Origin of the sequence: Micromonospora sp. NPDC050495, assembly GCF_040655175.1 — a bacterium.
Lineage (GTDB): Bacteria > Actinomycetota > Actinomycetes > Mycobacteriales > Micromonosporaceae > Micromonospora.
In genome coordinates this window covers 1-57,671 of record NZ_JBFAJK010000010.1, presented here as the reverse complement: position 1 = coordinate 57,671, position 57,671 = coordinate 1, and the positions used below count along the sequence as shown (strand labels likewise).

Genomic DNA, 57,671 nt, shown 5'->3' with positions numbered 1-57,671 from the left:
CCCGCGGGCTGGTGCTGGCCGCCGACGGCCCGGCCGGGCTCGGGCTGGAGATCAACGTCGACTACCTGGCCGCCTGCGTGGTCGACCTGACCGGCACGGTCCGCCACCATCTGGTACGCCGGGCCGACCTGCGCCCGGTCTCCCCCGCCGACGCGCTGGCCCGGCTGGCCGCGCTCGCCGCCGAGGCCCGGGCGGCGGCGGTACGCGACGGGCTGACCCTGGCCGGCGCGGCGCTCGCGGTGCCCGGCCTGGTGGGCGAGGGCGGGCGGGTACGGCTCGCGCCCAACCTGGGCTGGCGGGACGTGGACGTTCCCGGGCTGCTCGCCGGCCGGCCGCTGGTCGAGCCGGTGGCGGGGATCCCGCCGCTGCTGGTGGAGAACGAGGCGAACCTGGCCGCCCTCGGCGAACTGCACGCCGGGCCGCCCGGACCGGCCAGCTTCCTGCACGTCTCCGGTGAGATCGGCATCGGTGCCGGGATCGTCCTCGACGGGGCGCTCTACCGGGGCGCCCGCGGCTGGAGCGGCGAGATCGGGCACATCCCGGTGGACCCGCGCGGGCGTCCCTGCCGCTGCGGTGGCCAGGGCTGCCTGGAGCGGTACGCCGGTCAGGAGGCGATCCTGGCCGGCGCCGGGCTGGCCGGCGCCGACCTGCCCGCCGACACCGCCGCGGCCCGGCTGGCGGACCTGGCCAGGGCCGGCGACCCGGCCACCCTGGCCGCCCTGGCGGACGCCGGCACCGCGCTCGGGGTGGCCGTGGCGGGCGTGGTCAACCTGCTGGACCTGGACACCGTGGTGCTCGGCGGCGGGTACGCCCCGCTCGCCCCCTGGCTGCGCCCACCGGTGGTCGCGGAGGTCTCCCGGCGGGTCCTCACCGCCGCGTGGTCACCGGTCACCATCCGCCCGGCGGCGCTCGGCGCCCAGTCCGCCGCGGTCGGCGGGGCCGCCTCGGTGGTCCGCCGCATCGTCGATCAGCCGGTCGGCTGGCTGGCCCGGTCCGGCTGACCCGGGCGCTGCCCGGTGCGGCTCCCCGGCCCCCCTCGGTACGCTTGCCGGCAGGCAACCGAACCGGCAACCGAGGGGTGTACCGACAGCATGCGTACAGGTCCACCGGCCGGGGCGCGCCGCGAGCGGCGGTGACGACGGCACCCCGGGGTGGCCCCGCCGGGCCGGTCAGCGGCGGCGGTCAGGCCGCCCCGTCCCAGGTCCGCCCGGTGGCCGGGAGCACGCTGCCGGCCGACCCGCACCTCGCCCGGGAGCTGCTGGACGGCCTCGCCGAGGCGGTCGTCACCACCGACCACGGCGGCCGGGTGACCCTGGTCAACGCGCTGGCCGGCGCGCTCTTCCCGGAGCTGCGCCCCGGCACCGACCTGGCCGGTGGCGCGCTGCCCGGCCTGGCGGACGCGGTCCGCGCGGGCGCCGACACCTTCGACGCCGAGCACCACGGCCGGCACCTGCACGGGCTGCGGCGTGAGCTGCCCGGCGGGCGCAGCGCCTGGTACGTGCGGGACGTCACCGAGGAACGGGCCCGCGCCGCGGCGCTGCTCGCCGAACGCTCCCGCACCCGGTTCCTGGCCCAGGCCGGCAGCCGGCTCGGCCTCTGCCTGGATCGGGAGCAGGCGCTGCGGGCCGCCACCACCCTGCCGGTGCCCTACCTGGCCGACGCGGCGCTGGTCGTGCACCGCCCGCCACCCCCGGCCGGGCCGGTCCCGCACTGGATCCGGTACGCCGCCGGGGACCCCGGTCCGGCCGCCGGCGTCGGCGACCCGGCCCTGCTCGGCGCCGTACCGGGGCTGGTCGGGGCCCTCGACGGCGACGCACCGGAGCCGGGCCCCTGGCGGGGGGCCGAGCTGACCGGGGTGCTGCCCGCCGGCTTCGGCCGGCCCGGCGCCGTGCTGGTCAGCCCGATGGGCGGCGCCGGCGGCCCGGCCGGCGCGCTGATCCTGGTCCGCCGCCCCGACCGGCCCGGGTTCGACCGGCGGGAGCTGGCCCTCGCCCGGGAGTTCGCCGCCCGGGCGGGCGCCGCGCTGGCCGCCGCCCAGCTCTTCGGCGAGCAGGCCCACCTGGCCCGCGTCCTGCAGCACAGCCTCCTCCCGCCGGACCTGCCCCCGGTGGCGGGCATGGCGCTGGCCGGCGGCTACCGGGCGGCCGGCGACGGCCTGCGCATCGGCGGCGACTTCTACGACCTCTTCCCCACCGGGGCGGGCGCGCTCTTCGCGCTCGGCGACGTGTGCGGAAAGGGGGTCGGGGCGGCCGTGCTGACCGGCCGGGTACGCCAGTCCCTGCGCACGCTGCGCCTGGTCGAGCCGCGGCCGCGGGAGCTGCTGGGCCTGCTCAACCGGGCACTGCTCGACGCGCCGGACGCGGCCCGGCGGGCCCAGTTCACCACCCTGCTGCTGGGCGCCCTGACCTGCGAGCCGGACGGCGGGCTGCGGGTCCGGCTGGCCGGCGGCGGGCACCCCGACCCGCTGGTGGTCCGGGCCGGCGGTGGGATCGAGCCGGTGCGGGTGGGCGGCATGCCGGTCGGTGCGCTGGCCGCCGCCCGGTTCGGCGTGGCCGAGGTACGGCTCGCGCCGGGCGACCTGCTGGTGGCGTACACCGACGGGGTGACCGAGGCCCGCGGCGGCCCGGGCGGGCTGGAGATGTTCGGCGAGCCGCGGCTGCGCGCGGCGCTGGCCTCCGTCGCCGGCCGGCCGCCGGCCGACCTGGTGGACCGGCTGCTCCGGCTGGTGGACGGGTGGCTCGGTGGGCAGGTCCACGACGACATCGCCATGCTCGTCGTGGCCCCGGCCCCGGCCTGACCGCCCAGCCTGACCCGCCCAGCCCTGACCCGCCCGGCCGACCGGGCCCCGGCGGGGGCGCCGGGCCGACGGTCGGTGGAGCCGGGGCAGGGACGCCCGGGCCCGGAAGGGGCCGCGGTCAGGCGGTGCGGGCCACAGGTGGCTCGCCGGTCTGCGACGGGCCCAGCTCGCCCGGAGCGGCGCCGGCCGGTGCGGTCCCCACCGGCTCGCCGGCCGGCTGGAGCAGCACCACCCCTTCCGTGGCGGCGGCCTCGCCCCGCCGGGCGGCCTCGTCGAACTCCCGCATGCCGCGCAGCAGGGCGGCCCGGCCCTCCGCGCTCATCCCGGCCAGGATCCGCTCCAGCCGCTGCCGCCGGTCGGCCCGCAGCTCGTTTAGGAGCCGGGTCGCCGCCGGCGTGAGGTGCAGGGAGATCTCCCGCCGGTCGTACCGGCCGGGCTCCCGCTCGAGCATCCCGGCGGCCACCAGGCGGTCGCAGAGCCGGCTGGCCGAGGAGAGCAGCATGTCCGTCAGCGTGGCGAGACGGCGCAGGTTGATCCCGTCGTACTGCTCCACCACCATGACCGCGCGTAACTGGGCGCCGGAGAGCCGGCTCGTGGTCCGCTCCCGGGCGGCCTCCCAGACAGCCAGCAGGGTGGCCGCCGCCTCGTCCAGCGCGGCGGCCATACTCGCATCAGGTCCGTGCGGACCGCGTTCTTCGGCCATGGTGGGCCCGAGACTACCCGCCCCACCAGGCCGACGACCTGTGCAAAGGAGCAAAGATGAGCGGACCAGAGGATCTGGCGCGGCGGACTCTCACCGGCGCCCCGACGGATCTGCTCGTCGACCGGCTCGCCACCGAGCTGGAACGGTCGTACGGCATCACCCGGACGGTGCTCTACCAGGTCGACTACCGGCTGGCCGTACTGCTGCCGCTCGGCGAGGGCGAGCCCGTCTCCGGGCCGGGCCACCCGGCCTGGCGCTGCTTCGACCACCAGGAGCCGGTCGTCGCGGCGGGCACCGGCTGGTTCCCGGTGGGGATGCGCGGCGAGCGACGCGGGGTGCTGCACGTCTCGCCGGTGCCGAGCGATCCGGACGCCCTGCGCGAACTGGACGCGATCGCCACCGCGCTCGGCCACGAGCTGACCGCGGTGGCCGCCACCACCGACATCTACCTCACCGCCCGGCGCGACCGGCGGCTGACGCTCGCCGCGGAGATGCAGTGGGAGCTGCTGCCCGGCCGCAGCCGGGTCCGGCCCTCGTTCAGCCTCGCCGGCCAGCTCGAACCCGCGTACGCGGTGCGCGGCGACGGCTTCGACTGGTCCGACGACGGCTCCCGGCTCTGGCTCTCGGTGATCAACGGCAGCGGCGAGGGGGTGGCCGCGTCGATGCTCACCTCGCTGGCCACCCACGCGCTGCGCAACGCCCGCCGCGCCCAGCTGGCCCTGGCCGACCAGGCCGCCCTGGCCGACCAGGCGATCTACGCGCTGCACCGGGGCGGGCAGCACCTCTCCGCGCTGCTGCTGGAGCTGGACCTCGCCACCGGGACGATGACCGTGGTCGACGCCGGCTCGCCCCGCCTGCTGCGGCTGCGCGACGCCGAGGTGAGCGAGCAGGTGCTGACGAAGCAGTTCCCGCTCGGCATGTTCGACGGCACGGACTACCAGGAGCAGCGGTTCCAGCTCCGCCCCGACGACCGGCTCTTCGTGGTCAGCGACGGGGTGATCGACGCGACCGCCGAGCGGGTCCGGTACGGCGAGACCGCGCTGGACCGGTTCCTGCGCCGGACCGGGCCGATGGAGCCGCTGGAGGCGGTCCGCTCGCTCATCGGCGACCTGCGCGCCTTCGTCGCCGGCGACCTGGTCGACGACGCCGTGGTGGTCTGCCTGGACTGGTTCGGCCCGCAGCCCTGACCGGCCGCCGGCTCAGTACGCGCCGCGGCTGCGCAGCACCGCGCCGAAGGTCTTCCAGAGGATGGTCAGGTCGGCGGCGAGCGACCAGTTCTCCACGTAGTAGAGGTCCAGCCGGATGCCGTCCTCCCAGCTCAGGTCGGACCGGCCGCTGACCTGCCAGAGGCCGGTCATGCCGGGCTTGACCAGGAGGCGGCGGGCGACGTCGCCGTCGTAGCGGGCCACCTCGGAGGGCAGCGGCGGCCGGGGGCCGACCAGGCTCATCTGGCCGAGCAGGACGTTGGCCAGCTGGGGCAGCTCGTCCAGGGACCATTTGCGCAGCAGCCGGCCGACCCGCGTGACCCGGGGGTCGTCGCGCATCTTGAACATCAGCCCGTCGGTCTCGTTCCGCGCGGCCAGCTCGGCCAGCAGGGCGTCGGCGTTGACCACCATGGTGCGGAACTTGAAGACGCCGAACTCGCGGCCGCCCTGGCCGACGCGGACCTGCCGGAACAGCACCGGCCCGCGGCTGTCCAGCTTGATGGCGAGCGCGATCAGCAGCAGCGCGGGCAGCAGCAGGAGCAGCGCGACCAGCGACACCGACCGGTCCACGAAGCCCTTGACCAGCTTCCGGGCGCCCCGGAACTCGGGCGCCTCGACGTGGATCAGCGGCAGGCCGGCGACCGGGCGGGTGTGGATGCGCGGGCCGGCGACGTCGGTCAGCGCCGGGGCCACGACCAGGTCGACCCCGGTGCCCTCGAGCTGCCAGCCGAGGCGACGCAGCCGGGTGGCGGTCAGCTCACCCGAGGCCGTCACCGCCACGGTGTCCGCGCCGATGGCGGTGGCCGCCTCGGGGATGCCGCGGAACGACCCGACCACCGGCACGTCGCCGAGCCGCTGCGGCACCGGGGCGAGCAGCGCGTCCGGGATGCAGGCGCCGACCACCCGGTAGCCGGCGTACGGCTCGCGGTGCAGGGTGTGCACCAGCTCCAGCACGTGGGCGGTGTCGCCGACCACCAGCACCTTGCGGGACCAGCCCCGGCCCCGGTACCGGGCCCGGTGCAGCCGCTTGCGGGCGCCGAACCGGGCCACCTCCAGGCCGAGGGTGCCCACCACGAAGGAGATGGCCAGGAAGCCCCGGGAGACGCCCACGTCGGCGATGTACCCGGTGATCGCGATCCCGCCGGCCAGCCGCAGGCTCGCCGAGCTGACCCGCCGGTACTCGTCCGCGCCGTAGCCGAGCATCCGGTCGTCGTAGCAGCCCATGGCGCGCAGCGAGATCAGCCAGACCACCAGGAGCCCGGGCGCGAACAGCACGTACGGGATCTCCGAGCCGCTCGGCCGGTCGTCACCGAACCGGCCGGCGTACCCGACGAGGATCGCCACGGCCAGCACGGCGGCGTCCAGCACCACGAGGATCCGGATGTACGCCCGTTCGGCGGCGCGGGTGGCGGAGCCGGGACCGCCCCCGCCGGGCCGCGCCGAGGTGGTGGCGGGGGTCAGCAGCGTAGCCGCGCTCATCGGCCCTCCCCACCTCGCGCTGGACGGCTCCACGGCGGGCGGCGCCGACGGACGGTCGCCGACCCGGAGCACACCGACATCCTGCCTCGATAATTATCGATGATGATTAATACCGACGTGTTGCTGTCACTTTTCCCCGGCCCGGAAAGCGTTCCGCCGCACCGGGTTCACCGGTACGGCGGACGCCTGTCGCGGGCCGGCGGATCAGCGCGGCGCCTGGGGGCGCAGCGCGATCGCCTGGAGGAAGATTTCACCGATCTTGGTCGGGTCGGTCGCCACGAACGCCGCCCCGTCGGCCTCGTGCGCGATCGCGTCGAGTTCGGCCTTGTTGACCTCGGTGCCGATGCCGATGACGATGGCCCGCACCGGCTGCTCCGGGTCCTTGATCTTCCTGAGCTGCTGGATGAGCTGGGCCCGGCTGATGCCGTTGTCGTCGTCGTTCTTGCCGTCGGTGAAGAGCACCACCGAGTTGACCTTGCCCGGCTCCCAGTCCCGCTGGACCGCCTTGTAGGCCGCCAGCAGCGTGTCGTAGAGCCCGGTGTCGCCGCTGGAGGGCTTGATCGAGGCCAGTCCGCGCTGGATCGGAGCCCGGTTGCTCGACAGCGGCTTGATCCCCACCACCTCGTTCCAGTCCTGCGAGCCGTGCAGGTTGGTGGAGAAGGTCCACAGCCCGATCGACCAGGAGTCGTCGAACAGGTCCAGGCCGCCGGTGGCGGCGGCCACCGTGACCTGCTCCCGGCTGGCGCCGTTGGCGGTCGGCACCGGCTTCTTCATCGAGCCGGAGACGTCGATGACGCAGAGCATCCGGCCGGACTGGGTGGCCGCCGACCAGGTGGTGGTGGCCTTGGCGATGGCGATCGGGTCGAGGTCCGCCGCGCCGCCCTGGCCGACCGGCGGGACGGCGCTCGCGCCGCCGTTGGCCGGGCTCGGGGCACCCTGCGGCGCCTTGAAGCCCGCACCCCAGTTGCCGTCCGGGGCGCGCAGCGCCTGCGCGGCCAGCCGGTCCTTGAACTTCGGGGTGGTCAGCACCTCGAAGAGCACCCGCGCGGCGGACGCCTTGGCCGGCTCGATGCCCGGCAGCACCGCGAACGGGTAGTCCAGCGGCATCGGTGACGGCTGGGGGTAGAGCGCGGCCAGCGGGATCGGCGGCTTGGTGTTGTTGTACGCGATCACGTCCTCCTCCGACAGCGCCGCGGCACCCAGGCCGTTGATGACGGACGTCGGATCGGACGAGCGTGGGAAACGCGCGAGCAGGTCCTGCCGGAGCGAGGAGCGGTTGGTGGCCAGCGCCCGCAGCGCCCCCACCATGGCCTCCTGGGCCTTCGGCGAGCCGGCGGAACCGCTGGCGCTGGCCGCGGCGGTCAGCGAGAGCAGCCCGGACAGGCCGGCGGCGTCCTGGGTCGGCTCGACGATGCCCGCCCGCAGCGGCTGCTTGCCGGTGGTCACCTGCCGCAGCAGGTCGGTCCAGGTAACGGGCTTGTCCGGCCAGCCGATCCGGGACGCCAGCGGCTCCGGCATGGCGACCACCACCGGGCTGCGCGCGATGGACACCCCGTTCGCCGGGGCGAAGGCGGTCGCGCCGCCGCTCTTGAGCCGCAGCAGCCAGGTCGAGGAGTCCGGCACCCAGACGTCCGGGGTCACCGCCGTGCCGTTGGCCTGCCCGACGCCGGCCAGCGTGGCGCCGTGCTTGCTGGCCACGGTGGCTGCCACGTCCACCGGGTCGGAGGAGATCACGTTCACCGCGATGCACGTCCCGCCGACCGCCGCGCCGTCGGCGACCCACTGGTCGGCGGCCCCCTTGATCGCCGGGGCGATCTCCGGCGCGGCCGCCACGGACAGCTGGATCCGGCCGGAGCAGGACGGACCCGCCAGCTGCTGGTAGCCGAACCAGGAACCGGCTACGACGACGACGAGCGCGGTGGCCGCCGCGGCGGCACCTGCCCCGCGGAGGCTTGAACGCATGCGATGGCGGCCAGACACGGTGACCATCTTGCGTATCTCGTGGGGTTACTGCCACAACCGTTCGGACGAAAGTTACTCAGGAGCAATAGTGGATCGCCAAAATACAACTTTGAGTGATCAGTCAGTCATCGGGCGTGGCCGGCATCCATCATGGACAGCGCTCCGGAGCCGGTCCGTCACGGCAGCACGCAGGTCGGGCTCGGCACCGGCACCGGCTCGCCCAGCGGCTCCGGAATCCCGGTGTCCGGGTCCACCCGGAAGATCCTGATCATGTCGGCCCGCTCGTCGGCCACGTAGAGGTGCTCGCCGGTGAGCGCGAAGTGCCGCGGCCACTCCCCGCCGGTGTCGACCTCGGCGACCAGCTCGGGCACCACGCCCACCAGCGCGAAGACCGCCACCGTGCCGACCCCCCGGTTGCCGACGTAGAGGAAGCGGCCCCGCGGGCCCACCGCCACCTCCGAGGGCTGGACGTGGCCGGTCCGCTCGCTGGCGTCCACCCGGACCCGCTGGTGCAGGGCGCCGTCGTCGGTCAGCTCGTACCCGGTGACCGTGGCGTCCAGCTCGCCGACCAGCCAGCAGCGCCGCCCGTCCGGATGCCGGGCCAGGTGCCGCGGCCCGGTACCCGCCGGGGTACGCAGCCGGGGCGCCCGGGGCACCAGCCGGCCGGTGGCGGCGTCGAGGTCGTACCGGTAGACCGAGTCGGTGCCCAGGTCCACGGCGAGCAGCGGGCCGCCCGGCGGCCCGGGCGAGACCATGTGGCAGTGCGCCCGCTCCTGCCGCCGCGGGTCGGCCCCGTGGCCCTCGTGCCGGACCAGGTCGGTGCGCTCCCCCGGCGCGCCGTCGCCGTCGAGCGGGAAGACGGCCAGGCTGCCCCCGCCGTAGTTCGCCACCACGAGGTACCCGCCGTCCGGGGTGACCGCGAGGTGACAGGGCTCGGCCCCACCGGTCGGACGGACGCCGAGCGGAGCGAGGTCGCCGTCCGCGGCGACCCGGAACGCGCTGACCCGGCCGTCGGCCAGCTCGTTGACCGCGTACAGCACGGGCAGCGTGGGGTGCCGGACCAGGAACGAGGGCGCGGGGGTGACCGCCGCGGTGCCGAGCGGGGTCAGCGAGCCGGTCACCGGGTCGCGGCGGGCCGCGACGATGCCCTCGGCCCGCCCGCCCGTCTCCGCCGTGTAGCCGCCGATATGGACGATCGCGCCCGTTCCGGTCACCGCTCCCACCTTCCGCCGTCCCTGCGTCGATCCAACCAGAGGCATCCGGACGAGCCGGCGGGTTGGCCGGCTTTCCCGCCGACCCCGTCCGCGTCCGGGGGCGGTCAGCCCACCGGCACCGGCTCGCCCCGCTGCCGGGCGACGTGCTCGACCAGGGAGATCAGCACCAGCTTGCCGGACTGCCGGTCCCGGGCGTCGCAGAGCACCAGCGGCACCTCCGGATCCAGGTCCAACGCGTCGCGCACCGCCTCCAGGCTGAACCGCCGCGCCGCGTCGAAACAGTTCACCCCGACCACGAACGGGATGCCGCGCTGCTCGAAGTAGTCGATCGAGGGGAAGCAGTCGGCCAGCCGGCGGGTGTCGGCCAGCACCACGGCGCCCAGGGCGCCGAAGGCCAGCTCGTCCCAGAGGAACCAGAACCGGTCCTGCCCGGGGGTGCCGAACAGGTAGACCTGGAGGTCGTCGGTGATGGTGATCCGGCCGAAGTCCATCGCCACCGTGGTGGTCGACTTCTCCTCGACCCCCGCGGTGTCGTCGGTGCCGATCGAGGCACCGGTCAACACCTCCTCGGTCTGCAACGGCCGGACCTCGCTCAACGCGCTCACCAGCGTCGTCTTGCCGGCGCCGAAGCCACCGGCGATGAGGATCTTGAGGGCCAGCGGGACCCGCGGGCTGGCCGCGTCCCGGTCAAAGCGCACGGAGTCCACTGACCACCGCCTTGAGGATGTTGTCGTCGGGCAGATACGCGGCGGGCGGCGGCTGGTGCACCGCGACGAGCCCCCGGGCGAGCAGATCGCCGAGCAGCACCCGGACCACGCCGACGGCGAGGTCCAGGTCGGCGGCGAGGTCGGCCACCGCGACCGGTTGCCGGGCCAACTCGACCAGGCGCCGGTGCTCCGGCTGCAGGCCGGGCCCGCCGGGCCCGCCCCGGGCCGGCGTGGCGAACACGAAGGCCACCAGGTCGAAGCCGTCCACCGGCGGCCGCACCCGGCCGCCGGTCAGCGTGTACGGGCGGACCACCGGGCCGGCCGCGGCGTCCAGCCACTCGTGCTGCGGGCCCGGCGGCTCAGCCCGCATCGCCGGCCCCGGAGGCCGTGCGGGCCGGTGCGCTGAGGTTCTCGCCGACCCGGATCACCAGCATGGCCATCTCGTACGCCACCAACCCGATGTCGGCGTCGGCGTCGCTGACCACGGCCAGGCAGGCGCCCTGCCCGGCCGCCGTCACGAACAGGTACGCGGAGTCCATCTCCACCACCGTCTGGCGGACCGCCCCGCCGTCGAGGTGCCGGGTGGCGCCCTTGGCCAGGCTGGAGAAGCCGGAGGCCAGGGCGCAGAGATGCTCCGCGTCGGTGCGGCTCAGCTCGGCGGAGCCGCCGAGCAGCAGCCCGTCCGCCGAGAGCACCACCGCCTGGCGGGCGGCCGGTACCCGCTCCACCAGGTCGTCGAGCAACCAGTCGAGATCGGCGTTCTGCCGCGTCGTGTGCACCACTAGGCGTCCCTCTCACTTGCGGTCGGGGGTTGCGGAGCCCGCACCGGCTCCGGCGGGGAGGAGGTGGTCCCGGTGGCCGCGTCGGCGGCGCGGGCGCCGTCCCGGCGGCCCCGGGCGGTCCCGGCCTGCAGGGCGGACATGGCCTGGCGGGCCTCGTCGGGGGTGCGGGTCGACGGGGCGTCCGCGGGGGCCGGCCGGGGGCGGGCGACGGTCCCGCGCCGGCGGACCCGGCGGGGCAGGCCGTCGCCGTCCGCGGCCGGCTCGACCCCGGAGGAGGTACGGGCCGCCGGCAGCGCCACCACCGCCGAGTCGGCGCGTTCCCGCCCGGCCCGGCCGGGGCGCGTCCGGGGTGCCGCGCCCAGCCGGGTCACCTTCGCCATCCGCCGGCCGTCGGACGCCGTACCCCGGGGGCCGGTGGATCCCAGCGCCGGCTCGTCGGTGATCAGGTCGGCCGGGAGGTGCACCACGGCGGTCACCCCGCCGGGCGTGCCCGGCCGCAGCTCGACCCGGACGCCGTGCCGGGCGGCGAGCCGGGCCACCACGAAGTGGCCCAGCCGGGCGCTGTCCGCCGGGTCGAACTCCGGCGACCGGGACAGCTTGCGGTTGGCGGCCGCCAGGGCCGGCGGCGACATGCCCAGGCCGTGGTCGGTGATCTCGAAGGCGTACCCGTCGGGCGTGGCCCGGCCGGTGACGTCGACCCGGCTGGCCGGCGGGGAGAAGGTGGTGGCGTTCTCGACCAGCTCGGCGAGGAGGTGGATGACGTCGCCGACGGCCCGGCCGAGCACCCCGGCGGGCGGCACCTCGCCCACGTCCACCCGGTCGTACGACTCGACCTCGGAGATCGCGCCGCGGACCACGTCGACGGCGGCGACCGGGTTGCGCCAGCCCCGGCCGGGCGCCGCGCCGGCGAGGATGACCAGGTCCTCGGCGTGCCGGCGGAGCCGGGTGGCCAGGTGGTCGACCTGGAAGAGACCGGCCAGCTCGTCCGGGTCCTCGGTCTGCCGTTCCAGCCGGTCCAGCAGCGCGAGCTGCCGGTGCACCAGGCCCTGGCTGCGCCGGGCGATGTTGAGGAAGACCTCGTTGAGCCCCCGGCGCAGGGTGACCTCGTCGACGGCGGACTGCAGGGCGGTCCGGCGCATCTCGTTGAAGGCCCGCCCCACCTCGCCGATCTCGTCGCCGCCGTGGTCCAGCTCGGGCGCCTCCGCGGCGACGTCCACCTCCTCGCCGCGGCGCAGCCGGGTAACCACGTCGGGCAGCCGGTGCTCGGCCATCTCCAGGGCGGCGGTGCGTACGCCGGTGAGCCGGCGGGCCAGCGAGCGGCCGACCCGCAGCGCGACCAGCACGCAGAACACGATGGCGAGCAGGCCGAGCACGCCGGCGGCGCCGAGCCGGACCAGGATGCCCACGGCCATCGGCACGGACCGCTCGGCCAGCCCGTCGGCGCCGCGCAGCTCGAAGTCCCGCATGCTCTGCCAGACGCCGGTCTGGCTGGCCTCCCAGCCCGGTACGTCGAACCGGGCGGGCAGCTCGGGGCTGCGGATCAGCAGGTCCTCGAGGGCGCGCAGCCGGACGAAGTCCGCTCCCTCGGTGAGTCGCTGGTACTCCGCGCGCTCCCCGGCGGGCAGGTCGGCCACCGCGTCCTCGGCCAGGAACCGCCCGTTGTCGATGGTCCGGACCAGCTGCTCGTGCTCGCCCTCGGCGTACCGGCCGGCGGTGATCGCGCCGGCCAGCAGGGCGTCGGTCTGGCCGAGCAGTTCCCGGGCCCGGCCCAGCGCGGTGAGCGCCAGCGCCTCGCGGTTGAGCTGCGTGTCGGGCAGCGCGGCCATGGCGGAGAAGGCCTGGAAGGCGGAGCTGATCATGCCGCTGTAGAGGCCGATGGCGCCGGCCCGGTCCACCTTGCGGGTGTCGATGAAGCCGCGCCCGGCGGGCAGTGCGTCGAGCGCGGAGACGAGTTGGTCCAGGCGGGCGTCGAGCAGGTCGTCGGCGGCGTCCCGCAGCGCCTCCCCGTCGACCCGGCGGCGCAGCTCGGCGACCGTCCGGTCGGTGCGGACCCGCTGCTCGGCCAGCGCCGGCAGGGCGGCGTCGCCGGCCAGTTGGACCACCGACAGGCGGCGCTCCCGTTGCAGCTCGGTGACCACGGCCTCGCCCGGGCGGCCCAGGTCGTAGAGGTAGGTGCGGGCGGCGAGCAGGTCGAGGGCGGGCCCGAAGGTCAGCGTCGTGGCGAAGATCCAGAGCGCCAGCAGCGCGGTCACCGGACCGATGACCAGCGCGGTCAGCTTGGCGCGGATCGGCCAGTCACGGGTGTTCATCCAACCTCGCCCGGAGGGTGTCGCAGGGGTGGCGTGGCCCGAGGGCCGGGAGCGATCCGGCCAGGACGCCGGGCCCCGCCTCGGGCGCCCTGGGCAGGATACGTAATCGCCGCCCGAAGCACTACCGGCCGTCTCGCTCGTCACTACCGTCCGAGATGTTCCGCCCTGAGACCTTTCGGGGTGACCGGCGGCGGATCGGGTACGGGAAATCGCCCGGGAAAGTGCCTCGGATCGGGATTGGCGATCAGTGCCCGCAGGGAATACCAGCGGGCGAAGGAGGAGCCATGTCGTCCACCCAGGTAGTCGTCATAGTCGTCGTCGTTCTGGTGCTCGCGGCGCTGGCCGCGGTCGCCGTGATCGCCAGCCGCCGGCGCGCGCTGCGGCAGCGCTTCGGCCCCGAGTACGACCGGGCCGTCGAGGAGCAGGACAGCCGCAGCGCCGCCGAGCGGGAGCTGCGGGAGCGCGAGCGCCGCCACGCGGAGCTGGAACTCACCCCGCTGAGCCCCGAGTCCCGGGCCCGGTACGCCGCGGCCTGGGAGGAACTCCAGGTCCGCTTCGTCGATTCCCCCACCGAGACCGTCGGCGAGGCCGACGAGCTGGTCAGCCAGTTGATCGCCGAGCGGGGCTACCCCACCGGCGACTTCTCCGAGCAGCTCGCCCACCTCTCCGTCGAGCACGCCCGCACCCTCACCCACTACCGCGACGCCCACGAGATCCGGCTGCGCAACGAGCGCGGCGAGGCCGGCACCGAGGATCTCCGGCAGGCGCTCGTGCACTACCGGGCTCTCTTCGCCGACCTGCTCGGCGAGGAGCCGGTCGGCCACCGGCCGCCGGAGCCGCGCCAGTCCGATCCCGAGCACGACGTCCCGAGCCGCTGAGGAGGCCGCCACCATGCGCCAGCAAGAGCAGCAGGTCACACCGGACCACCCCGAGGCCGTCCGGTCCGCACCGGTGCCGGTCCCGGCCCCGGGTGACGCCGACGGGCACCGGACCGATGCGGACACCCGCGCCGACGTACCCGAGGACGCCCTGGACGACCGGGGCACCTTCGACGACCCGGCGATCGCCGACGACGACCGGGCGGCCGACGACGCGGAGCCCGACGAGACCCGGGCGTACGACGCTCGGGAGAGCCACGACGCGGAGGCCGCCGACGCCGACGACCGGACGGACGCGACCTACGCCGACGACCGGGCCGACGCCGACCGGATCGACGACGACCGGATCGACGACGACCGGATCGACGACGACCGGATCGAGGCCGCCGACGCCGACGACCGGACCGAGTACCACGACCCGGCGCCGGCGCCGACGTCCTTCGCGGGCGCGACCACGGTGGGCGACGCGGTGGCCGCCTCCGCGCTGGCCAGCGGCCGGCCGGTGGACGAGCGGGACCCGCGCGACGAGGACACCGCGGCGCCGGGCGACGGCGCGCCGGGACGTACCGACGCCTTCGACGACGAGCGCGCCGACCCCACGGCCGGCGACCGGCTGCACGACCCGGACCGGTGGGACGCCGAGCACGCCGCGGTCACCGACGACGCGGCGGCCGCCGGGGCCGCCGGGTACGGCAGCGCCGAGCCGGCGATGGTCGACCCGGACGGCGGCACCGCCGGGGCCGGCGCGGGCGCCGCGTTGGCCGCGGACCGGCCCACCCCGGGCTCGGTGCCGACCGACGCCGCCACGCTCTTCGCCCCGGAGGCCGCGCAGGGCTTCCGGGACCGCTGGCGGGACGTGCAGCTCCGCTTCGTGGACGACCCGCGCGCCGCGGTCGGCGAGGCCCAGGCCCTGGTCGACGAGGCGATGGAGGCGCTGGCCGCCGCGCTGCGCGAGCAGAAGAGCCGGCTGGGCGGCTGGCAGGAGTCCGGCTCGGCGGACACCGAGCAGCTCCGGGTGGCCGTGCGCGGTTACCGGGACTTCCTGGACCGTGTCCTGGGCCGCTGAGCCCACCCCTTCCGGCACCATCCGAGCCCCGGCCGCCGCGGCGGCCGGGGCTCCGCACGTCCGGATCGCCCATCGGGATTGAAAGTTCGCGATCGGGGTACCTGCGGGCGCAGCACCGCGTCACGGAGGGAGCAGCGGCATGGGTGGCGGCCTTCGGTTGGACATGAACGCGCTGGACTACCTGATCCTGGCGCTCTATTTCGTCACGGTGCTGGGGGTCGGCTTCGCCGCCCGTCGCGCCATCCGCACCAGCGTCGACTTCTTCCTGTCCGGGCGGTCGCTGCCGGCCTGGGTGACCGGCCTGGCGTTCGTCTCGGCGAACCTGGGCGCGCTGGAGATCATCGGGATGGCCGCCAACGGCGCCCAGTACGGCGCGATGACGGTGCACTACTACTGGATCGGCGCCGTACCGGCGATGGTCTTCCTGGGCATCGTGATGATGCCCTTCTACTACGGCTCGAAGGTGCGCAGCGTCCCTGAGTACCTGCGGCTGCGCTTCAACCGGCCGACCCACCTGTTCAACGCGATCAGCTTCGCGGTCGCCCAGGTCCTCATCGCCGGCGTGAACCTCTACGCGCTCGCCCTGATCATGCAGGCGCTGCTCGGCTGGCCGCTCTGGGTGGCGATCGTGGTCGGCGCGTTCATCGTGCTGACCTACATCACCATCGGCGGCCTCTCCGGTGCGATCTACAACGAGGTGCTCCAGTTCTTCGTGATCATCGCCGGGTTGGTGCCGATCACCGTGCTCGGCCTGGTCAAGGTCGGCGGCGTCGGCGGCCTGATGGACGCGGTCCGCGACTCCAGGCTGGGCGAGGCCGGCCTGCACGCCTGGCAGGGCACCGGCAGCACCGACAACCCGCTCGGCGCGCACTGGTTGGGCATCGTGTTCGGGCTCGGGTTCGTGCTCTCGTTCGGCTACTGGACGACCAACTTCGCCGAGGTGCAGCGGGCGCTCTCCGCGCGGAACATGAGCGCCGCCCGGCGTACGCCGATCATCGGCGCGTACCCGAAGCTGCTCATCCCGCTGGTCACCGTGATTCCCGGCCTGATCGCCCTGGTCACCGTGAAGGGGCTCGGCGCCGAGCAGGGCGACCTGGTCTACAACAACGCCATCCCGCTGCTCATGCGGGACCTGCTGCCCAACGGGGTGCTCGGCATCGCGGTGACCGGCCTGGTGGCGTCGTTCATGGCCGGCATGGCCGCCAACGTCAGCGGCTTCAACACGGTGTTCACGTACGACATCTGGCAGGCGTACTTCCGGCGGGACCGGCCGGACGAGTACTACGTGCGGATCGGCCGGATCGCCACCGTCGTGGCCGTGGTGATCGGCATCGGCACGGCGTTCATCGCGGCCGGGTTCAGCAACATCATGAACTACATCCAGGCGCTCTTCTCGGTCTTCAACGCCCCGCTCTTCGGCACCTTCATCATCGGCATGTTCTGGAAGCGGATGAGCCCGCTCGCCGGCTTCTGGTCGCTGCTCGCCGGCACCGTGGTGGCCATCGCGACGTACCTGCTCCACCTGGCCGACGTGCTCAGCTTCAACTCGGACCTGGAGGAGAGCTTCTGGGGGGCCGGCCTCGCCTTCGTCACGGTGGCGGTGGTCGCCGCGATCCTGACCCCGCTGACCCGGCCGAAGCGTGACGACGAGCTGACCGGCCTGGTCTACGGCATGACCGACACCACGCTGGCCGACGACTCGCTGGCCGGCGACGCCGCCTGGTACCGCTCGCCGGTGCTGCTCGGCGTCGTCGCGGTGATCCTCGCCGCCCTCTTCTACATCCCGGTCTTCTGAGGAAGGGACGCACATCATGGCCGACGACTACCAGCACGGCGAGGCCCACGACCCGCTGGTCGACGAGACCGAGGACGCCCGGGAGGCGCGTTCGGCGGCCGCCCGCCTCTTCGACATCCGCCGGGTGATCGGCGGCCTGTTCGTCGTGTACGGGCTGATCGTGACCCTGATGGGGCTCTTCGACTCGTCGGCGCAGGTCGAGAAGGCGCAGGGCGTCCGGATCAACCTCTGGGCCGGCCTGGTCATGCTCGTCTTCGGACTGCTCATGCTCGCCTGGCAGCGGCTGCGGCCGGCCGACGCGCCGGAGCAGCCGGCCCGCGACGACAGCTGACCCGCCGGAACGACCGGCCCGCGACGACAGCTCAGCCGCCCGAGCAGCCGGCCCACGACGGCGGGCGCCGCGGCATGGCCGGGCCGTCACGGGGTACGCCAGGGATCACCGAACGGGACAGGAGGGCAGCAGCATGACTGATCGTGACCGCGGTGGCGAGCGGCCGCTGGAGGAGACTCCCGAGGTGGCCGCGGCGGTGGACGACGACAGCACGGTGCCGCAGCTCCGCACCGGCGGCTCCGATCCGGACAACCCGGTCTTCACCGAGCCCGACGGCGCGGTGCCCGACACCGGCTCCCCGGACATCCTCGGCGACCCGTACGCGGCCGGCACCGGGGCGACCGGCACCGGCACCGGGGCGGCTCCGGACAACATCCGCACCGGCGCGGAGCAGCCGTGGGAGCCGGAGGATCTGGTGATGGCCCGCGGTCAGGACCTCACCCCGGAGAACCTCGAGCAGGCCCGCCGGGACCTGGCCGAGCTGGGCCGGGCGGCGATCGAGAAGACGGTTCCCTGAGCCGGCGCGCCCCGTCCCGCCGGGTGGCGGGACGGGGCGCGTCGGTCCGGACAGCCCGGGGGCCCCTGGCCGACGTGGGGCGTCGACCAGGGGCCCGGGGAACCCGCGCGGCGGTGCCTCACTCCCGCCGCTGCGGGTGGGCCGACCGCCGGATCAGGAGAGCGGCGGGTACGCGTTCTGCATCAGCTGCTGGAACTGGGCCGCGAACCACGCACCGGAGATCGGCGCGTTCGGCAGGGCGCCCGACATGTTGTTGCCGTTGCGGGCGTTGCCGGTGTACGTCGGGTCGCACATCCGGTCGAAGCCCTTGCCCTCGTTGTTCGGGATCTCGGTGCTGGAGCCGTCCGACTCGCCCGGAGGCTTCACCCAGACGTACGCGTCGATACCCGTCTCGGGGTTCGCCCGCGGCCGCTCGCCGAGGCCCGCGCCGGACTGGTTGCACCAGTTGCCGGTGTGGTAGCGCCGGTCGATCCGGCCACCGTCGACGTAGGCGTCCACGCTGGTGGTCGGGCCAGGGCCGGTGGGCCGGGCGGAGCCGCCCCAACCGTTGCGGGAGGTGTCGATCAGCATGCCGATGTTGCTGTTGAAGCCGACCGAGACCAGCTTCTGCCGGAACGCCTGGGCGAACGACAGCTCGTCGACGTACTGGTTCCAGTCGATCCACTTGGACTGGCGCACGGTCTGGCCGTTCACCGAGTCGGTGACCTTGACGTACGGCTCCTTCAGCGCGGAGTAGTTCGCCGTGTTGACGATGAAGCCGGTGACGTTGTTGACCGTGCTGCCGGAGGCGACGGCGGCGGCCTTGAGCTGGTCGGCGACCGGGCCGAAGTTGCTGTCCCAGCCGATCCAGCCGTGGTGCGCGGCGTCGATGTAGTTGTAGACGTTGCCGATCGCGCCGAGCTTGGCCAGCGCGTAGCCGACACCGTTCACGTACGCGCCGTTGGCCTTCACGGTGTCACACATCGCGGTGCCGCCCGCGTTGCCCGAGGTGTTGGTCACCAGGTTGGGCAGCGAGTCGATCTCGATGATGTTGACGATGCGGAGGTTCTTGTACTTCGAGTCGGCCTGGATCGCGGCGATCGGGTCGATGTACTCGGACTTGTAGCGGGGCAGCTCGTCCGGGCCCAGCTCGCCGTTCGAGGCCAGCGCGGAGCAGTCCCGGCCGGGCAGGTTGTAGATGACGAACTGGATGTAGCCGGCGCCCTGGGCGAGCGCGGCGTCCAGGTGGTCACGGACCCCCATCGCGCCGTTGGAGCTGCTGTCCGGCGTGCCGTTGATGGCGGCGATCCGGTCGATCCAGACCGCGGTCGGGTTGTTCGACACCCGGCTGCCGCCGGAGACCGACTCGGCCTTGGCCTTCCACTCCGGGTTCACGTACCCCTTCACCCCGTTGTACGGGTTGTCGACCTTCTGGCCGGGCGGCGGGGTGGTCGGCGGCGGCGTGGTGGGCGGCGGGGTGGTCGGCGGGGTGGTCGGCGGCGGGGTGGTGGGCGGGGGCGTCGTCGGGTTCGTGGTGGTGGGCGGCGGCGTGGTGGGCGTGCCACCGTTGCAGACCGTGCCGTTGAGGGTGAACTGGGCGGGCTTCGGGTTGCTGCCGCTCCACGAACCGTTGAAACCGAGGCTGGTGGAGGCGCCCGTGCCCAGCGAACCGTTGTACGACTCGTTCTGCGCGGTCACGTTCTGGCCGCTCTGCGACCACCGGGCCGACCAGCCCTGGACGACCCGCTGGGAGCTGTTCGGGAAGGTGAACCCGAGCGTCCAGGAACTGAGCGGGTCGCCGAGGTTCTTGATCGTCACGTTGGCGGTGAAGCCGCCCGGCCAGTCGTTGGTCGTGTAGTCCACGCTGCACTGGGTCGCGGCCTGCGCCGCGGTGACCGGGAGGGTCACCAGTCCACCGGCGACCAGGACGCCCGCGCTGGTCAGCGCGAGCGCCCGGCTCCGGCCGGACAGCCTTCTCCACAGATTCATGCCACTGATCTCCTTGGGCGAGACCGGATCCGCGTACGGCCCGGTGAAAGGGCCCTCGGGACGTCCGCACGGACGGCCGTCGGCGCCACGGGTGTCTTCGGGGGCGCCCGACCCGGACGGGCGTGGTGGTGGTGTGCGCTCGGCCGGCACGCCAGCCGGTCGAGGAGTCAGCCGTCGTCCGGCGGACCGGTGCCCTCGACGTCTGCGCTCGCGGTGCGGCTCCCCGAACCGCGTGCAGCGATTCTTGCATGGGAGCGCTTCCATGGCAATGGCTCGATGGCTGGCCGCCGTCGGTCGAATCATCTCCCCGGGGCCCGGCCGGGCACAACCGGGCCGCGACCCACCCGGACGGCCACGAAGGGCCGAGCGGCGTCGCGATACCACCTACCGCCCGCAAACTCCTATACGTGAATCTTTCCCCGGATAAGTCGCGAAACGGTCTAACGTCGGCCGTAGCTCGACCGATGTCGGGCTCAGGACAAACAGGGATGGAGTGACGCGGGTCATGGGAACGAAGATGGTCAGGAAGCTCGTTGCGGGCGCTGCGCTGGGCGGCGCGTCCCTGCTGCTGTTCTCACCGGGAACGGCGAACGCGGCCGCGCAGAGCACGGGCAACGTCGCAGCCAAGCCGCAGGTCAGTCTTCTTGGCGTCTGCCCTGGGGACCACGGGGACTGGGACCAGAAGAACTGGGACCGCAAGGACTGGGACCGCTCGGACTCGGACTACCAGGACTGGGACCGCAAGGACGCGGACCACGGCCCCGACGGCAAGGACCGGCACGGCCGGGACGAACAGGGCAAGGACGAGCACGGCCAGGACGCGAAGGACGAGCACGGCAAGGACGCCAAGGACGACAAGGACGCCAAGGACGAGCACGGCAAGGACGGCAAGGACGAGCACGGCAAGGACGCCCGGGGCGAGGACGGGTCGGAGTACGGCGACGGTCGCCCGCCGGGCCCCGGCGGCGCGGGCGGCGGGATGGTCGCCGCCGACCAGCCCGACCAGGGCGACTGGACGGACCCGAAGGGCGCCGACAAGAAGGACGACGGGTCCAGCTACGGCAGCGAGTGGCAGGGCGGCGACGAGTACAGCCAGGACGCGGAGTCCGACTACGGCCAGCAGGACAAGGACCGCAAGGACGAGAAGGCGGACCACGGCCAGGACGCCAAGGACGAGCACGGCAAGGACGCCAAGGACGACAAGGACGCCAAGGACGAGCACGGCAAGGACGGCAAGGACGAGCACGGCAAGGACGCCAAGGACGAGCACGGCGACTGGGCTGGCCGCGACGACCACGGCAAGGACGACTGGAAGGACCACGACCGCACGGATTGCGTGCCGCGCGGGCACGTGGACGGCGGCGACGGTGGCATGACGACCACCAGCCTGGACCGCAACATGGCCGCCGGCGGGGTGGGCGTGATCAGCGCCGCCGCCCTCGGGGGCATGGTCCTGCTGCGTCGGCGCCGCGCCGATGAGCTGGTCTGACCAGACGGCGACACCGGCCGGCGGCCGCCACGGGAGCCCGTGGCGTGCCGCCGGCACGGTCATCGTCGTCCTGCTCGCCATGCTGGGCGCCGGCATGGTCGGGGCGTCCTTCCGGACCACCCCACCGCCCCGCCCGCCCCAGCCGGTCGCCCAGGCCGGCGCCCCCGCCTCGACCCCCGCCACGTCCGACGCCGGTGCCGACCAGGCCCCCGTCGACGGCGTCACGCCGGCCCCCGACCTGCCGGCTCCCGACCTGCCGGCCGCCGGGCTGCCCCGGTCGGTCCCGACCACGATCTCGATCCCCCGGATCGGGGTGCGGGCCCCGATCATGTCCCTCGGGCTGAAGCCCGACGGCACCCTCGAGGTGCCCCCGCTGACCGAGGCCATGAAGGCGGGCTGGTACTCGTCGGGGGCCAGCCCGGGCGAGGTCGGCAACGCCGTCGTCGTCGGCCACGTCGACTCGGCCAAGCTCGGGCCGGCGGTCTTCTTCAACCTCGGCTCGCTGGTCAAGGGCGACACGATCAGCGTGGCCCGGGAGGACGGCTCGACCGCCACCTTCGTGGTCGACGAGGTGACGTCGTACCCGAAGGCGTCCTTCCCCACCGACCTGGTCTACGGCCCCAGCGACAAACCCGGCCTGCGGGTCGTGACCTGCGGCGGGGTCTTCGACTCCAGCGCCGGCAGCTACCTCAACAACGTCATCGTCCTGGCGACGATGGCCGGGTGAGGCCCGGAACGGGCGCGGCCCGGTGGTCGGTCACCGACCACCGGGCCGCGCCCGTGTCACTCAGGCCGCCGCCGACGTCCGCACCAGGGTACGGATCTGCCGCAGCAGCACCGACAGGGCGGACAGGTCGGCGCGGGACTCGTCGAACTCCCCCATCGCCCGGTGCGCCCGGTGGATCGAGGTGGCGTTCGCCTGCTCCCACTCCTGCACCCGGTCGACCGGCGGCAGGGTGTCCGGAGTGGAGCCGAGGACCTCGGCGGTGAGCGCGGCCAGCGCGGCGTACAGGTCGTAGCGCAACGCCATCCGGGCCAGGGTCTGCCAGCGGTCCTCCCGCGGCAGCAGCGAGATCTTCGACAGCAGCGAGTCCACCCGGAACCGGTCGGAGAGGACGAAGTAGACCGAGGCCACCTCGCTCACCTCCCGGTTGGTCGACCGGGCGGTCTCCACCACGTCCAGCAGCCCGAAGCTGTACATCAGCCGGGTCGCCTGCTCGGCCAGCTCGCGGGGCAGCCCCTTGCCGGTCAGCGAGTCGATGTGGGCGGCGATCGCCTCCCGCTCGGTGCCGTAGAAGAGGTGCTCCAGGTCCGGCAGGAGCCGGGCCACCCCGTCCCGCAGCCGGGCGATCTCGGCCGGCACGTCCAGCGGCGAGCGCCGGTTGGTGACCAGCCAGCGCACCGCCCGGTCGAGCAGCCGGCGGGTGTCCAGGTAGACGCTGGTCTGCAACTCGGGCGAGACCTGGTTGTCCAGCGCCTCGACCGCGTCCCACAGCTCGCGCAGCCCGAACACCTCGCGGACCACCACGTACGCCCGCAGCACGTCCGCGGCGGAGGCCGCCGTCTCCTCGACGACCCGGAAGACGAACGAGATGCCGCCCCGGTTGATCGCCTCGTTGACCAGCACGGTGGTGACGATGTCCCGGCGCAGCCGGTGCCGGCCCATCCGGTCGGCGAAGCGCTCGCGCAGCGGGGTCGGGAAGTAGTTGACCAGGATGTCGGTCGTCCACTCCTCGTCGGCCAGCCCTTCGCTGACGATCTCCCGCTCCAGCACGATCTTCACGTACGCCAGCAGCACCGCGAACTCCGGCGCGGTCAGGCCGTTCTCGGTCCGTACCGCCAGCTCGTCGTCCGGCGGCAGCGCCTCCAGGGCCCGGTCCAGCGCCCCCGACCGCTCCAGCTCGTTGATCATCCGGCGGTGCACCGGGAGCAGCGAGGCGGCCTGGGCCTCGGCGTTGTTCAGCGCCCGCGCCTGGTCGTAGTTGTCCCGCAGCACCAGCTCGGCGACCTCGTCGGTCATCTGGGCCAGCAGCTCGTCGCGCTCCGGCCGGCCCAGTTCGTCGTCGGCGACCGCCGTGTTGAGCAGGATCTTGATGTTCACCTCGTGGTCGGAGCAGTCCACCCCGGCCGCGTTGTCGATGAAGTCGGTGTAGATCCGGCCGCCGGCCGAGGCGTACTCGATCCGGCCGTGCTGGGTGAAGCCCAGGTTGCCGCCCTCGCCGACCACCCGGCAGCGCAGGCTCTTGCCGTCCACCCGGATGGCGTCGTTGGACTTGTCGCCGACCTCGGCGTTGGTCTGCGTCGACGCCTTCACGTAGGTGCCGATGCCGCCGTTCCAGAACAGGTCCACCGGCGCGGTGAGGATGGCCTTCATCAGCTCCTGCGGGCTGAGCTGGCTGACGTCGTCGTCGAGGCCGAGCACCGCGCGCACCTGCGGCGTGATCGGCACCGACTTGGCGGTACGCGGGTGGATCCCGCCGCCGGCCGAGATCAGCTCCGGGTTGTAGTCCTCCCAGGACGAGCGGGGCAGGTCGAACAGCCGCTTCCGCTCGTCCCACGAGGTCGCCGCGTCCGGGTCCGGGTCCAGGAAGATGTGCCGGTGGTCGAAGGCGGCCACCAGCCGGATGTGCTTCGACAGCAGCATCCCGTTGCCGAACACGTCGCCGGACATGTCGCCGACGCCGACCACGGTGAAGTCCTGGGTCTGGGTGTCGTGCCCCAGCTCCCGGAAGTGCCGCTTCACCGACTCCCAGGCGCCCCGGGCGGTGATGCCCATCTTCTTGTGGTCGTAGCCGGCCGAACCTCCGGAGGCGAACGCGTCGCCCAGCCAGAAGTTGTGCGCCTCGGAGATCTCGTTGGCGATGTCGGAGAAGGTGGCGGTGCCCTTGTCCGCGGCCACCACCAGGTACGGGTCGTCCGCGTCGTGCCGGACCACGTCGTCGGGCGGCACGATCTCACCGCTGAGGATGTTGTCGGTGACGTCGAGCAGCGCGCCGACGAACTCCTTGTAGCAGGCCACCGCCTCGTCCCGGTCGCCCGGCTTCTGCTTGAGCACGAAGCCGCCCTTGGCACCCACCGGCACGATCACGGCGTTCTTCACCATCTGCGCCTTGACCAGGCCGAGCACCTCGGTGCGGAAGTCCTCTCGCCGGTCCGACCAGCGCAGGCCGCCCCGGGCCACCGGCCCGAACCGCAGGTGCACGCCCTCGAACCGGGGCGAGTAGACGAAGATCTCGAACTTCGGCCGCGGCGCCGGCAGGTCCGGGATCGCCTGCGGGTCCAGCTTGAACGCCACGTACGACTTGGGTCGCCCGCCGACCGGCTTCTGGTAGAAGCTGGTGCGCAGGGTGGCCTGGATCAACGTCAGGTACGCGCGCAGGATCCGGTCCTGGTCGAGGCTGGCCACGTCGTCGAGCGCCGCGCCGATCGCACCGACCAGCTCGCCGCTGCGCTGCCGCCGCTCGTCCATCGTGGTCGCCCCCGGGCGGAACCGGGTCTCGAAGAGCTCCACCAGCAGCGAGGCGATCTTCGGGTACGCGATGAACGTCTGCTCCATGTACTCCTGGGAGAAGACGGTGCCCGCCTGCCGCAGATACTTCGCGTACGCCCGGAGCACCACCACCTGCCGCCAGGTGAGCCCGCCCCGGAGCACCAGCTCGTTGAAGCCGTCCACCTCGGCCTCGCCCCGCCAGGCGGCGGCGAAGGCGTTCTCCACGTGCGGGCGCACCTCGGCCAGTTCCTGGTGCGCCTCGGGCAGTTGCAGGCCGAAGTCGTAGAGCCAGATCCGGCCGTCGACGCGTTCCACCTCGTACGGGTGCTCGTCGACCACCTTCACGCCGAGCGAGTGCAGCACCGGCAGCACCGCGGAGAGCATCATCGGTTCGCCGTACCGGTAGACCTTGAACCGCACGTCCATGGCCTCGTCGGCCTCGCCGTCCCGGCCGACCCCGCTGGCGCGCGGCGCGACCTGCTTGCGGAACAGGTGCATCTCCAGCTGGCCGGGCTCCTCCAGCAGCTCCAGCTTGGCCAGGTCCTTCATCGCCTCGTACGGCGTGTGCCCGTCCTTGTAGCCCTCCGGGAACGCGTCGGCGTACCGGCTGAACAGGTGCTTGGCCTGCTCGTCGCCGAGCTTGCGCTCGAGCACCAGCCGATAGTCGTCGTCCCAGAGCCGGGTGGCGTCGGCCAGTTCCTCGGCGAGCAGGTCGGCGTCGATCTGCCCGGGCGGGTTGCTCGGGTCGGTCCGGACGATGAAGTGCACCCGGGCGAGCATCGACTCGGTGACCCGGGTGGTGTAGTCCACCCCGACGCCGTTCAGCTCGCGCAGCAGGATGTCCTGCATGCGCAGCCGGTTCTGCGTGGTGAACCGGTCCCGGGGCAGGTAGATCAGGCAGGAGATGAACCGCCCGTACGCGTCCCGGCGCAGGAAGACCCGCAGCTGGCGGCGGCCGGCCATGCGCAGCACGCCGATCACCGCGTGGTAGAGGTCGTCGGTCTTGATCTGGAACAGCTCGTCGCGCGGGTAGGTCTCCAGGATCTGCAGCAGGTCCTTGCCGGAGTGGCTGCGCAGGCTCAGGCCCGAGCGGTCCAGCACCTCGGCGACCTTGCGGCGGACCACCGGCAGCTCCTGCACGCTGGTCCGGTAGGCGGCCGTGGAGAACAGGCCCAGAAAACGCCGCTCCCCGACCACGTCGCCGGCCTCGTTGAAGATCTTGAAGCCGATGTAGTCGAGGTAGGCCGAGCGGTGCACGGTGGCCCGGGAGTTCGCCTTGGTGATGATCAGCAGGCGTTTCTCCAGCACCTTCTCGTGCGCCTCGGGCGTCATCGAGTTCAGCGACCGGGCCTCCGGCGAGTCGGACCGCAGGACGCCCAGCCCGGTGCCGAGGACGGCCTCCAGGGCCTGGCCGCCGCCGGCGCCCTCGGTGTCGACCAGCCGGTATTCCCGGTAGCCGAGGAAGGTGAAGTGGTCGTGCGCCAGCCAGCGCAGCAGCTCCACCGAGTCGGTGATGTCCTTCTCCGGCACCGGCGGGCGGTTGTCCGAGGTACGGGCCGAGGCCAGCTCGTCGGCGAGGGCGAGGGCCCGCTGGCGCATCTTCGGCCAGTCCTCGACGGCCTCCCGCACGTCGGTGAGCACCCGCTGCAGCTCCCGGCGCAGCCGCTCCCGGCCGGCCGGGTCACGGACCGGGTCGATCTCGATCCGCATCCAGCTCTCGACCAGGTCACCGGCGATCGCGTCGTCCGGCTCCACGTCCGCGGAGACCTCGGTGAGCCGGCCCAGCGGCTCCCGGCGGACCACCACCAGCGGGTGCACCAGCAGGTGCACGTCCAGGTGGTGCGAGTTCAGCAGGGCGGTCACCGAGTCGACCAGGAACGGCATGTCGTCGGTGACGATCTCGATGACGGTGTGGTGCTGGTCGGCGTCCGGCTCGTGGATGCGCAGCTTCAGCTCGCCCGGTACGCGCTGCTGGGCCAGGTCCCGGTGCGCGCGGGCGGCGGTGAGCATCTCCTCGGCGGTGAAGCCGATCAGCTCCTCGTCCGGCGCGAACCGCCAGAAGCGGCCGACCAGCGTCGCCGCGTCGTGGTCGTCCCCGGCCAGCGCCACGGCCTGCGCCACCAGGCGCTCCGCGTTGGGTACCGGCTCGTCCAGCTCGGCGTCGTCCGCCTCGTCGCCGAGGGCCGGCGCGGGCAGGCCCAGGTCGTAGAGGGTGTCGATGCTGGAACCGGTCATCCCGGTCACTCCCGTGTCGAGACGGCTGAAACCGTCCCCGTCGGTCGCCGAATCGAAGCTGTCATCGTCCCGGCTGGTGTCAGCCTGCCGGAGGTCGGGTCCCGGTTTGATCGCCGGACGCCGGTCCATCGGTGCCACTCCCCTCGACCCACCGCGTTGTGGGTCACTCGCCGTCCAGCCTAGGCCTGCCGCTGTGCCCCTTCGTCGGCGGACCACTGGCCGGACGTCCGGATCGGGACTCTGTCCATTCACCTGTTGCGGGTGCGTGGTCGGCCGGTCGCGGAGTACCCGTACTGGCGATGTTCATCACACGGTGCCAGCGGGGTCTTTCCCCTCGCCAAGGCCGCGCGGGACGGTGGGCGACGGCCAGCCGTACTAGCGTGCGGGGGAACGTCATCCCGGAGGGACCGCTTCATGCTCCTGTCGTACCCCGTCCACCGCCTTCTCTCCCCTCGCCGACCGGTTCTCGCGGCGGTGACCGCGGCGGCGCTGGCGGCCGGCGGGCTCGCCGGCTGCTCGGGCGAGGACGGGCCGGAGCGGAGCGTCGACGCCTTCCTGAAGGGCTGGCGCTCCGGCGACCTCCAGGCGGTGGGCTTCGTCGAACCGACCGGCGGCCGGGTCCCGGCCGTCGAGGTCACCAAGCAGATCAAGGCGCTCTCCGGCGAGCTGGCCGCCACCCCGCCGGAGCTGAAGCGGACCGGCGACATCCCGATCACCGCCGACGTGGCCACCGCCCGGGTCCAGGTCAGCTGGCCGCTGCCGGGCGGGACCCGCTGGGCCTACGAGACCCGGGTACGCCTCAAGCACGGCGACGACGACGAGTGGCAGGTGATCTGGGAGCCGAAGGTCGTCCAGGAGCAGCTGGAGGACGGCGACCGGCTCGCGCTGCGCCGCGACCGGGCCACCCGGGCCGGCGTCCTCGACAACGCCGGCACCCCGCTCGTGGCGCCCCGGCCGGTGGTCCGGGTGGGCGTGCAACCCAACCAGGTCAAGGACGTCAAGGCGCTGTCCCGGCAGCTCGACGCCGCGTTCAAGGCGATCCGCCCCGCGCTCATCCCGGCGGTCGACCTGACCGACCTGCCCAAGCGTCTCGCCGAGGCCGAGCCGGGCGCGCTCGTCGAGGTGGTGACCCTGCGCGACGAGGCGTACCGGCAGATCAAGCCGCGCATCTACGACCTGCCGGGCACCAAGTTCCAGGCCGACAAGCTCGACCTCGCCCCGACCCGGGAGTTCGCCCGGGCGCTGCTCGGCACGGTCGACCCGGCCCAGGCCGACGACCTCAAGGCGCACCCCGACAAGTACCTCGCCGGCGACCTGGTCGGCCACGGCGGCCTCCAGGCCCGGTACGACGACCGGTTGCGCGGCGCGCCGGGGCTGACCGTACTCAGCCAACGGTCCAAGCCCGACGAGCCCGGCGTCACCACCGGCGCGGAGCTCTTCCACAGCGAGCCGAAGCCCGGCCAGCCCGTGAAGACCACCCTCGACCTGGCGACCCAGAACGCCGCCGACGCGGCGCTGCGCGGTGAGGCCCGGCGCTCCGCGCTGGTGGCCGTCCGGATCAGCGACGGCGCGGTGCTGGCCGCCGCGAACGGCCCCGGCCCGGCCGGGGAGAACCTGGCCTTCACCGCCCAGGTGCCGCCCGGCTCGACGTTCAAGATGGTCAGTGCCCTCGGCCTGCTCGACCGGGGCGCGGTGACGCCCGAGACGACGGTGCGTTGCCCGAAGACGTTCGAGGTCGACGGCCGGTCGTTCAAGAACTCCGACAACTTCGCGCTCGGTGACGTGCCGTTCGGCACCGACTTCGCGAAGTCCTGCAACACCGCGTTCACCGCCCTGGCGCCGAAACTCGGCCCGGACGGGCTGGCCCAGGCCGGGCGTGCCCTCGGCCTGGAGAGCGAGTGGGACCTCGGCGTCGACGTCTTCACCGGCAAGGTCTCGGCCAACGGTTCGCCGACCGAGCAGGCCGCCGCCGCGATCGGCCAGGGCACCACGGTGGTCAGCCCGCTCGCCATGGCCGGCGCCACCGCGGCGGTCGCCCGCGGCCACTGGGAGCAGCCGAAGCTGCTGCTCGACCCCGCGCCGACGAAGCCGGCCCCGGCCGGCCCGGCGCTGAAGGCCGACTCCGTGGCCGCGCTGAAGACGATGATGCGCGCGGTGGTCACCAGCGGCACCGCCAGCGCCCTGAAGGACGTCCCGGGCCAGCCGGTGTACGGCAAGACCGGCACCGCCGAGTACGACAACAACCCGGCGCACACCCACGCCTGGTTCGTCGGCTGGCAGGGCGACGTGGCCTTCGCCGTCTTCGTCGAGCAGGGCGGGTCGAGCACGGCCAGCGCCGTCCCGATCGCCGAGCGCTTCCTGCGTGGCCTGACCGCCCGCTGACCCACCGACCCGGGCGGGGCGCCGCCGGGCGGTCAGGCGATGTCGAGCCCGGTCCCGGCCGGGCCGGCCTCGCCCGGTTCGGCCGGCGGGTCGTCGTTCGGCACGGGGACCCGGCGCAGCCGACCCGGACCGGTCGACGGGGTCGGGCCGGCCGGTGCCGCCCCGTCCGGGCCGTCCGCCGCGCCGGTGGCCCGCCGCGGGTCGTCGTCGTGCTCGTCGTCGGGGGTCAAGGCGGGGCCGATCGGCTCCACGGCCACCGCGGGGGCCGGGACGGCCGCCGGGGCCGGCAGGACGGTCCGCTCGGCGGCCCGGCCGTTGCCCGGCCGGGGCGCGGGCGCGACCGGGCCGGGCGGCAGCAGCCGCGGCGGCACCGCGCTCGGCGAGGAGACCGGGGCCAGCCCGGCCACCACGGTGTTGACGATCTCGGCGGCGTACGAGCCGTCCAGGTCGTAGTCGGGGTCGAAGACGGTCAGCTCGACGCCGAGGCAGTGCGGGGTGTCCACCAGCCCGGCGAGCAGGATCTCCAGCTCGGCGAAGGCGATCCCGCCCGGGTCCGGCGCGTCCACCGCCGGCATCACCGCCGGGTCGAGCACGTCCACGTCGATGTGCACCCAGTAGCCGGCGCAGTCGGCCAGCTGCTCGTGCGCCCACTGGGCGGTCCGGGCCGCCCCCTCGGCACGCAGCGCGGGCACCGGCCGGGTGGTGATCCCGGCGGCCTGGAGGTCGAGCCGGTACTCGTCCTGCGCCCGGATGCCGAGCACCACCACGTCGATGTCCCGGAAGTAGGGGCGCCGCCCCTCGATGGCGGCCAGGTCGGCCTGCCCCCGGCCGGTGACCAGGGCCAGGTCCTCCCCCGCCGCCGCGCCCACGTACGAGGCGTTGCCGGGGTGCCGGAAGTCCGAGTGGCCGTCGACGAAGACCAGGCCGATCCGCCCGCCGACGGCCTCGCCGAGCCGGTGCATGGCCAGCGCCGAGCCGAGCAGCACCGAGCAGTCACCGCCGAGCACCAGCGGGAACTCGCCCCGGTCGATGATCGCGCCGATCCGGTCGGCCAGCGCCACCGAGTAGTTCGAGATCTCGGGGGCGTGGCAGACACCGTCGCCGGGGCGCCAGTCGCCCGGGTCGTACCGGGGCGGGGTGAGGCAGCCGGCGTCGCGGGCCCGCAGCCGGGCGAGCAGGCCGTGGTCGCGCAGCGCGCCGGGCGCCTTGCCGCAGCCGGGGGCGGAGGTGGACGTGGGCGGGCGCAACCCCAGGTTGGTCGGCGCGTCGAGGACGGCGATCCGGCGCATCATGGGCTCCCGTCCTCGATGGTCGGGCGGGCCGGCCGGTACGCCGGCCCGCGCTGGCGTGCTGCGAACTCAGAACAGGGCGCTGGCCAGGGCCCGGCGGGCCGAGGCCACCGCGGGATCCTCGGGACCGGCGATGGTGAAGAGTGAGACCAGGTGCTGCCGGGTCTTCTCCCGGTCGTCGCCGGCGGTCCGGCGGACCAGGTCCACCAGGCGCTGGTAGGCCTGCTCGGCCAGCCCGCTGAGCACCTCGATGTCGGCGGCGAGGAGCTGGGCCTCGACGTCGTCGGGGGCCTGCTCGGCCGCGGCCAGCGCGGCTCGCGGGTCGGCCCCGGCCACCCGCCGGGCCACCCCGACCTGGGCCAGGCCGGCCTCGGCCGCGACGTCCGCCGGGCTCTCGGCCAGGATCTTCTTGTACGCCGCCTCGGCGGCGTCCAGGTCGCCGGTCATCAGGGCGTCGTCGGCCTCGACCAGCCGCGGGTCCTCCGGTTCGGCGACGCTGACGCCGCCGGCCTTGAGCACGGCCTGGATCCACTGCCGCAGCTGGGACTCGGGGATGACGCCGGGGAAGGCGTCGACGGGCCGACCGCCGACGATCGCGTAGACGGTCGGTACCGCCTGGAGCTGGAACATCTGGGCGATGCGGGGGTGCTGCTGGACGTCGACCCGGGCCAGCAGCCAGGCGCCGCCACCCTCCGCGGCCAGCCGCTCCAGCACCGGGGCGAACTCGTCGCTCTCCGGGTAGCCCGCGGCGCCGAAGAAGACCACGACGGGGGTGGTGAGCGAGCGTTCCAGCACCTCGGTCTGGATGTTCGCCTCGGTCACGTCGATCACGGCGGCCGAGCCACCGACGGGGCTGCCCGGCAGACCTGTCGGCGGGCCGGACTGGGCCGGTGTGGCGGGGCGGGTGTCGGCCGGTGCCGTGCTGCGCAGCGCGCTGAGGTCGACCGCGCCGCGGGTGAAGATCGACGAGGTGATCCGTGGGTCGCTCATGGTTATCTAGTCTCGCACGTGTCCCGCTGAACTCAGATCAACCGCGACGGCGACAGTTGCAACTCTCACGCTGCTCACGCCACCCCTGCCCGGCTGCCCGCCCCGCCGCGCACGATCCGGCCCGGCCCCGCCCGGGCGACCGCGGCGGCGGCCGCGCCGGGAGGGCCGGCGGTGCGAGATCGGGACGGGGTCGACGGTGCGAGGTCGGGGCGGGGGCCGGGCGGGTCGGTCAGAAGCGGGCGGGCTCGCGGTAGACGCCCCACTCGGCGCGGAGCGCGTCGCAGATCTCGCCGAGGGTGGCCTCGGCGCGGACGGCGTCCAGCATGGCCGGGATCATGTTCTCGCCGGTCCGGGCGACCTCGACCATCCGGGCCACGGCGGCCTTCACGGCGGCGTCGTCGCGGGCGGTCTTGCGCTCGGCGAGGACCCGGCGCTGCTCCAACTCCACCTCGTGCGAGATGCGCAGGATCTCCAGCTCCTTGGCGACCGTGCCGGTGTGGCAGTTGACCCCGACGATCCGCTTGTCGCCCTTCTCCAGCGCCTGCTGGTAGACGAAGGCCGACTCGGCGATGTGGCCGGTGAACCAGCCGTCCTCGATGCCACGCAGGATGCCCGAGGTCATCGGCCCGATCTGGTGCGGGCCCTCGCCGCCGAGCTGGCGGATCCGGGCGAAGATCTCCTCCGCCTCGGCCTCGATCCGGTCGGTGAGCGCCTCGACGTACCAGGAGCCGCCGAGCGGGTCGGCGACGTTGACCACCCCGGTCTCCTCCATCAGCACCTGCTGGGTGCGCAGGGCGATCTCGGCGGACTCGTCGGTGGGCAGCGCGAGGGTCTCGTCGAGGGCGTTGGTGTGCAGCGAGTTGGTGCCGCCGAGCACGGCGGCGAGCGCCTCCACGGCCGTACGCACGACGTTGTTGACCGGCTGCTGGGCGGTCAGCGACACCCCGGCGGTCTGGGTGTGGAACTTCAGCCAGAGCGCCTTCTCGCTGGTGGCGCCGTAGACGTCGCGCAGCCAGCGGGCCCAGATCCGGCGGGCCGCGCGGAACTTCGCGATCTCCTCGAAGAAGTCGACGTGCGAGTCGAAGAAGAAGCTCAGGCCGGGGGCGAAGACGTTGACGTCCAGGCCGCGGCTCAGGCCCAGCTCGACGTAGCCGAACCCGTCGGCGAGGGTGTACGCCAGCTCCTGCGCGGCGGTCGACCCGGCCTCCCGGATGTGGTAGCCGGAGACCGACAGCGGCTTGTACTTCGGGATCTCCCGGGCGCAGTACTCCATCAGGTCGCCGATGAGGCGCAGGTGCGGCTCGGGGTCGAAGAGCCACTCCTTCTGCGCGATGTACTCCTTGAAGATGTCCGTCTGGAGCGTGCCGTCCAGCCGGGACAGGTCGGCGCCCTGCCGCTCGGCGGCGACCAGGTACATGCAGAAGACCGGCACGGCCGGGCCGGAGATGGTCATGCTCGTGGTGACGCCGGCCAGGTCGATGCCGCCGAAGAGCACCTCCATGTCGGCGGCCGAGTCGATGGCCACGCCGCAGTGGCCGACCTCGCCGAGCGACTGCGGGTCGTCGGAGTCGCGCCCCATCAGGGTCGGCATGTCGAAGGCGACGGAGAGCCCGCCGCCACCGGCGCCGAGGATCATCTTGTAGCGCTCGTTGGTCTGCTGGGCGTTGCCGAACCCGGCGAACTGCCGGATCGTCCAGGTCCGCCCGCGGTAGCCGGTCGGGTAGAGGCCCCGGGTGTACGGGAACTCGCCCGGCCAGCCGATCCGCTCGAAGCCCGGGTACGGCACGCCCTCCGGCGGCCCGTACACCGGGTCCACGGTCATCCCCGAGAGCGTGGTGAAGTCCGCGTCCCGCTTGCGCGCGGCGTCGTAGCGGGCCTGCCAGCGTGCCCGTCCGGCGGCGATCTCGTCGGCGTTCATCCGCGGAGCTCCTCCTCGAGTCCTCGACTGAAGACCGAGTGTAGAACGGACGCCTGAACGATCGCTAAGTATGTGCGTACCGGCCGGTAACCTGACTCAGCTCGACGGCACCGCGGGACCACCGAGAGCCACGTCGTCGACCCGGATGTTGATCTCGTCGACCCGCAGCCCGTACGCCTCGACCGCCGAGGTCACCGCCGAGCGGACCGCGTCGGTCACCTCGGGCACCGGCCGGCCGCCGTCGATCACGATGACCAGGTTGATCACCGCCGCACCGTTCGTGACGTGCGCGGAGCAGCCGCGCCGGGCGTCGCCGACCTGGTCCAGCCCGACCCGGTCCAGCACGGCGTTGAAGAAGCGCGCCACGTCCCCACCGAGCTCGGCCACCCCGGGCACCGTCTTGGCGGCGGCCACCGCGATCTTCTCCACCACCTCGTCAGAGATGTGCGTCGTACCGCCCGCGGTCGCGTCCGGCCGCATCGACAGCTCCTGCGTAGCCTCGTGGTCCACGTTCTCCCCCACCACACCGACACCCACACCCGCCTCGACCCCGGCAGCCTACAAGCCCCCACCCCCACCCACACCCCCACCCACACCCCCACCCGACCGTCGATCATGGACTTGTGGTGCCGCGGATGTCCGCTGTGCGGCCTTCGTCAGGCACCACAAGTCCATGATCGACGAGGTTGGGGGGTGGGGGGTGGGGGTGGGGGTGGGGGTGGGGGTGGGGGTGGGATTAGGGGGTGGCGAGGGTGGTGATTTCGTGGGGTTGGAGGGCGCGCTGGTGGACCTGGACGTCGTCCAGGGCGCCGGTGAGGCGGCCACCGGTCATCGACACGCCGACGTGCAGCCCGCCCGTCGCCGGGGGTGAGGTGGTGGCGGCGCTGGTGCCCTGCAACACGCCGTCCACGTACAGCTGGAAGCGTCCCCAGCCGGCGTTCCAGACCGCCGCGAGGTGCGTCCACCGGCCGGCCACCGCCGGGGCGAGCGACTCCACCGTCGGCCAGCCGGTCGGCCCCGAGTCGGTCACCGGGACCTTGTACGCCCACCGGCCGTTGTCGGACTCGTACTGGAGTTGGAAGGTCCCCCGCTCCCGGCCGTCCTGGCTGGCGACCACCTGGTCGCCGGCGCCGTCCGGGCGACCGTCGCGGTTGGCGTCGGTCAGCCGCACCCAGGCGGTGACCGTGTAGGACCGGTCCGTCCACAGCGTCATGCCACCGCGTACGTCGATCACCTCGGTGCCGGTGAGCAGGAGCGCGCGGGCCGGTCGCCCGGCCCGGTCGGCGGTGAAGCCCACCTGCTCCGGCCGGGGGAACCCGTCCCGGCTGAACCACGACTCGTCCCCGGTGTGCCCGTCGAAGGTCCAGCGGCCGACGGCCGCGTCGGCGAGGGCCGCCGCCTCGGCCGCGTCCACCACCCGGGCGAAGACCCGTACGTCGCTGATCCCCCCGGCGAACGCCTCCCCGGCCGACGAGCGCCCGATCCGGAACGGGCCCCGGCCCGTCCACCCGGTCGCCGGCGGCTGGCCGCTCGGCGGCGCGGTCATCTCCAGCACGCCGTCGACGTAGAGCTGCATCCGGCCCCACCCCGCGTTCCAGACGGCGGTCAGGTGCGTCCACCGGTTGACGGCCGGCACGCTGGTGGACGAGACGGTCCGCACGCCGGCCTGCACCGAGTCGGCCAGCGGCACGGCGAACACCCAGCGGTCCGTCGACGGCTCGTAGGAGAGGGTGAAGGCGCTCCGGGCCGCGCCGTCCTGGCTCGCCACCACCCGTCGCGCGGTCTTGCTGGTCAACGACACCCACGCGGAGACCGCGTAGGACCGCGCGGTGTCGACCACCGGCCCCGCGGTGACCGCCCCGGTGCCGGCGCCGTCGCCTCGCAGGGCGAACGTGGTCGGCTGCCGTTCGTACCAGCCCAGGGTGGTGCCGGACACGACGGCCGAATGGCCCGAGCCCGAGGCGTCGCTGGCCGTGGTGCCGCCCCAGTCGTCGAGCCGCCACCACGCGACCGGCCCGGTGCCGGGGCGCTGCCAGTCCCGCAGTACGGCGAGCAGGCGACGGTACGCGGGCTTGGCGCCCAGCGACTCGTCGAGCAGGGTGGCCGCGCCCCATCCCGGGTACTGGGCGGGGATCCACGACCGGGCGTCGGTGAAGCCCCAGGTGGTGATCGACCGGCACCGGGGCACGGCCAGGCAGGCCTGCGCCGCCCAGGCGTACACCTCGGCCTGCTGCGCCAGCTCCGTGGCGTCCGCCGGCACCGGCACCCGCACGTCCAGCTCGGTGATGGCCACGTCGAGGCCGAGGTCGGCGAAGCGGCGCAGCACGTCACCGAGCGCGGACAGTCGGGAGGTCAGCAGCTTGTGGGTCTGGAAGCCCACCCCGTCGACCGGCACCCCGCGCGCTCGCAGATCCCGCACCAGCTCGTAGAGACCGCGCGCCTTCGCCGCGTTCGTCTCGGTGCTGTACTCGTTGAGGTAGAGCTGGGCCGCCGGGTCAACTGCGCGCGCCCAGTGGAACGCGTCGGCGAGGTATCCGAGCCCGAGGCGGCTCAGCCAGAAGCCGTCACGCGGCGTCCCGTCCTCGGCGAGCGGCTCGTTGACCACGTCCCAGACCGCGACCCGACCGCGGTAGCGGGACACCACCGTCTGCACGTGGTTCCTGAGGATGTCACGCAGCTCCGCCTGGGAGAACGTGCCGGTCGTCAGCCACTCCGGCAGGGAGGAGTGCCAGACCAGCGTCTGGCCCCGGACGGCCTGACCGTGCGCGGCGGCGAAGTCGACGATCCGGTCCGCCCGGCTGAAGTCGTACCGGCCCCGGACCGGTTCCAGGACCGACCACTTGAACTCGTTCTCCGTCGTCACGGTGTTGAACTCGGCGGCCACCCGGTCGCGGTAGGCCGGGTCCGTTTCGAGGGCGCTCGCGGAGACGGCCGAGCCCACCTGGAGGCCCCGTGCGGCGGCGGCCTCCCGCAGCGTCGTCACCTCCGCCGCGGCCGCCGCGTCCGGGCCGACCATCGTGCCGACGACGAGCTGCGCGCCCACCACGAGCGCCGCCATCCACCACCGCATCCCACTGCTCCCCCGCTGACGCCCCGCTCCGCCGACGGGGCGTCAGGAGCGTAGGAAGCGCCGTGTCCGGCTGCCGCCCCACCGGACAGAACGGGGCACGTCGGGCGGCGGGCTCAGCTACCGAGTTGCGCCAGCAGCTCGTCCGCCGCGGCGTACGGGTCGATGGCGCCCTCGGCCACCTTGGCGGCGAGCGTCGGCAGCTGCGTACCGTCGCGCAGCGAGCCGATCCGGGCCCGCAGCACGCCCAGCGCGATCGCCTCGATCTCGGCGGCGGCCCGCGCCTCGCGACGGCGGCGCAGCTCGCCGTGCTGCTCCAGCCAGCCGCGGTGCTTGTCGATCGCGGCGGCGATGTCGTCGATCCCCTCGCCGCGTGCGGCGATCGACCGGACCACCTGCGGCCGCCACTCCCCCGGCCCGCGCTCGCCCAGCGCGATCATGCCCTGGATGTCGCGCACGGTGGCGTCGGCGCCGTCCCGGTCGGCCTTGTTGACCACGAAGACGTCGGCGATCTCCAGGATGCCGGCCTTGACCGCCTGGATCGCGTCGCCCATGCCCGGGGCGAGCAGCACCAGCGTGGTGTCGGCCAGCGAGGCCACCTCGACCTCGGCCTGCCCGACCCCGACGGTCTCCACCAGCACCACGTCGCAGCCGGCGCCCTCCAGCACCCGGACCGCCTGCGGCGTGGCCGCGGAGAGCCCGCCGAGGTGGCCGCGGCTGGACATGGAACGGATGTAGACGCCGGGGTCGGTGGCGTGGTCCTGCATCCGGACCCGGTCGCCGAGGATCGCCCCGCCGGTGAACGGGCTGGACGGGTCGATGGCCAGCACCCCGACCCGGTGGCCGCGGGCCCGCAGCGCCCGCACCAGCTCGTTGGTGGTGGTCGACTTGCCCACCCCCGGCGAACCGGTCAGGCCGACCACCTGGGCCTGCCCGGCGTACGGCGCGAGGGCCGCCGCCACTTGCGGCAGCACCTCGTCACCGGATTCGACCAGCGTGATCAGCCGGGCCACCGCGCGGGGGTCGCCCGCGCGGGCCCGCTCCACCAGCATCGGTACGTCCCGGCTGCGGCGCACCGGGCCGGTGGCCGCTGCCGGGGCGTTCTCGACGACGTCCCCCACGGTCAGCTCTCGCCCCCGGTCGGCACGTGGATGATCAGGGCGTCGCCCTGCCCGCCGCCGCCGCAGAGCGCGGCCGCGCCGGTGCCGCCGCCCCGCCGCTTGAGCTCCAGCGCCAGGCTGAGCACCAGCCGGGCGCCGGACATCCCGATCGGGTGGCCGAGCGCGATGGCGCCGCCGTTGACGTTGACCTTGTCCGGGTTGACCCCCAGGTCCCGGGTGGACTGGATGCCGACCGCGGCGAACGCCTCGTTGATCTCGATGAGGTCGAGGTCGGAGACGGCCAGGCCGGCCTTCTTCAGGGCGTGGTTGATGGCGTTGGACGGCTGCGAGTGCAGCGAGTTGTCCGGGCCGGCCACGTTGCCGTGCGCGCCGATCTCGGCCAGCCAGGTGAGCCCCAGCTCCTTGGCCTTGGCCATGCTCATCACGACCACGGCGGCGGCGCCGTCGGAGATCGGCGAGGAGCTGCCGGCGGTGATGGTCCCGTCCTTGGCGAACGCCGGACGGAGCTTGCCCAGCGACTCGGCGGTGGTGTCCGGCCGGATGCCCTCGTCCTCGCTGATCACCAGCGGGTCGCCCTTGCGCTGCGGGATGATCACCGGGGTGATCTCGTCGGCGAAGTGGCCGTTCTTCTGCGCGGCGGCCGCGCGCTGGTGGCTCGCGGCGGCGAACTCGTCCTGCTCGGCGCGGGTGATGCCGTGCCGGGCCCCGTGCCGCTCGGTCGACTCGCCCATCGAGCAGCAGTCCCAGGCGTCGGTGAGGCCGTCGAGGGCCATGTGGTCCTTGATCGTGACGTCGCCGTACTTGTAGCCGGAGCGCTGGCCCAGCAGCAGGTGCGGGGCGTTGGTCATCGACTCCATGCCGCCGGCCACCACGATGTCGAACTCGCCGGCCCGGATGAGCTGGTCGGCCAGGGCGATCGCGTCCAGGCCGGAGAGGCAGACCTTGTTGATGGTCAGCGCCGGGGTGGACATCGGGATGCCCGCCTCGACCGCGGCCTGCCGGGCCGGGATCTGGCCGGCGCCGGCCTGGAGCACCTGCCCCATGATCACGTACTGCACCTGGTCGGGGGCGACGCCGGCGCGCTCCAGCGCGGCCTTGATCGCGATGCCGCCCAGCCTGGTCGCCGGGAGGTCCTTGAGGTTGCCCAGCAGGCGCCCCATCGGGGTCCGCGCGCCGCTGACGATCACCGAAGCCATTGCCTGCCTCCGAGGGGGTGCCGACCTGTCCGCCTTAACGATTGTTAGGACGCACCTTATCTGCCGGCAACAGCGGGAGCACGGTGACCCCGCGCACGTTCGCCACCCGCTCCAGGGTACGACCGTCGATGGTCCGGTCGCCGCACCAGGGCGGCCGCGCCGCCCTGGTGCACGGCCCGTCCGAACGGGCCCGACCGTTCGGCGCACCGCCCGTCCGACCGGGGCCCAGCCGCCCGGCGCGCGGCCCGTCCGACCGGGCCCGGGTCGGCGCGCCGGGGGCGTCCGGCCCGGCGTCGCCGCGGTTCAGGCCCGGCGCGGGCGGCCCCGGCGCGGCGGCACCGGGCCCCTGGGGCACGCGGCCGGTGGCCGGGGTGGCCGGCCGGCCACCTCGATCCGCGGGGTCCGGTCCGCCGGGAGATGGTCGAACTTCGCGACCACCACCACGTCGACCTTCCCGTCGACCATCATCTGCCGCACCTCGTCCCACGGCGCCGTGGTGATGATCCCGAGCAGGTCGTAGCGGCATCGCCGGGCGTGGTCCAGGCAGGCCATCAGGTGGGGTTCGATGGGGTCCACCTGGACCGGGATCCAGATGGCGGCAACGGGGCGTGACAGTGAACTCACCATCCGTACTCTTCTCCGGATGCAAGTTGCAGATCAACCTCCCGCCGTCCGGGTTCGCATATGCCGAACGATCGATTGGCGGGATTGCCTCGGGGCACCCGGGCCCCGACCGCCACCCCGGCCACCGGGCGCGCCCGGCCGCCGCGCCGATCATCCGGTCAGCCGCCCGCCGGCCGGCCACGCCGCCCGCCGAGGTGCTCGTCGAGGCGGCTCTCCACGCCCTTGAGCCGGCGTTCCGCGTCGTTGACCGCGTCCCGCAGCGTCCCGCGTCCGTCCGGGTGCAACTCCACCTCGATCCGCCGCAGCCGCTCCGGCACCCCCGGTACGGCCTCCCGGCCCGGTCGGGCGGGCACCCCGTACCAGTCCTGCCGGAACTCCTCGTTCTGCCGGGCCAGCCGGCGCAGCGGCCGGCTCACCGCCACGGCCAGGGTCAGCGCGCTGAGGATGGACCCCGACACCACGCCGACCGCCGCCCACTGCTCCAGGGTCACGGCGACCACCCCGCGACCCGCCGCCCGGCGGGGACACACCCCCGGTGGGTGACGTCCGGTGTGGTGCCGCGCTTCTTCGGTGCCGTACCCACGGCCAGGTCCTCCCGAGTCCGGTCCGGGCCCCCGTGCCGGGCCCGCGCGGCGCCGGCCGGGGGCGACCGGTGCTGATGAACGTGCCGGTTCGCATCGTGCGCCCGCGCCGCGTCGCGGGGCATCCCCCGTCCAGCAGGACGAACGGCACGGGGCGGACCGCCGCTCGGGCGTCCGGACGAGGTCGACCGGGCGGCCCCGGCCGGGGTCGGCCGTTCGACCGAGCCGCCCGGCGCGGGCGTCCGGGCGTCACCCGTTCAGGGGAGTGAGATGCCCGACCGGGTCAGCGTCCCGAACGATCGTTCGGTCACACTGGCGCCATGGCTGAGAACTCCCGCGTCGAATCCGTTCCCGACCACGTCAGCGACATCGGCCTGCGCCGCATCGACCATGTCGGGATCGCCGTGCCCGACCTCGACGCCGCGATCGACTTCTACCAGCGCACCTTCGGCATGCGCTGCGTGCACACCGAGACGAACGAGGAGCAGGGCGTCCGCGAGGCCATGCTCGCGGTCGGCCCGGACGCCGGGGGCGGCCTGGTGCAGCTGCTGGCGCCGCTGTCGCCCGACTCGACGATCGGCAAGTTCCTGGACCGGCGCGGCCCGGGGATCCAGCAGGTCGCGTACACCGTGGCGGACATCGACGCGGCGTGCGCGGCGCTGCGCGAGCGCGGCGTGCGGCTGCTCTACGAGACCCCGCGGCGGGGCACCTCGGACTCGCGGGTGAACTTCGTGCACCCGAAGGACGCCGGCGGCGTGCTGATCGAACTCGTCCAGCCGGCCTGAGCCGGCCGGACCGGGTCCCGCCCGGCCGGCGCCGGTCGGGCGGGAGCCGTCCTGATCCCTGGGACAAGGCGCGGCAGTGCGCGGTTGCGCGTTCCCACGGACACCTCCACGCATCGGCGGATGCAGTTTTTCACACAGCACTTCCGACCCTAGCTACCGTTCAGTAACGTCCGGCTGCACAGGAGTGCGACCGGTGCCGGATGTGTCGATTGCCGACATGGCGGTCCCGTCGCACCGGCGCCGACGATGGCAGCACCCCTGCCCGCCCGGTGCGGGTGCGCAACGAACGGGAGGTCACCGTGCAGGACATCCTTGACGCGATCATGGCGGCGGAAGGCTCCGCGCAGCCGGAGCGGGAACTCGCCGGCCTCGCCGGCCTGCCGGTCCCGGAGAGCTACCGGGGTGTGGTGGTGCGGGCCGAGGACACCCGGATGTTCGAGGGCATGGCCACCCGGGACAAGGACCCCCGCAAGGCGCTGCACGTCCAGGAGGTGCCCACTCCCGAGCTGGGCCCGGGCGAGGCGCTGGTCGCCGTGATGGCCAGCGCCATCAACTACAACACCGTGTGGACCAGCATCTTCGAGCCGCTGCCCACCTTCAAGTTCCTCCAGCGCTACGGCCGGCTCTCCGAGCTGACCCGCCGGCACGACCTGCCGTACCACGTGGTCGGCTCGGACGCGGCCGGCGTGGTGCTGCGCACCGGACCGGGGGTGACCAAGTGGAAGGCCGGCGACGAGGTGGTCGCGCACTGCCTGTCGGTGGAGCTGGAGGACGCCGCCGGCCACGACGACACCATGCTCGACCCGCAGCAACGGATCTGGGGCTTCGAGACCAACTTCGGCGGCCTGGCCGAGCTGGCCGTGGTCAAGGCCAACCAGCTGATGCCGAAGCCGCGCCACCTGAGCTGGGAGGAGGCGGCCAGCCCCGGGCTGGTCAACTCCACCGCGTACCGGCAGCTCGTCTCGCACCACGGGGCGAACATGAAGCAGGGCGACGTGGTGCTGATCTGGGGCGCGTCCGGCGGCCTCGGCGGGTACGCCACCCAGATGGCACTGGGCGGCGGCGCCATCCCGGTCTGCGTGGTCTCCTCGCCGGAGAAGGCCGAGCTGTGCCGGAAGATGGGCGCCGAACTGGTCATCGACCGCACCGCCGAGGGCTTCCGGTTCTGGAAGGACGAGCAGACCCAGGACCAGGACGAGTGGCGCCGCTTCGGTGAGCGGATCCGCGAGCTGACCGGCGGCGAGGACCCGGACATCGTCTTCGAGCACCCGGGCCGGGAGACCTTCGGCGCCAGCGTCTACGTCGCCAAGAAGGGCGGCACCATCGTCACCTGCGCCTCCACCAGCGGCTACCTGCACCAGTACGACAACCGCTACCTGTGGATGCACCTGAAGCGGATCGTCGGCAGCCACTTCGCCAACTACCACGAGGCCTGGCAGGCCAACCGGCTGGTGGCGCTCGGCAAGGTGCACCCGACCGTGTCGAAGACCTACCCGCTGGAGCAGACCGGCCAGGCCGCGTACGAGGTGCACCGCAACGCCCACCAGGGCAAGGTCGGGGTGCGCTGCCTCGCGCCGTCGGACGGGCTGGGCGTGCGCGACGCCGCGCTGCGGGCCCGGCACGAAACGGCGATCAACCGGTTCCGCGGGCACTGACCCGTTCGGCTGATCGGGCCGCACCAAAGCGCGGAGGAGGGCTTGCCTTTCCAGCGCCGGGCACACCATTCGATTGCCGTACGACAAAGGGCCGCGGGCGACCACCCGCGGCCCTTTTTCCGGCCCGCCTCGACTGCCGCCCGACCCGCCCGGGACCTGCCAAGATCGCCGTTTGGTCCGGTCCCACCGGGTCACCCGAGTTGACCATGTAATGAGGACATGAAAGGTGCGGACCGCTCTTGCGGAGCACCCTGGGGCGTCTGCCAGTATGTCCCAATGCCCCAGCAGCAGTCCTCCCCTCTTGCGTTCTTCGATAACGCGAACTCACAGCCCGATTTCACCGTTGGCCTGCGTGGATACAACACCGGGCAGGTCGACGACTTCATCGGCCGGCTGACCGCCGCCCTGACCCAGTCCGAGCAGGCCCGCGCCGAGGCCGAGCAGCGGATGAACGACGCCCAGCGCCGGCTCCGGCAGGCCGAGCAGCGCCAGAGCTCGCTGGAGCAGAAGCTCACCGAGACCAACAAGCAGCTCGAGGAGAACAGCCGGCCGACCCTCTCCGGCCTGGGCACCCGCGTCGAGCAGATCCTCCGGCTGGCCGAGGAGCAGGCCAACGACCACCGCAACGAGGCCAAGCGCGAGTCGGAGGGCATCCTCTCCGCCGCCCGCCTCGAGGCCCGGGAGATCACCGACAAGGCGCGCGCCGAGGCGGCCGCCATGAAGGCCAGCGCCGAGCGGGAGGCGGGCAACGTCCGCACCGCCGCCGAGCGCGAGGCCGCCGAGGTCCGGGTGCAGGCCCGGCGCGAGGCCGACACCCTGCGCGCCGACGCCGACCGGGAGACCAAGCAGCTGCGTACGGTCACCGCGCACGAGGTGGCCGAGCTGAAGTCCACCGTCGAGCGCGAGGTCGCCACCCTGCGGGCCACTGCCGAGCGGGAGATCACCCAGCAGCGGGCGAAGGCCGCCCGGGAGGCCGAGGAGAAGCGGGCCGAGGCGACCAAGCTGCTCACCGACGCGCGGGACAAGCGCGACAAGGACCTCCAGGCGCTGGAGCTGCAGCTCGCCGAGCGGCGCGAGAAGGCGGAGCGCGAGGAGTCGGAGCGGCACGCCGCGCAGGTCGCCCAGACCCAGAAGCTGGTCAGCGAGGCCGAGCAGCGGGCCCGGGCCGCGCAGGAGCGGGCCAAGGAGATCGAGCAGCGGGCCGAGGCCCGGCGGGTCGAGTCGGAGCGCACCGCCAACGAGACCGTCGACAAGGCCAAGGCGCTGGCCGACAAGACGCTCAACGAGGCGCGCGCCGAGGCGCAGCGGGTGCTCAGCGAGGCCCGCACCGAGGCGGAGCTGACCACGCAGGCGGCCCGCCGCGAGGTCGAGGACCTCACCCGGCAGAAGGACGCGGTCACCTCCCAGCTCGGCCAGATGCTCTCCGGCCTGGCCGGCATCGTGCCGGGCGTGCCGGCGGCCGCCGCCAAGCCGGAGGCGGCCAAGGACGCGGGCTCCGAGAAGAAGGTCACGGCCGAGTCGGCCAGCTGAGCAACATCCGCATCGGGGCATGAACCGCGGCGCGGGGTGACACCGGGTGACCGGTGCCGCCCCGCGCCGTCATGCTTTCCCGCCCGTTTCGCCACGTCAGTGAAGTAGCTCCCAACAGGGGCGTCCGTATCGCCCCAGCAGAGCCGGATGCGTGTGAGGATGGGGGCATGTCGCACGGCGAGGAACTGTTCGCTCTCGGCGGGGACGTGACCACGGAGCCCAGCTTCGAGTCCGCGCTCCGGGGTTACGACAAACGACAGGTCGACCGGTACGTCGCTCGTGCCGAGCACGAGATCGCGGCGCTGACGGGCGAACGGGAGCAGGCGTACACCCAGATCCACAAGTTGGCCGGCCAGGTCGAGGTGCTGCAACGCGACCTCGCCCAGGTGCGCAAACAGGTGGGCGTGGTGGACCGGGCCTCGTTCCGGCACCTGGGGCCCCGGGTCGAGCAGATCCTCACCATGGCCGAGGAACAGGCCGACGAGATCCTCGCCGCCGCCAACGAGGAGATCGAGGCCCGGCGCGCGACCGCCGAGCACATCATCGAGGAGGCGCGGGAGCAGGCCGCCCAGGCGCTCAAGGACTTCGAGATCGCCCTCGCCGCCCGGCGGGCCGAGGAGGAGCGGCACACCGCCGCCCGGAAGGCCGAGGCGGAGGCCGCGCTCAAGGCGGCCACCGACGAGGCCGAGCGGCTGCGCCGTACCGCGCAGGAGGCGCTCGCCACGGCGCAGCAGGAGGCGACCCAGCTCCGGGACACCGCCAAGGAGATCCACACCCGGGCCCAGCAGGAGTCGACCCGGCTGCGCGAGACGGCCAAGGAGGCCGTGGCCAAGGCCCAGCAGGAGGCCAACCAGCTCCGCGAGGCGGCCAAGGAGGTGCACGCCAAGGCGCAGCAGGAGGCCAAGCGGCTCACCGAGGCGGCGGCCGAGGCCGGCCGGGCCACCCACGCCAAGGCGCTCACCGACGCCAAGAAGATCGTCGACGACGCGGAAGAGGCCGCGAAGGCGACCCGCGGCCGGGCGCGCACCGAGGCGAACCGGCTCACCAGCGAGGCCGCCGAGGCCGGCAAGCGCAACCGCGCCGAGGTCGAGGCGTACGTGCAGCGGATGCGCAGCGAGACCGAGGCGTACGTCCAGCAGGCCCGGACCCAGACCCAGCAGGAGCTGGGCACCTGGCGGGCCGGGGTGGAGAAGGAGGTCAAGGCCCGGCGGGACGCCGCCGACAAGGAGCTGGCCCAGCGCCGCGCCGCCGCCGAGCAGGAGTACGCCAAGCACCGCGACGAGCTGGACAAGCAGCACCGCCGGCGGACCGAGGAGCTGGAGCAGGGGTACACCGCCCGCCGTCAGGAGATCGAGCAGGCCGCGACCGGCGTGCGCGAGGCCGCCGAGCGGGACGCGCTGACCATGCGCCAGCGGGCCGAGGAGGAGGCCGCCGAGCTGCTGCGGCGGGCCGAGGAGGAGGCCGGCGACAAGCGCCGCAAGGCCGACGAGCACGTGGCCGCCTCCCGCCGCCAGTTCGAGGAGTACGCGGCCACCACGCAGCAGCACCTGGCCACCACCCAGCAGCACCTCGCCGCCACCCAGCAGGAGGTGGCGGCCGGCCGGCAACAGCTCGCCGAGGTGATGCTGGAGATCGCCACCGCCCAGCAGGAGCTCGCCGACCTGCGTACCGAGACCTGGTCGTTGCGGCAGGAGTCCGACGACCTCCAGCGGCGCCTCGCCGAGCTGCGGCTGTCGGCGGACTCCGCCGGCCTCGCCACCACCCCGGTCGACCCGGACGAGCTGGCGGCCGCCGCCGGCGGCGACGAGGACGGCGGCGCACCGGCGGGCGACCGGGCCGGCGCGACCGTCCCGGCCAAGGGCGGCGCGGCCGCCTCCCCCAACGGCGGCCGCGCGGCCCCGGAGTCGGGGAAGCCGGCGGAGGGCGGCACGACCCGCCCGGTCGCCGAGCCGGTCACCACCGTGGACGGTTCCGCCGCCAGCGCCGGGGTGGACGGCGAGCCGACCGTGGCCGCGGTGCCCGGCGAGGCCGGCCGGGGCGCCACCCCCACGAAGATCACCAGCACCGGCGAGAACGGCAAGCGGCCGAGCAAGCCGACCACCGACGAGCGCAGCGCCAAGCCGAGCACCGTCACCGTCGACAAGGACTGACCGCCCCCGGCGACCCGGCCGGCGTCGCTGCCGCCACCCGTCGGCGTCGCTGCCGCCACCCACCGGTCCCGGCGCGCAGCACGGGCGGGGGATGGCCGGGCCGCCCCGCCGGCCGCTAACCTGCGGGCAGGGATCGCGCCGCGGAATCCGCGCGGTCCGTCACAGGTCGCTCCGCCGGGAGCGGGAGCCGGGAGGAAGCGGGTGTCGCAGCAGGGGTCCACCGGCCCGGGCGACGACGACCCGTCCCGGGCGGCCCGCGCCGACCCCGTCGACGATCGCACGGAGCCGACCCCCGCCACCGAGCCGACCCGCGCCACCGGACCGGCCGGCGCGGGCGCGGTGGCCGACCTGGTGCCGGAGACCGAGCCCACCGAGTTCGAGCCAAGTGGCCGGTTCGGCGTGCCCGGCAAGCCGCTGCGCCGCAGCAGCTTCCTCGTCGGCTTCACCGGCGCGCTGGGCGTGCTGCTGGCGTACGCGCTCTTCCTGGGCATCCGCAACTCCGCCGGCATCCTGGTGCTGGTGGTGATCGCGCTCTTCCTCGCCGTCGGGCTGCACCCGGCGGTGGTCCGGCTGCGCGGCTGGGGCCTGCCGCACGGGCTGGCCGTGGCCGTGGTGACGCTCGCCGTGGTGCTGCTGATCGTGGGCGGCCTGCTGGCGCTGGTGCCGCCGGTGGTGACCCAGTCCGGGCAGTTCATCCAGCACCTGCCCGAATACGTCGAGGACCTGCGCCGCAACCCCACCGTCAACGACCTCGTCGAGCGGTACGACGTGGTGCAGCGGGTCCAGTCGGCGGCCAACGCGGACACCGTCGGCCGGGCGCTCGGCGGCGTGCTGGGCGGGGCACAGCTGATCTTCGGCACCATCTTCCGGGTGCTGACCGTGCTCGTGCTGACCATCTACTTTCTGGCCTACTTCAACAAGCTGCGCGACCTCGGGTACGCGCTGGTGCCCCACTCGCGGCGGGAGCGGGTGCGGCTGATCGGCGACGAGATCCTGACCCGGGTCGGCGCCTACATGGTGGGTGCGCTGACCATCGCGGTGCTGGCCGGCGCGAGCACCTTCGTCTTCGCGCTGATCGTCGGCCTGCCGTACCCGTTCGCGCTGGCCGTGGTGGTCGCGGTGACCGACCTGATCCCGCAGATCGGGGCGACCCTGGGCGCGGTCGTGGTGACCCTGGTCGGCCTCGCCACCGACCTGCCGATCGGCATCGCCTGCCTGGTCTTCTTCCTGGTCTACCAGCAGGTGGAGAACTACCTGATCTACCCGAAGATCATGCGTCGGGCGGTCTCCGTCAACGAGGTGGCGGCGCTGCTCGGCGCGCTGCTCGGGGTGTCGCTGCTCGGCGTGGTCGGCGCGCTGCTCGCCATTCCGATGGTGGCGGCCCTCCAGCTCATCCTCCGCGAGGTGGTCCTGCCCCGGCAGGAATCCCGCTGACCGGCCCGCCGGCCGGCGCGCCCCGGACGGATCCGCGCTACTCCGCGCGGCGCTGGGCGGGCCCCGGGACCGGGGTGTCCGAGAACGCGGCCACCGTGCGGTCGGCGTACGCGCTGACGTCGCCGGTCTCCATCGGGCCGTCCCAGGTGGTCGGCAGCGGCAGCGGCACGGCCGGGTTGACCCGGCGGACGATCTCGTTCAGCGCGGTCTCCGCGTCACCGACCCAGAGGTGCTTGGCGCCGGGCACCCCGACCACCTCGGCCTGCGGCACGGCCGCGAAGCGCCGCCGGGCCTCCTCGGGGCGCAGGTAGTCGTCGAACTCGGGCACCAGGGCGGTGAGCGGGCGGCCCGACTCGGCCCAGACGGTCAGGTCCTCGGGCTGGGAGAAGCGCAGCGGCGGGGAGAGCAGGATGGCGCCGGCGATCGCCGGGTCGCAGCCGTACTTCAGCGCCAGGTCGGTGCCGAACGACCAACCGACCAGCCAGATGTCCGGCAGCTCGTGGAACTCGGCGTACTCGATGGCGGCGGCCACGTCGAAGCGCTCGCCGACCGCGTTGTCGAACGCGCCCTCGCTGGTGCCCCGGACGCTGCTGGTGCCCCGGGTGTTGAACCGGAGCACCGCCAGGTCGGCCAGGGCGGGCAGCCGCCACGCCGCCTTGCGGAACACGTGGCTGTCCATCATCCCGCCGTGGGTGGGCAGCGGGTGCAGGCAGACCAGGGTCGCGACCGGCTCCCGGTCCAGCGGCCGGGCCAGCTCGCCGACCAGCCGCAGCCCGTCGGCGGTGTGCAGCTCGATGTCCTCCCGCCGGCCGGGCAGGATCGACGACGCACGGATCGCGGTGCTCACCGCCCCAGTCTCCCGCGCCGCCGCCCGCGCCGCCCGCCGGGGCGCAAACAGGGTGATCCAGATCGCTCAGCCGTGGCGGGGGGCGCCGCGGCCGCGCTGCAGGTTCGGCCCGCGCCGGTCCCGGGCCCGCCAGCAGCCGCTGTGCCAGTGCCGCCGGTCGGTCAGGTCGCCCCGCCCGTCGGCCGGCCACGCCACCAGGTGCGCCACGCCCGGGCGGATCTCCTGGTCACAGCCGGGACAGCGGTACGTCTTGACCGACGCCCCACCGCTGATCCCGCGTACCTGCCACTCGCCGTCGCGCCACTGCTGGACGGTCGGCACGCCCTGGCGTGCCCGCTCGGAGTCCAGCTGGGTGGTCTCGTCCCGGCGGGGACGGTTGCGACGGGGGCTCACGGTCACCAAGCGTACGGTCCGCCGGCCGGGCCGGCCCAGGTCGGGCGGCCCGGCCGGCGGATCTCACCGCCAGGTCTCCGGGTCGGTCAGGTCCTTCGGCACCTGCGCCCCGGCCAGCACGGTCGTCGCCTCGGCCTCGGTGAAGCCGGGGCCCTCGGGCGGTTCCGTCCCGGGGTACGGCCAACCGAAGTCGGCGGTCAGGTGGGCCCTCGGGATGTCGAGCCGGTCCAGCTTCGTCCCGTCCGGGTACAGGTAGGCGGGGTGCCCGGCCACGGTGCGGTTGCCCTGGTCCCGCGTGATCGCGATCTCCGACCCGTAGACCAACCGCACCCACATCGTCGCCGACGGCTCGCGGACGAGGGTCAGCTCGACGTTGAGGCCCTTCGGGAACGCCGTGACCTCGACGGAGCAGGTGGCCACCCTCGTGCCCTCGGGCAGCTTCGTCAGCCGCAGCGGACCCGCGCACCGGCGTGCCTCGTCCCAGCGGACGGCCTCCACGGCCGCGGACAGCGCGCCCTGGTCGCCGCCGAGCGTGCTGGCCCGGGCGTACAGACCGGGGACGGGCTCCCAGGCCTTGAGCAGCCCGCCGGAGGTGCCCGGGACCGGCCGTATGGTGCCGTCGACGGCGGCCCCGGTCGCCACCGCCTGGGCGGGGAAACCGTCGATCGGCATTTCCTTGATCACCTGGGCGGAGTGGGACACCTCGACCAGGACCGGCTGCCCGCCCCCGACGCTGAACCGGATCGACTCGACCTGGGGCGCTCCGTACACGGCCCAGCGCAGGTACCGGGCCCGGCCGGGGTCCAGCCCGAAGTGCAGTGTCGACGAATCGGAGCCGACCAGGTCGGGGCGCTCGGCCGCGCCGGGCACCCCGTCGGCGCGGGGCGGCACCGGCGCGGCGACGGTCGGCGTGGACGCCACCCAGGGCAGCCGCCCGGACAGCCCACCGAGGTCCGTGCCGGTCACCCCGACGAAGCCGAGCACCCCGACCAGGGCCAGGGCGGTGCCGGTGGCGGCCCGTCGGCGTACCTGCCGACGTCGGCCGAGCGTGCGGGACGCCCTCAGCAGCCGGTGGGTGTCGGTCTCCCCCTCGGCGTGCTCCCGCAGCACCGAGGTGATCCGCTGGTCGAGGTCGGTCACGGCCGGCTCCCGTTGGTCGTCGGGACGCCGCAGCGCTCCCGAAGGTGGGCGAGCGCCCGCATCGCGTGGGTGCGGACGGTGACCGGCGAGCAGTCGAGGATCTGGGCGATGGTGGCGTCGTCCAGGTCCTCGTAGTAACGCAGCACCAGCACGGCGCGCTGGCGGTCTGGCAGGGCGAGGATCAGCCGCCACATCGCGTCCCGGTCGGCCGCCTCCCCGCTGAGGTCGCCCCGGTGGGCCCGCTCGCCGAAGGTGTCCACGGCCAGCTCGCGGCTGGACCGCCGGCGCCACCACGAGTTGTTGGCGTTGATCAGCATCCGGCGCACGTACACGTCGGGCCGGTCGGCCCGGGCGATCTTCCGCCAGTGCACGTATGCGCGCGCCAGCACGTCCTGGGTCAGGTCCTCGGCGCGGTGCTCGTCGCCGGTCAGCAGCCGGGCCAGGCGCAACAGGGCCGGGCCGCGGCTGCCGACGTACTCCTCGAAGGTCACACCCTCAAGACGCCGTCACCGGAGGCCGGTGTTGACCCGGATCAGCGATTGGTGTGGTCGCGGAACCCGCGGCCGCTCTTGCGGCCCAGGTAACCCGCGGTGACCAGGTGCTCCAGCAGCGGCGCGGGGGCGAACCCGGGCTCGCGCAGCTCCAGGTAGAGCTCCCGCTGGATGGCCAGCGAGACGTCCAGCCCGACCACGTCCAGCAGCTGGAACGGGCCCATCGGGTAGCCGCAGCCGAGCTTCATCGCGTGGTCGATGTCGTCGGCCGTCGAGTAGCTGGCCTCCAGCATCTTCACCGCGTCGTTGAGGTACGGGAAGAGCAGCGCGTTGACGATGAAGCCGGACCGGTCGCCGCAGACCACGCCGGTCTTGCCGAGCCCCGCGCAGACCGCCCGGGCGGTGGCCGTGGTCTCCGCCGAGGTGCGGATGGTCTGCACGATCTCCACCAGCGGCATGATCGGCGCCGGGTTGAAGAAGTGCAGTCCGATCACGTCGGCCGGGCGGTGGGTGGCCATCGCCACGTCGATCACCGGCAGCGACGAGGTGGTGGTGGCCAGCACGACGCCCGGCTTGCAGATCTCGTCGAGGCTGGCGAACAGCGCCTTCTTGACGCTCAGCTCCTCGACCACCGCCTCCACCACGAGGTCGACGTCGACCAGGTGCTCCAGGGTCGCCGACCAGGTGACCCGGCCCAGCGCCGCGTCCCGGTCGGCCTCGCTGAGCTTGCCCCGCACCACGCCCTTGTTCAGCGAGGTCTTCACCGCCTCGCAGACCTTCGCGGACTTCTCCGCGCCCCGGGTCACCGAGACGACCTCGTACCCGGCCTTGGCGAAGACCTCGATGATGCCGGTGGCCATGGTGCCGGAGCCGACCACGCCGACCTTCGCGATGGCCCGGGCGCCGTCGGCGAGCGCGGCGCCCGTGCTCACCGGCGTGTGCTCGTCGGGTACGACCACCGGGGAGCCCGGCCGCTCGTAGGTGTAGAAGCCGCGGCCGGACTTCCGGCCGAGCAGCCCGGCGGTGACCATCTGCTTGATCAGCGGCACCGGGGCGTGCCGGCGGTCCCGGCCGCCGCGCCGGTACATGGTGTCCAGGATCTCGTACGCGGTGTCCAGGCCGATCAGGTCCATCAGCGCGAGCGGGCCCATCGGCAGGCCACAGCCCAGCTTCATGGCGGCGTCGATGTCCTCGCGGGTGGCGTACCGCGCCTCGAACATGCTCACCGCGTGGTTCAGGTAACCGAAGAGCAGCGCGTTGGCGATGAAGCCGGCCCGGTCGCTGATGGTCACGTCGACCTTGCCGAGCCGCTCGCAGAGCGCCTCCACGTCGGCCACCACGTCCGCCGAGGTGACCACGGTGCGGACCACCTCGACCAGCTTCATCACCGGTGCCGGGTTGAAGAAGTGGATGCCGATCACCTGATTGGGGCGGGTGGTGGCCACGGAGATCTCGGTGACGCTCAGGGACGAGGTGTTGGTGGCGAGGATCGCCTCGGGCTTGCAGACCCGGTCCAGCTCGGCGAAGATCCGCTGCTTCAGATCCAGGTGCTCGGGGACCGCCTCGACGACCAGGTCCACCGAGTGCAGCGCGTCCAGCCCGACCTGGAAGTCGACCCGGCTCAGCAGCGCGTCCCGGTCCGCCTCGGCCAGCTTGCCCTTGGCCACGGCGCGGTCCGTCGAGCCGGTCAGGGTGGCCCGGCCGCGCTCCAGGGCGGTCGGGGAGATCTCCACCGCCACCACGTCGATGCCGTTACGGGCGAACACCTCGACGATGCCGGCACCCATGGTGCCCAGACCCACCACACCCACACTGGTGAACTCGCGCGCCACGACCGGCCTCCCCTGGTTGACTCCGCCGCTGTCGACATGAACGGCCGCTAAGGTTATGCGCCGGAGTCTGCCACGTGACGCTGTGTTGTCGAGACGCGGTGGGATATTTCACGCACCACGCCTCACCCGGCGGCGTTCTCCCCGGCCAGCGCCAGCAGCTCGGCGACGAACTCGGCCGGCCGCTCCAGGTGCGGGCTGTGCCCGCAGCCCGGCAGCACCACCTCCCGGTACGTCCCGCCGGCCGCCGCGTACCGGTCCAGCACCGCCCGGGTCTGCCCGACCATCGGCTGCGGCGGGCACTCCCGCGCGCCGGGCCAGCCGGGCAGCACGCCGAGCTGACCGAGGTACGCCAGGTCGAACAGCGAGGTGTCCGAGACGATCACGTCGGCGTCGCCGCGTACCCAGGTCACCGGCGGCTTGGCCGCGACGGCGACCAGCTCGTCGGCGAGCCGGAAGTGGGCCGGGGCCAGCGCGTTGAGCACGCCGCGCCGCCCCGCCGCGGTGCCCGGCCAGTGCGCCGAGGTGACCGCCGTGCCCGGGTAGTTGTCGTCCCCGGTGGCGGTGGTCAGCATGCTCTCCAGCAGCAGGTCCTCGTCCGCGCCCAGCGACGCCGGGTCGGCCACGTACGCCGAGCGCAGCACGTTGCGCGGGCTGGTCGGGCCGTCCGCGCCCCGGTCCTGCGCGGCGAGGCGGGCCACGAAGTCCGCGTTCGCGCCGCCCGCACCGGTGCCGGCGAAGTCGGGCGTGGTCGGCGTGCCGTCGAGGTCGCGGGTGCCGCCGAAGCCGTACGGCGAGACCGGCGCCTCCAGCAGCAGCCCGGCGACCCGCTCCGGCTGGTCGACGAGCAGCCGCATGGCCACGCCGCCGCCGAGCGAATGCCCCACCACCACCGGCCGGGCACCGGGCCGGAACAGCCCGGGAACGTCGAGCAGGGCGGCCACGTCGTCGGCGAAGTCGGTCAGGCCGCGGGCGGCGTCCACCGGGGCGCGGTCGGTCTCGCCGTACCCGCGCAGGTCCGGCGCGACCACCCGGAGAGTGTCCGGCAGCCGGCGCAGCAGCGGCTCCCAGAACGCCGACGACGAGACGTTGCCGTGCACGAGCAGCACCGGCACGCCGTCCGGCCGGCCGGCCACCCGGACCGCCTGGGTGATGTCGTTGGCCTGGACCGTCTGCCGTGCGCTCTCCATCCGCGCATGCTGGCACGCCGGCCCGGCCCGGGCCATGTGCCGGACCCCCACCCCGGACGGCCGGCGGGTGTGTCGCGCCGCCCCCGGTCAGCCGTTGAGATCGGCCGCGAGCGGCACGGCGTCGCCGCGCGGCGCGACCGGCTCGGTCGCCTCCACCGCCCGGCGCTGTGCCGGCACCGGCAGCGGCAGGGTGGGCCGGTGGTCGCGGCGCGGCAGCCCGAAGTGCAGCCCCACCGGGTCGGTCCGGGCCACCCCCGGGTCGAAGAAGCGCAACTCGGTGCGGCCGAGCCGGACCAGGTCACCGTCGGCGAGGTGGATCGTGCCGGCGATCCGCTGGTCGTTGCGCCAGCTGCCGTTGGTGGAGCCGAGGTCGGTCAGCGCGACCCCCTCGGCGGTGAGCTGGACCGTGGCGTGCCGGCGGCTGAGGTGCGGGTCGGCCAGCACGATATCGACGGTCGGCGCGCGGCCGATCACCTGCGGGTCCCGCCGGACCCGGAAGCTCAGCCCGCGCATCGCTCCCGCCGCCACGGTCAACAGCGGCATCAACTCCGGGTGCTCCTCCATGGACTTCTCGCCCTCCACCCCCACGATCGCCCTCGCGCCAGCGTGCCACCTCACCGTATCGGTCTCCACCGCCGCCCGGTCAGGCCGATGACCCCGGGTAGTCACCTCCCGTTCGCCGTTCGGGCGGGCGCCCGCGGTGCGCCGGCCCGCTCCCGGACCCCGGCTCCGGCGCCGCCGCCGACACCTACCGGTGAGTAGGGCTCAGGTCTAGACTTCGGCCATGACGGCTGTGCATGTCCCGGGCGCCCCCACCATCTCCGCCGGCGACCTGATCTCCACCAGCCCGGCGACCGGCGCGGAGGCCGGCCGGTTCCCGGTGGCGACCGAGGCGGACGTGCGCGAGGCGGTGCAGCGCGCCCGGACGGCCGGCGAGTGGTGGGCCGGGCTCGGCTTCACCGGCCGGCGGGAACGGCTGCTGCGCTGGCGGGGCGTGCTCGCCCGCCGGATCGAGGAGCTGGCCGAGCTGGTGCACACCGAGGGCGGCAAGCCCGTCGGGGACGCCGTCGTCGAGATCCTCACCGCCCTGGAGCACATCGACTGGGCCGCCCGCAACGCCCGGCGCGTGCTCGGGCCGCGCCGGGTCCGCACCCGGCTGATCCTCGCCGAGTTCACCGGCCACCTCGAATACCAGCCGTACGGGGTGGTCGGCGTGATCGGGCCGTGGAACTACCCCGTCTTCACCCCGATCGGCTCCGCCGCGTACGCCCTGGCCGCCGGCAACGCCGTGGTCTTCAAGCCGAGCGAGTACACCCCCGCCGTCGGGCAGTGGCTGGTGGACCGCTTCGCCGAGGTGGTGCCCGAGCAGCCGGTCTTCCAGGCGGTGCACGGCCTCGGCGACGTGGGCGCCGCACTCTGCCGCTCCGGGGTGGCCAAGCTGGCCTTCACCGGCTCCACCGCCACCGCCCGGAAGGTCATGGCCGCCTGCGCCGAGACGCTCACGCCGGTGCTGCTGGAGGCCGGCGGCAAGGACGCGATGATCGTCGACGCCGACGCCGACCTGGACGCCGCCGCCGAGGCGTGCGTCTGGGGCGCGTTGACCAACGCCGGCCAGACCTGCATCGGCATCGAGCGGGTCTACGCCGTCGACCAGGTCTTCGACGCCTTCGTCGACCGGGTGGTGACGAAGGCCGGCCGGCTCACCGTCGGCCCCGACGGCGCGGACATCGGCCCGATCACCATGCCCTCGCAGGTCGACGTCATCCGCCGGCACATCGAGGACGCCGTCGCCCGCGGCGGCCGGGCGGTGCTCGGCGGCCCCGACGCGGTCCAGCCGCCGTACGTCCACCCGACCGTGCTCGTCGACGTGCCGGAGGACTCCGCCGCCGTACGGGAGGAGACCTTCGGCCCGACGGTGACCGTCAACCGGGTCCGCGACGTGGACGAGGCCGTCGAACGGGCCAACGCGCTGCCGTACGGCCTGGGCGGTTCGGTCTTCGGCCGCAAGCGGGCGGTGGCCGTCGCGCGGCGGCTGCGCTCCGGGATGGCGGCGGTCAACTCGACCCTCACCTTCGCCGGGATGTCCACCCTGCCGTTCGGCGGGGTCGGCGAATCCGGCTTCGGCCGCATCCACGGCGAGGACGGGCTGCGCGAGTTCGGCCGGGCCAAGTCCGTCACCCGCCGCCGGGCCCGCTCGCTGCTGCCGTCGATGACCTTCGAGCGCACCCCGGCGGACGTCGCCCGCCTGGTCAAGGTCGCCAAGCTGATGTACGGCCGGGGCCGCTGACGCCGCCAGCCACGCGGCTCAGCTCGTCGCCCTCAATGCGGCGCGGCTCAGCTCGTCGCCGTCGATGCGGCGCGGCTCAGCTCGTCGCCCTCGGTGGCGGGCTCAGAAGAGGGTCAGCTCGTCGCGCTCGATGCCGCGCAGCTTGTCGTAGTCGACCACCACGCAGCGGATGCCCCGGTCCGTGGCGAGCACCCTCGCCTGCGGCTTGATCTCCTGCGCGGCGAAGACGCCGGCGACCGGGGCGAGCAGCGGATCCCGGTTCATCAGCTCCAGGTAGCGGGTCAACTGCTCCACGCCGTCGATCTCGCCGCGCCGCTTCACCTCGACCGCGACCGCGCCCTGGTTGGCGTCCCGGCAGAGCAGGTCCACCGGCCCGATCGCGGTCATGTACTCCCGCCGGACCAGGGTGAAGCCCTCACCGAGCGTCTGCGGGTTGGCGGCCAGCAACTCCTGCAGATGCGCCTCCACGCCGTCCTTGCGCAGGCCCGGGTCCACCCCCAGCTCGTACGAGGTGTCCTGAAAGATCTCCTCCAGCGTGATCCGCAGTTCCTCGCCGGCCTTGTTGACCACCCGCCACACCCCGGGGGCCTCCTCCAGCCGGCACGGCGGGCTCATCCAGTTCAACGGCTTGTACGCCCGGTCGTCCGCGTGGATCGACACCGAGCCGTCCGCCTTCACCATCAGCAGGCGAGTGGCCAGCGGCAGGTGTGCCGAGAGCCGTCCGACGTAGTCCACCGAGCACTTCGCAATCACCAACCGCACCCGACGAGGGTAGCCGAGCACCCGACCGCCGCCGACGAGCGCCACTGGCGTAGCGGTGCCATATTGAGATCGTGCTCGAAGTCCTCACCGGTTCCGGTCTCGCCGCCTCCGCCGGCCTGAACGCGTACATCCCGCTGCTGCTGATGGGTCTGCTGGCGCGCTACACCGACCTGGTCGACCTGCCCAGCGGCTGGCAGTGGCTGGGCAACGGCTGGGTCGTCCTGATCCTCGCCGTGCTGCTCGCCGTCGAGGTGGTCGCCGACAAGGTCCCGGTCCTGGACCACGCCAACGACGTGGTGCAGACCCTCGTCCGGCCGACCGCCGGCGGCCTGGCCTTCGGCGCCGGCTCCAGCTCCGAGACCGTCACGGTCAGCGACCCGGACACCTTCTTCTCCTCCCACCAGTGGGTGCCGGTCGTGGTCGGCGTACTGATCGCGCTCGGCGTGCACCTGCTCAAGGCCGCCGCCCGCCCGGTCATCAACGCGACCACCGCCGGCTTCGGCGCCCCGATCGCCAGCACCGCCGAGGACGCCACCAGCGCGGTGATGTCCGTGGTGGCGATCCTGCTGCCGGTGCTGGTCCTGGTCTTCCTGCTCGGCTTCGTGTGGTTCCTCTTCTGGTTCCTGCGCCGCCGCCGGGATCGGCGACGCGAGCGCGCCGCGGCGCGGGCCGCAGGGTTCCGGGTCTGATCGGCCCCTGCCGCCGGCAGCCGACTACGGCTGTGGGCCCCGCACGTGAAGACGCCGCTGGCCGGCACCCGGTTCGGGTGCCGGCCAGCGTGTGCTTGGTGCTTGGTGCTTGGTGGTTGGTGGTTGGTGGTCAGCTGTTCCAGTGGTGGGCGACGATGTCGGCGGCCTGCTGCTCCCACTGGGCGTAGGCGTCCGGGTAGGCGGAGACCTGCACGGTCTGGGCGGCCTCGGTCAGCGGCATGTCCTGCCAGCCGTCGACCTGCTTGAGGCCCTTCTCGAACGCCAGCGTCGCGTACTCCGGGTCGGTGATCTGCTCCGGCGTGCCCCAACCCGAGCTCGGGCGCTGCTGGAACAGGCCCAGCGAGTCGTGGTCGTTGCGGTCGCCGAGGTGGCC

At 73.8% G+C, this 57,671-nt stretch carries 45 protein-coding genes and 1 pseudogene (1 of these 46 running past the window's edge); 18 read left to right on the top strand and 28 right to left on the bottom strand.

The window, feature by feature from the left end; genetic code table 11:
- Window positions 1-1,001, top strand: the 3' portion of a protein-coding gene (locus tag AB0I11_RS13280) for an ROK family transcriptional regulator (RefSeq protein WP_357318402.1). The gene continues 259 nt to the left of window position 1, outside the view; only the last 1,001 of its 1,260 coding nucleotides appear in the window; the start codon falls outside the window, past its left edge; its stop codon occupies window positions 999-1,001.
- Window positions 1,002-1,132: 131 nt separating this feature from the next.
- Window positions 1,133-2,797 carry a PP2C family protein-serine/threonine phosphatase gene (locus AB0I11_RS13275; protein ID WP_357318399.1) on the top strand — a complete coding sequence of 555 codons (1,665 nt, stop codon included), beginning with the start codon at window positions 1,133-1,135 and terminating at the stop codon, window positions 2,795-2,797.
- Between the two features lie 118 nt (window positions 2,798-2,915).
- On the opposite strand, the gene AB0I11_RS13270 is transcribed toward AB0I11_RS13275, so the two are convergent.
- A complete protein-coding gene (locus AB0I11_RS13270) occupies window positions 2,916-3,461 on the bottom strand; it encodes a MarR family transcriptional regulator (protein ID WP_357318396.1) in 546 nt (181 codons plus the stop codon).
- Window positions 3,462-3,556: 95 nt separating this feature from the next.
- Here AB0I11_RS13270 and AB0I11_RS13265 point away from each other — a divergent pair, with 95 nt between their 5' ends.
- Complete coding sequence (locus AB0I11_RS13265; RefSeq protein ID WP_357318393.1) at window positions 3,557-4,687, top strand: PP2C family protein-serine/threonine phosphatase; 1,131 nt, start codon at window positions 3,557-3,559, stop codon at window positions 4,685-4,687.
- 12 nt (window positions 4,688-4,699) lie between these two features.
- Here the strand turns inward: AB0I11_RS13265 and AB0I11_RS13260 are convergent, their stop codons facing one another.
- From AB0I11_RS13260 to AB0I11_RS13230, 7 genes are all read right to left on the bottom strand, one after another.
- A complete protein-coding gene (locus AB0I11_RS13260; RefSeq protein ID WP_357318390.1) occupies window positions 4,700-6,184 on the bottom strand; it encodes a sugar transferase in 1,485 nt (494 codons plus the stop codon).
- A gap of 204 nt (window positions 6,185-6,388) precedes the next feature.
- Complete coding sequence (locus tag AB0I11_RS13255) at window positions 6,389-8,146, bottom strand: substrate-binding domain-containing protein (protein WP_357318387.1); 1,758 nt, start codon at window positions 8,144-8,146, stop codon at window positions 6,389-6,391.
- A 176-nt stretch (window positions 8,147-8,322) separates the two neighbouring features.
- Window positions 8,323-9,360, bottom strand: coding sequence for a lactonase family protein (locus AB0I11_RS13250; protein WP_357318384.1), 1,038 nt, complete (start codon window positions 9,358-9,360; stop codon window positions 8,323-8,325).
- Between the two features lie 104 nt (window positions 9,361-9,464).
- Window positions 9,465-10,067, bottom strand: coding sequence for an ATP/GTP-binding protein (locus AB0I11_RS13245; RefSeq protein ID WP_357318382.1), 603 nt, complete (start codon window positions 10,065-10,067; stop codon window positions 9,465-9,467).
- A complete protein-coding gene (locus AB0I11_RS13240; RefSeq protein WP_357318379.1) occupies window positions 10,048-10,437 on the bottom strand; it encodes a DUF742 domain-containing protein in 390 nt (129 codons plus the stop codon). Before AB0I11_RS13240 ends, AB0I11_RS13245 begins: the two co-directional genes overlap by 20 nt.
- A complete protein-coding gene (locus AB0I11_RS13235; protein ID WP_046566132.1) occupies window positions 10,427-10,849 on the bottom strand; it encodes a roadblock/LC7 domain-containing protein in 423 nt (140 codons plus the stop codon). Before AB0I11_RS13235 ends, AB0I11_RS13240 begins: the two co-directional genes overlap by 11 nt.
- Complete coding sequence (locus AB0I11_RS13230) at window positions 10,849-13,158, bottom strand: nitrate- and nitrite sensing domain-containing protein (RefSeq protein ID WP_357318376.1); 2,310 nt, start codon at window positions 13,156-13,158, stop codon at window positions 10,849-10,851. The genes AB0I11_RS13235 and AB0I11_RS13230 overlap by 1 nt, the downstream gene beginning before the upstream one ends.
- A gap of 284 nt (window positions 13,159-13,442) precedes the next feature.
- On the opposite strand from AB0I11_RS13230, the gene AB0I11_RS13225 reads away from it, so the two are divergent.
- The 5 genes from AB0I11_RS13225 to AB0I11_RS13205 all read left to right on the top strand — a co-directional run bounded on the left by AB0I11_RS13225 (window position 13,443) and on the right by AB0I11_RS13205 (window position 17,745).
- A complete protein-coding gene (locus AB0I11_RS13225; protein WP_357318373.1) occupies window positions 13,443-14,036 on the top strand; it encodes a hypothetical protein in 594 nt (197 codons plus the stop codon).
- Between the two features lie 13 nt (window positions 14,037-14,049).
- Window positions 14,050-15,102, top strand: coding sequence for a hypothetical protein (locus AB0I11_RS13220; RefSeq protein WP_357318370.1), 1,053 nt, complete (start codon window positions 14,050-14,052; stop codon window positions 15,100-15,102).
- A gap of 139 nt (window positions 15,103-15,241) precedes the next feature.
- Entirely contained in the window at window positions 15,242-16,897 is a 1,656-nt protein-coding gene (locus AB0I11_RS13215; RefSeq protein ID WP_357318367.1) for a sodium:solute symporter family protein, read from the top strand.
- 16 nt (window positions 16,898-16,913) lie between these two features.
- Entirely contained in the window at window positions 16,914-17,228 is a 315-nt protein-coding gene (locus AB0I11_RS13210) for a hypothetical protein (protein ID WP_357318364.1), read from the top strand.
- A 133-nt stretch (window positions 17,229-17,361) separates the two neighbouring features.
- Complete coding sequence (locus AB0I11_RS13205) at window positions 17,362-17,745, top strand: hypothetical protein (RefSeq protein WP_357318361.1); 384 nt, start codon at window positions 17,362-17,364, stop codon at window positions 17,743-17,745.
- Window positions 17,746-17,898: 153 nt separating this feature from the next.
- Here the strand turns inward: AB0I11_RS13205 and AB0I11_RS13200 are convergent, their stop codons facing one another.
- The gene (locus AB0I11_RS13200; protein WP_357318358.1) at window positions 17,899-19,713 is read right to left on the bottom strand and encodes a glycoside hydrolase family 6 protein; all 1,815 of its coding nucleotides are present in this window, start codon (window positions 19,711-19,713) and stop codon (window positions 17,899-17,901) included.
- A 505-nt stretch (window positions 19,714-20,218) separates the two neighbouring features.
- Here AB0I11_RS13200 and AB0I11_RS13195 point away from each other — a divergent pair.
- Window positions 20,219-21,202 (top strand): hypothetical protein, encoded by a 984-nt coding sequence (locus AB0I11_RS13195; RefSeq protein ID WP_357318355.1) that lies wholly within the window; start codon window positions 20,219-20,221, stop codon window positions 21,200-21,202.
- Window positions 21,189-21,929 (top strand): class F sortase, encoded by a 741-nt coding sequence (locus AB0I11_RS13190; protein ID WP_357318353.1) that lies wholly within the window; start codon window positions 21,189-21,191, stop codon window positions 21,927-21,929. The genes AB0I11_RS13195 and AB0I11_RS13190 overlap by 14 nt, the downstream gene beginning before the upstream one ends.
- Window positions 21,930-21,989: 60 nt before the next feature.
- On the opposite strand, the gene AB0I11_RS13185 is transcribed toward AB0I11_RS13190, so the two are convergent.
- The gene (locus tag AB0I11_RS13185; RefSeq protein WP_357318350.1) at window positions 21,990-27,056 is read right to left on the bottom strand and encodes an NAD-glutamate dehydrogenase; all 5,067 of its coding nucleotides are present in this window, start codon (window positions 27,054-27,056) and stop codon (window positions 21,990-21,992) included.
- 285 nt (window positions 27,057-27,341) lie between these two features.
- Between AB0I11_RS13185 and AB0I11_RS13180 the strand changes: the two genes are divergently transcribed.
- A complete protein-coding gene (locus tag AB0I11_RS13180; RefSeq protein ID WP_357318347.1) occupies window positions 27,342-29,309 on the top strand; it encodes a penicillin-binding transpeptidase domain-containing protein in 1,968 nt (655 codons plus the stop codon).
- Between the two features lie 32 nt (window positions 29,310-29,341).
- Here the strand turns inward: AB0I11_RS13180 and AB0I11_RS13175 are convergent, their stop codons facing one another.
- From AB0I11_RS13175 to AB0I11_RS13135, 9 genes are all read right to left on the bottom strand, one after another.
- Entirely contained in the window at window positions 29,342-30,601 is a 1,260-nt protein-coding gene (locus AB0I11_RS13175) for an arginase family protein (RefSeq protein ID WP_357318344.1), read from the bottom strand.
- A 66-nt stretch (window positions 30,602-30,667) separates the two neighbouring features.
- Window positions 30,668-31,588 (bottom strand): tetratricopeptide repeat protein, encoded by a 921-nt coding sequence (locus tag AB0I11_RS13170; protein ID WP_357318341.1) that lies wholly within the window; start codon window positions 31,586-31,588, stop codon window positions 30,668-30,670.
- Window positions 31,589-31,817: 229 nt separating this feature from the next.
- Window positions 31,818-33,506, bottom strand: a complete 1,689-nt coding sequence (locus tag AB0I11_RS13165; protein WP_357318338.1) for a methylmalonyl-CoA mutase family protein — start codon at window positions 33,504-33,506, stop codon at window positions 31,818-31,820.
- A gap of 96 nt (window positions 33,507-33,602) precedes the next feature.
- Window positions 33,603-34,016, bottom strand: a complete 414-nt coding sequence (locus tag AB0I11_RS13160; protein ID WP_357318728.1) for an Asp23/Gls24 family envelope stress response protein — start codon at window positions 34,014-34,016, stop codon at window positions 33,603-33,605.
- A 226-nt stretch (window positions 34,017-34,242) separates the two neighbouring features.
- Window positions 34,243-36,576, bottom strand: coding sequence for an endo-1,4-beta-xylanase (locus AB0I11_RS13155; RefSeq protein WP_357318335.1), 2,334 nt, complete (start codon window positions 36,574-36,576; stop codon window positions 34,243-34,245).
- 113 nt (window positions 36,577-36,689) lie between these two features.
- A complete protein-coding gene (gene meaB / locus AB0I11_RS13150) occupies window positions 36,690-37,625 on the bottom strand; it encodes a methylmalonyl Co-A mutase-associated GTPase MeaB (RefSeq protein ID WP_357318725.1) in 936 nt (311 codons plus the stop codon).
- Between the two features lie 71 nt (window positions 37,626-37,696).
- Window positions 37,697-38,890, bottom strand: a complete 1,194-nt coding sequence (locus AB0I11_RS13145; RefSeq protein ID WP_357318332.1) for an acetyl-CoA C-acetyltransferase — start codon at window positions 38,888-38,890, stop codon at window positions 37,697-37,699.
- A 303-nt stretch (window positions 38,891-39,193) separates the two neighbouring features.
- The gene (locus AB0I11_RS13140; RefSeq protein ID WP_357318329.1) at window positions 39,194-39,514 is read right to left on the bottom strand and encodes a hypothetical protein; all 321 of its coding nucleotides are present in this window, start codon (window positions 39,512-39,514) and stop codon (window positions 39,194-39,196) included.
- Window positions 39,515-39,672: 158 nt separating this feature from the next.
- Entirely contained in the window at window positions 39,673-40,005 is a 333-nt protein-coding gene (locus AB0I11_RS13135) for a hypothetical protein (RefSeq protein ID WP_357318326.1), read from the bottom strand.
- Between the two features lie 410 nt (window positions 40,006-40,415).
- Here AB0I11_RS13135 and mce point away from each other — a divergent pair, with 410 nt between their 5' ends.
- From mce to AB0I11_RS13110, 5 genes are all read left to right on the top strand, one after another.
- Window positions 40,416-40,880: a methylmalonyl-CoA epimerase gene (gene mce, locus AB0I11_RS13130; RefSeq protein ID WP_357318323.1), complete on the top strand. Its 465-nt coding sequence runs from the start codon at window positions 40,416-40,418 to the stop codon at window positions 40,878-40,880.
- A 299-nt stretch (window positions 40,881-41,179) separates the two neighbouring features.
- Entirely contained in the window at window positions 41,180-42,535 is a 1,356-nt protein-coding gene (gene ccrA, locus AB0I11_RS13125; protein ID WP_357318319.1) for a crotonyl-CoA carboxylase/reductase, read from the top strand.
- Between the two features lie 276 nt (window positions 42,536-42,811).
- A complete protein-coding gene (locus AB0I11_RS13120) occupies window positions 42,812-44,065 on the top strand; it encodes a DivIVA domain-containing protein (RefSeq protein WP_357318316.1) in 1,254 nt (417 codons plus the stop codon).
- A gap of 167 nt (window positions 44,066-44,232) precedes the next feature.
- Window positions 44,233-46,215 carry a hypothetical protein gene (locus AB0I11_RS13115; protein WP_357318313.1) on the top strand — a complete coding sequence of 661 codons (1,983 nt, stop codon included), beginning with the start codon at window positions 44,233-44,235 and terminating at the stop codon, window positions 46,213-46,215.
- A gap of 339 nt (window positions 46,216-46,554) precedes the next feature.
- A complete protein-coding gene (locus tag AB0I11_RS13110) occupies window positions 46,555-47,649 on the top strand; it encodes an AI-2E family transporter (RefSeq protein WP_357318722.1) in 1,095 nt (364 codons plus the stop codon).
- 37 nt (window positions 47,650-47,686) lie between these two features.
- Here the strand turns inward: AB0I11_RS13110 and AB0I11_RS13105 are convergent, their stop codons facing one another.
- From AB0I11_RS13105 to AB0I11_RS13075, 7 genes are all read right to left on the bottom strand, one after another.
- Window positions 47,687-48,496 (bottom strand): alpha/beta hydrolase, encoded by an 810-nt coding sequence (locus tag AB0I11_RS13105; protein WP_357318310.1) that lies wholly within the window; start codon window positions 48,494-48,496, stop codon window positions 47,687-47,689.
- Window positions 48,497-48,562: 66 nt separating this feature from the next.
- On the bottom strand, window positions 48,563-48,889 hold the full coding sequence (locus AB0I11_RS13100; RefSeq protein ID WP_357318307.1) for a hypothetical protein: 327 nt from the start codon (window positions 48,887-48,889) through the stop codon (window positions 48,563-48,565).
- Between the two features lie 63 nt (window positions 48,890-48,952).
- Window positions 48,953-50,029: a hypothetical protein gene (locus AB0I11_RS13095; protein WP_357318304.1), complete on the bottom strand. Its 1,077-nt coding sequence runs from the start codon at window positions 50,027-50,029 to the stop codon at window positions 48,953-48,955.
- On the bottom strand, window positions 50,026-50,520 hold the full coding sequence (locus tag AB0I11_RS13090; RefSeq protein ID WP_357318301.1) for a SigE family RNA polymerase sigma factor: 495 nt from the start codon (window positions 50,518-50,520) through the stop codon (window positions 50,026-50,028). Before AB0I11_RS13090 ends, AB0I11_RS13095 begins: the two co-directional genes overlap by 4 nt.
- A 41-nt stretch (window positions 50,521-50,561) precedes the next feature.
- Window positions 50,562-52,352 (bottom strand): 3-hydroxybutyryl-CoA dehydrogenase, encoded by a 1,791-nt coding sequence (locus tag AB0I11_RS13085; RefSeq protein ID WP_357318298.1) that lies wholly within the window; start codon window positions 52,350-52,352, stop codon window positions 50,562-50,564.
- Between the two features lie 122 nt (window positions 52,353-52,474).
- Window positions 52,475-53,539: an alpha/beta hydrolase gene (locus tag AB0I11_RS13080; protein WP_357318295.1), complete on the bottom strand. Its 1,065-nt coding sequence runs from the start codon at window positions 53,537-53,539 to the stop codon at window positions 52,475-52,477.
- Between the two features lie 87 nt (window positions 53,540-53,626).
- Complete coding sequence (locus AB0I11_RS13075) at window positions 53,627-54,157, bottom strand: FHA domain-containing protein (protein ID WP_357318292.1); 531 nt, start codon at window positions 54,155-54,157, stop codon at window positions 53,627-53,629.
- Between the two features lie 166 nt (window positions 54,158-54,323).
- Here AB0I11_RS13075 and AB0I11_RS13070 point away from each other — a divergent pair, with 166 nt between their 5' ends.
- Window positions 54,324-55,826, top strand: a complete 1,503-nt coding sequence (locus tag AB0I11_RS13070; RefSeq protein ID WP_357318289.1) for an aldehyde dehydrogenase family protein — start codon at window positions 54,324-54,326, stop codon at window positions 55,824-55,826.
- 102 nt (window positions 55,827-55,928) lie between these two features.
- Here AB0I11_RS13070 and nucS read toward each other — a convergent pair whose 3' ends face one another.
- Window positions 55,929-56,588, bottom strand: coding sequence for an endonuclease NucS (gene nucS, locus AB0I11_RS13065; protein ID WP_357318286.1), 660 nt, complete (start codon window positions 56,586-56,588; stop codon window positions 55,929-55,931).
- Between the two features lie 71 nt (window positions 56,589-56,659).
- Between nucS and AB0I11_RS13060 the strand changes: the two genes are divergently transcribed.
- Window positions 56,660-57,277, top strand: a complete 618-nt coding sequence (locus AB0I11_RS13060) for a DUF4126 domain-containing protein (RefSeq protein WP_357318283.1) — start codon at window positions 56,660-56,662, stop codon at window positions 57,275-57,277.
- A gap of 130 nt (window positions 57,278-57,407) precedes the next feature.
- Here the strand turns inward: AB0I11_RS13060 and AB0I11_RS13055 are convergent.
- Window positions 57,408-57,671 (bottom strand): annotated as a pseudogene (locus tag AB0I11_RS13055) (hypothetical protein); the annotation flags it as partial.

What these genes read in the sequence shown, in the direction of transcription:
- AB0I11_RS13080 (WP_357318295.1), bottom strand. Translation starts at nt 53,539, where the DNA reads ATGGAGAGCGCACGGCAGACGGTCCAGGCCAACGACATCACCCAGGCG.
- AB0I11_RS13240 (WP_357318379.1), bottom strand. Translation starts at nt 10,437, where the DNA reads ATGCGGGCTGAGCCGCCGGGCCCGCAGCACGAGTGGCTGGACGCCGCG.
- AB0I11_RS13170 (WP_357318341.1), bottom strand. Translation starts at nt 31,588, where the DNA reads ATGAGCGACCCACGGATCACCTCGTCGATCTTCACCCGCGGCGCGGTC.
- mce (WP_357318323.1), top strand. Translation starts at nt 40,416, where the DNA reads ATGGCTGAGAACTCCCGCGTCGAATCCGTTCCCGACCACGTCAGCGAC.
- AB0I11_RS13120 (WP_357318316.1), top strand. Translation starts at nt 42,812, where the DNA reads ATGCCCCAGCAGCAGTCCTCCCCTCTTGCGTTCTTCGATAACGCGAAC.
- AB0I11_RS13165 (WP_357318338.1), bottom strand. Translation starts at nt 33,506, where the DNA reads ATGAACGCCGACGAGATCGCCGCCGGACGGGCACGCTGGCAGGCCCGC.
- AB0I11_RS13195 (WP_357318355.1), top strand. Translation starts at nt 20,219, where the DNA reads ATGGGAACGAAGATGGTCAGGAAGCTCGTTGCGGGCGCTGCGCTGGGC.
- AB0I11_RS13070 (WP_357318289.1), top strand. Translation starts at nt 54,324, where the DNA reads ATGACGGCTGTGCATGTCCCGGGCGCCCCCACCATCTCCGCCGGCGAC.
- AB0I11_RS13145 (WP_357318332.1), bottom strand. Translation starts at nt 38,890, where the DNA reads ATGGCTTCGGTGATCGTCAGCGGCGCGCGGACCCCGATGGGGCGCCTG.
- AB0I11_RS13185 (WP_357318350.1), bottom strand. Translation starts at nt 27,056, where the DNA reads ATGGACCGGCGTCCGGCGATCAAACCGGGACCCGACCTCCGGCAGGCT.
- AB0I11_RS13270 (WP_357318396.1), bottom strand. Translation starts at nt 3,461, where the DNA reads ATGGCCGCCGCGCTGGACGAGGCGGCGGCCACCCTGCTGGCTGTCTGG.
- AB0I11_RS13230 (WP_357318376.1), bottom strand. Translation starts at nt 13,158, where the DNA reads ATGAACACCCGTGACTGGCCGATCCGCGCCAAGCTGACCGCGCTGGTC.
- AB0I11_RS13215 (WP_357318367.1), top strand. Translation starts at nt 15,242, where the DNA reads ATGGGTGGCGGCCTTCGGTTGGACATGAACGCGCTGGACTACCTGATC.
- meaB (WP_357318725.1), bottom strand. Translation starts at nt 37,625, where the DNA reads ATGCTGGTGGAGCGGGCCCGCGCGGGCGACCCCCGCGCGGTGGCCCGG.
- AB0I11_RS13190 (WP_357318353.1), top strand. Translation starts at nt 21,189, where the DNA reads ATGAGCTGGTCTGACCAGACGGCGACACCGGCCGGCGGCCGCCACGGG.
- AB0I11_RS13265 (WP_357318393.1), top strand. Translation starts at nt 3,557, where the DNA reads ATGAGCGGACCAGAGGATCTGGCGCGGCGGACTCTCACCGGCGCCCCG.
- AB0I11_RS13210 (WP_357318364.1), top strand. Translation starts at nt 16,914, where the DNA reads ATGGCCGACGACTACCAGCACGGCGAGGCCCACGACCCGCTGGTCGAC.
- AB0I11_RS13220 (WP_357318370.1), top strand. Translation starts at nt 14,050, where the DNA reads ATGCGCCAGCAAGAGCAGCAGGTCACACCGGACCACCCCGAGGCCGTC.
- AB0I11_RS13180 (WP_357318347.1), top strand. Translation starts at nt 27,342, where the DNA reads ATGCTCCTGTCGTACCCCGTCCACCGCCTTCTCTCCCCTCGCCGACCG.
- AB0I11_RS13260 (WP_357318390.1), bottom strand. Translation starts at nt 6,184, where the DNA reads ATGAGCGCGGCTACGCTGCTGACCCCCGCCACCACCTCGGCGCGGCCC.
- AB0I11_RS13200 (WP_357318358.1), bottom strand. Translation starts at nt 19,713, where the DNA reads ATGAATCTGTGGAGAAGGCTGTCCGGCCGGAGCCGGGCGCTCGCGCTG.
- AB0I11_RS13255 (WP_357318387.1), bottom strand. Translation starts at nt 8,146, where the DNA reads ATGCGTTCAAGCCTCCGCGGGGCAGGTGCCGCCGCGGCGGCCACCGCG.
- AB0I11_RS13155 (WP_357318335.1), bottom strand. Translation starts at nt 36,576, where the DNA reads ATGCGGTGGTGGATGGCGGCGCTCGTGGTGGGCGCGCAGCTCGTCGTC.
- AB0I11_RS13175 (WP_357318344.1), bottom strand. Translation starts at nt 30,601, where the DNA reads ATGATGCGCCGGATCGCCGTCCTCGACGCGCCGACCAACCTGGGGTTG.
- AB0I11_RS13115 (WP_357318313.1), top strand. Translation starts at nt 44,233, where the DNA reads ATGTCGCACGGCGAGGAACTGTTCGCTCTCGGCGGGGACGTGACCACG.
- AB0I11_RS13205 (WP_357318361.1), top strand. Translation starts at nt 17,362, where the DNA reads ATGACTGATCGTGACCGCGGTGGCGAGCGGCCGCTGGAGGAGACTCCC.
- AB0I11_RS13225 (WP_357318373.1), top strand. Translation starts at nt 13,443, where the DNA reads ATGTCGTCCACCCAGGTAGTCGTCATAGTCGTCGTCGTTCTGGTGCTC.